Source organism: Corynebacterium sp. LK2537 (genome assembly GCF_040946485.1).
Taxonomy (GTDB): Bacteria; Actinomycetota; Actinomycetes; order Mycobacteriales; family Mycobacteriaceae; genus Corynebacterium.
The window spans coordinates 1-49,886 of sequence record NZ_JAYWLQ010000010.1 but is presented as its reverse complement, the minus strand read 5'-3'; the positions used below and the strand labels follow the sequence as shown (position 1 = coordinate 49,886).

39 protein-coding genes and 2 pseudogenes are annotated in these 49,886 nt (G+C 66.3%); 22 read left to right on the top strand and 19 right to left on the bottom strand.

Features of this window, described 5'->3' with window-relative positions; translation table 11 throughout:
* Window positions 1-109: 109 nt before the first annotated feature.
* The 7 genes from VVS03_RS10825 to VVS03_RS10795 all read right to left on the bottom strand — a co-directional run bounded on the left by VVS03_RS10825 (window position 110) and on the right by VVS03_RS10795 (window position 8,263).
* Complete coding sequence (locus VVS03_RS10825) at window positions 110-1,060, bottom strand: sulfite exporter TauE/SafE family protein (protein WP_368521661.1); 951 nt, start codon at window positions 1,058-1,060, stop codon at window positions 110-112.
* Window positions 1,061-1,888 carry a sirohydrochlorin chelatase gene (locus tag VVS03_RS10820; protein ID WP_368520167.1) on the bottom strand — a complete coding sequence of 276 codons (828 nt, stop codon included), beginning with the start codon at window positions 1,886-1,888 and terminating at the stop codon, window positions 1,061-1,063.
* Window positions 1,881-2,144 (bottom strand): hypothetical protein, encoded by a 264-nt coding sequence (locus VVS03_RS10815; RefSeq protein ID WP_368520166.1) that lies wholly within the window; start codon window positions 2,142-2,144, stop codon window positions 1,881-1,883. The genes VVS03_RS10820 and VVS03_RS10815 overlap by 8 nt, the downstream gene beginning before the upstream one ends.
* Complete coding sequence (locus tag VVS03_RS10810) at window positions 2,141-3,820, bottom strand: nitrite/sulfite reductase (protein WP_368534519.1); 1,680 nt, start codon at window positions 3,818-3,820, stop codon at window positions 2,141-2,143. The genes VVS03_RS10815 and VVS03_RS10810 overlap by 4 nt, the downstream gene beginning before the upstream one ends.
* 295 nt (window positions 3,821-4,115) lie before the next feature.
* Complete coding sequence (locus VVS03_RS10805) at window positions 4,116-6,260, bottom strand: LamG-like jellyroll fold domain-containing protein (protein ID WP_368521660.1); 2,145 nt, start codon at window positions 6,258-6,260, stop codon at window positions 4,116-4,118.
* Between the two features lie 91 nt (window positions 6,261-6,351).
* Entirely contained in the window at window positions 6,352-7,719 is a 1,368-nt protein-coding gene (locus VVS03_RS10800; RefSeq protein ID WP_368521659.1) for a phosphomannomutase/phosphoglucomutase, read from the bottom strand.
* A 91-nt stretch (window positions 7,720-7,810) separates the two neighbouring features.
* Window positions 7,811-8,263, bottom strand: a complete 453-nt coding sequence (locus VVS03_RS10795; protein WP_368521658.1) for a DUF3499 domain-containing protein — start codon at window positions 8,261-8,263, stop codon at window positions 7,811-7,813.
* Window positions 8,264-8,357: 94 nt separating this feature from the next.
* Between VVS03_RS10795 and VVS03_RS10790 the strand changes: the two genes are divergently transcribed.
* Window positions 8,358-8,825, top strand: a complete 468-nt coding sequence (locus tag VVS03_RS10790; RefSeq protein WP_368520162.1) for a metallopeptidase family protein — start codon at window positions 8,358-8,360, stop codon at window positions 8,823-8,825.
* A gap of 143 nt (window positions 8,826-8,968) precedes the next feature.
* On the opposite strand, the gene VVS03_RS10785 is transcribed toward VVS03_RS10790, so the two are convergent.
* The 3 genes from VVS03_RS10785 to VVS03_RS10775 all read right to left on the bottom strand — a co-directional run bounded on the left by VVS03_RS10785 (window position 8,969) and on the right by VVS03_RS10775 (window position 11,896).
* Window positions 8,969-9,268, bottom strand: a complete 300-nt coding sequence (locus tag VVS03_RS10785; protein ID WP_070768728.1) for a WhiB family transcriptional regulator — start codon at window positions 9,266-9,268, stop codon at window positions 8,969-8,971.
* Window positions 9,269-9,696: 428 nt separating this feature from the next.
* Window positions 9,697-10,800 carry a sugar phosphate nucleotidyltransferase gene (locus VVS03_RS10780; protein WP_368520240.1) on the bottom strand — a complete coding sequence of 368 codons (1,104 nt, stop codon included), beginning with the start codon at window positions 10,798-10,800 and terminating at the stop codon, window positions 9,697-9,699.
* A 181-nt stretch (window positions 10,801-10,981) separates the two neighbouring features.
* Window positions 10,982-11,896 carry a glycosyltransferase family 2 protein gene (locus tag VVS03_RS10775; protein WP_409338184.1) on the bottom strand — a complete coding sequence of 305 codons (915 nt, stop codon included), beginning with the start codon at window positions 11,894-11,896 and terminating at the stop codon, window positions 10,982-10,984.
* Between the two features lie 137 nt (window positions 11,897-12,033).
* Here VVS03_RS10775 and VVS03_RS10770 point away from each other — a divergent pair, with 137 nt between their 5' ends.
* From VVS03_RS10770 to VVS03_RS10750, 5 genes are all read left to right on the top strand, one after another.
* The gene (locus VVS03_RS10770) at window positions 12,034-13,677 is read left to right on the top strand and encodes an LCP family protein (RefSeq protein WP_368521657.1); all 1,644 of its coding nucleotides are present in this window, start codon (window positions 12,034-12,036) and stop codon (window positions 13,675-13,677) included.
* 81 nt (window positions 13,678-13,758) lie between these two features.
* Entirely contained in the window at window positions 13,759-14,490 is a 732-nt protein-coding gene (locus VVS03_RS10765) for a TIGR03089 family protein (protein WP_368520160.1), read from the top strand.
* A gap of 275 nt (window positions 14,491-14,765) precedes the next feature.
* Entirely contained in the window at window positions 14,766-16,589 is a 1,824-nt protein-coding gene (locus tag VVS03_RS10760; RefSeq protein WP_368534520.1) for an amino acid transporter, read from the top strand.
* Between the two features lie 649 nt (window positions 16,590-17,238).
* Complete coding sequence (locus VVS03_RS10755) at window positions 17,239-18,621, top strand: hypothetical protein (RefSeq protein WP_368521656.1); 1,383 nt, start codon at window positions 17,239-17,241, stop codon at window positions 18,619-18,621.
* Window positions 18,622-18,814: 193 nt separating this feature from the next.
* The gene (locus tag VVS03_RS10750) at window positions 18,815-20,896 is read left to right on the top strand and encodes a fructose-specific PTS transporter subunit EIIC (RefSeq protein ID WP_368521655.1); all 2,082 of its coding nucleotides are present in this window, start codon (window positions 18,815-18,817) and stop codon (window positions 20,894-20,896) included.
* Between the two features lie 108 nt (window positions 20,897-21,004).
* On the opposite strand, the gene VVS03_RS10745 is transcribed toward VVS03_RS10750, so the two are convergent.
* Complete coding sequence (locus VVS03_RS10745; protein ID WP_368520157.1) at window positions 21,005-21,310, bottom strand: DUF2316 family protein; 306 nt, start codon at window positions 21,308-21,310, stop codon at window positions 21,005-21,007.
* A 100-nt stretch (window positions 21,311-21,410) separates the two neighbouring features.
* On the opposite strand from VVS03_RS10745, the pseudogene VVS03_RS10740 reads away from it, so the two are divergent.
* The 3 genes and pseudogenes from VVS03_RS10740 (at window position 21,411) to VVS03_RS10730 (ending at window position 29,586) form a co-directional block, all read left to right on the top strand.
* Window positions 21,411-26,442, top strand: a pseudogene (locus tag VVS03_RS10740) (DEAD/DEAH box helicase).
* Window positions 26,443-26,674: 232 nt separating this feature from the next.
* Complete coding sequence (locus VVS03_RS10735) at window positions 26,675-27,811, top strand: class II histone deacetylase (RefSeq protein ID WP_368520156.1); 1,137 nt, start codon at window positions 26,675-26,677, stop codon at window positions 27,809-27,811.
* Between the two features lie 212 nt (window positions 27,812-28,023).
* Window positions 28,024-29,586: an alkaline phosphatase gene (locus VVS03_RS10730; RefSeq protein WP_368521654.1), complete on the top strand. Its 1,563-nt coding sequence runs from the start codon at window positions 28,024-28,026 to the stop codon at window positions 29,584-29,586.
* 84 nt (window positions 29,587-29,670) lie between these two features.
* On the opposite strand, the gene VVS03_RS10725 is transcribed toward VVS03_RS10730, so the two are convergent.
* Complete coding sequence (locus VVS03_RS10725; RefSeq protein ID WP_368520154.1) at window positions 29,671-30,906, bottom strand: NAD(P)/FAD-dependent oxidoreductase; 1,236 nt, start codon at window positions 30,904-30,906, stop codon at window positions 29,671-29,673.
* 132 nt (window positions 30,907-31,038) lie between these two features.
* On the opposite strand from VVS03_RS10725, the gene VVS03_RS10720 reads away from it, so the two are divergent.
* Entirely contained in the window at window positions 31,039-31,479 is a 441-nt protein-coding gene (locus tag VVS03_RS10720; RefSeq protein ID WP_368520153.1) for an Lrp/AsnC family transcriptional regulator, read from the top strand.
* Here the strand turns inward: VVS03_RS10720 and VVS03_RS10715 are convergent.
* The 3 genes from VVS03_RS10715 to VVS03_RS10705 are packed head-to-tail and all read right to left on the bottom strand — an operon-like array spanning window position 31,476 to window position 34,162.
* Window positions 31,476-32,165, bottom strand: coding sequence for a hypothetical protein (locus tag VVS03_RS10715; protein ID WP_368520152.1), 690 nt, complete (start codon window positions 32,163-32,165; stop codon window positions 31,476-31,478). The two genes, VVS03_RS10720 and VVS03_RS10715, sit on opposite strands and share 4 nt — an antisense overlap.
* A gap of 12 nt (window positions 32,166-32,177) precedes the next feature.
* Window positions 32,178-33,671 (bottom strand): molybdopterin-dependent oxidoreductase, encoded by a 1,494-nt coding sequence (locus tag VVS03_RS10710; RefSeq protein ID WP_368520151.1) that lies wholly within the window; start codon window positions 33,669-33,671, stop codon window positions 32,178-32,180.
* 2 nt (window positions 33,672-33,673) lie between these two features.
* Window positions 33,674-34,162 carry a hypothetical protein gene (locus VVS03_RS10705; RefSeq protein WP_368520150.1) on the bottom strand — a complete coding sequence of 163 codons (489 nt, stop codon included), beginning with the start codon at window positions 34,160-34,162 and terminating at the stop codon, window positions 33,674-33,676.
* Between the two features lie 407 nt (window positions 34,163-34,569).
* On the opposite strand from VVS03_RS10705, the gene VVS03_RS10700 reads away from it, so the two are divergent.
* From VVS03_RS10700 to VVS03_RS10690, 3 genes are all read left to right on the top strand, one after another.
* Window positions 34,570-34,842 carry a CBU_0592 family membrane protein gene (locus VVS03_RS10700; protein ID WP_368520149.1) on the top strand — a complete coding sequence of 91 codons (273 nt, stop codon included), beginning with the start codon at window positions 34,570-34,572 and terminating at the stop codon, window positions 34,840-34,842.
* Window positions 34,843-34,869: 27 nt separating this feature from the next.
* The gene (locus VVS03_RS10695; RefSeq protein ID WP_070768715.1) at window positions 34,870-35,160 is read left to right on the top strand and encodes a CBU_0592 family membrane protein; all 291 of its coding nucleotides are present in this window, start codon (window positions 34,870-34,872) and stop codon (window positions 35,158-35,160) included.
* Window positions 35,161-35,307: 147 nt separating this feature from the next.
* Complete coding sequence (locus tag VVS03_RS10690; RefSeq protein WP_368520148.1) at window positions 35,308-35,871, top strand: TetR/AcrR family transcriptional regulator; 564 nt, start codon at window positions 35,308-35,310, stop codon at window positions 35,869-35,871.
* A 21-nt stretch (window positions 35,872-35,892) separates the two neighbouring features.
* Here VVS03_RS10690 and VVS03_RS10685 read toward each other — a convergent pair whose 3' ends face one another.
* Entirely contained in the window at window positions 35,893-36,543 is a 651-nt protein-coding gene (locus tag VVS03_RS10685) for a 3-oxoacid CoA-transferase subunit B (RefSeq protein ID WP_368520147.1), read from the bottom strand.
* Window positions 36,544-37,284, bottom strand: coding sequence for a CoA transferase subunit A (locus VVS03_RS10680; RefSeq protein WP_368520146.1), 741 nt, complete (start codon window positions 37,282-37,284; stop codon window positions 36,544-36,546).
* An 84-nt stretch (window positions 37,285-37,368) separates the two neighbouring features.
* Between VVS03_RS10680 and VVS03_RS10675 the strand changes: the two genes are divergently transcribed.
* The 3 genes from VVS03_RS10675 to VVS03_RS10665 are packed head-to-tail and all read left to right on the top strand — an operon-like array spanning window position 37,369 to window position 40,187.
* Complete coding sequence (locus VVS03_RS10675) at window positions 37,369-38,154, top strand: IclR family transcriptional regulator C-terminal domain-containing protein (RefSeq protein ID WP_368520145.1); 786 nt, start codon at window positions 37,369-37,371, stop codon at window positions 38,152-38,154.
* Entirely contained in the window at window positions 38,147-39,403 is a 1,257-nt protein-coding gene (locus VVS03_RS10670) for an acetyl-CoA C-acetyltransferase (RefSeq protein WP_368521653.1), read from the top strand. The genes VVS03_RS10675 and VVS03_RS10670 overlap by 8 nt, the downstream gene beginning before the upstream one ends.
* A gap of 19 nt (window positions 39,404-39,422) precedes the next feature.
* Window positions 39,423-40,187 carry an alpha/beta fold hydrolase gene (locus VVS03_RS10665; protein ID WP_368521652.1) on the top strand — a complete coding sequence of 255 codons (765 nt, stop codon included), beginning with the start codon at window positions 39,423-39,425 and terminating at the stop codon, window positions 40,185-40,187.
* On the opposite strand, the gene VVS03_RS10660 is transcribed toward VVS03_RS10665, so the two are convergent.
* Complete coding sequence (locus VVS03_RS10660) at window positions 40,184-41,305, bottom strand: muconate/chloromuconate family cycloisomerase (protein ID WP_368520142.1); 1,122 nt, start codon at window positions 41,303-41,305, stop codon at window positions 40,184-40,186. The genes VVS03_RS10665 and VVS03_RS10660 overlap by 4 nt on opposite strands.
* A 90-nt stretch (window positions 41,306-41,395) precedes the next feature.
* Window positions 41,396-42,265: a catechol 1,2-dioxygenase gene (gene catA, locus VVS03_RS10655; RefSeq protein ID WP_368521651.1), complete on the bottom strand. Its 870-nt coding sequence runs from the start codon at window positions 42,263-42,265 to the stop codon at window positions 41,396-41,398.
* 505 nt (window positions 42,266-42,770) lie between these two features.
* On the opposite strand from catA, the gene benA reads away from it, so the two are divergent.
* The 6 genes and pseudogenes from benA (at window position 42,771) to VVS03_RS10625 (ending at window position 49,863) form a co-directional block, all read left to right on the top strand.
* Entirely contained in the window at window positions 42,771-44,252 is a 1,482-nt protein-coding gene (gene benA / locus VVS03_RS10650) for a benzoate 1,2-dioxygenase large subunit (protein WP_368521650.1), read from the top strand.
* A gap of 23 nt (window positions 44,253-44,275) precedes the next feature.
* Complete coding sequence (benB, locus tag VVS03_RS10645) at window positions 44,276-44,773, top strand: benzoate 1,2-dioxygenase small subunit (protein ID WP_368521649.1); 498 nt, start codon at window positions 44,276-44,278, stop codon at window positions 44,771-44,773.
* Between the two features lie 32 nt (window positions 44,774-44,805).
* A pseudogene (gene benC, locus VVS03_RS10640) lies at window positions 44,806-45,867 on the top strand (benzoate 1,2-dioxygenase electron transfer component BenC); the annotation flags it as partial.
* Window positions 45,868-45,873: 6 nt separating this feature from the next.
* Window positions 45,874-46,722, top strand: a complete 849-nt coding sequence (locus VVS03_RS10635) for a 1,6-dihydroxycyclohexa-2,4-diene-1-carboxylate dehydrogenase (protein WP_368520138.1) — start codon at window positions 45,874-45,876, stop codon at window positions 46,720-46,722.
* A gap of 144 nt (window positions 46,723-46,866) precedes the next feature.
* Window positions 46,867-49,509 (top strand): LuxR C-terminal-related transcriptional regulator, encoded by a 2,643-nt coding sequence (locus VVS03_RS10630; protein ID WP_368534518.1) that lies wholly within the window; start codon window positions 46,867-46,869, stop codon window positions 49,507-49,509.
* A gap of 63 nt (window positions 49,510-49,572) precedes the next feature.
* On the top strand, window positions 49,573-49,863 hold the full coding sequence (locus VVS03_RS10625; RefSeq protein ID WP_368520136.1) for a muconolactone Delta-isomerase family protein: 291 nt from the start codon (window positions 49,573-49,575) through the stop codon (window positions 49,861-49,863).
* Window positions 49,864-49,886: the final 23 nt, after the last annotated feature.

The window sequence follows — 49,886 nt, the reverse complement described above, 5'->3', positions numbered from 1 at the left end:
GCTGAGACGGGGGCAGCCGCAAACCCAAGGGAACAAACCCCGCCAAAACACGCGAAAGGCGCCACGGACCACGTCCGTAGCGCCTACTCGGCGTGCCTACTCGGCGTGCCTAGCGACTGGAAGGCGCCGGCACGGGGTCGGTCGTCTCCACGGCCGGCGCCTGGTCGGCGGCGGCCTGCCGGTTGGTGCGGGCGCGCTTACGCCCCCGCAGGGTCAGGGCCACTCCCCCGGCGGCCAGCGCGAGGTAGAGGGCGATGGTGAGGGCGGTGGGCATCGTGAAGCCAAAGGCGTTCTCCGCCCCGTCCACGATGGTGCCGACGTTGAGCAGCACGATCGCGGTGCCCACGAACCCGCCCAGCACGATGGGGTTCAGCCGGCTAATCAGCCACGCCGCGACCGGGGCGGTCAGGCAGCCGCCGACCAACAGCGCCACGACGGCGGCCGCGTTCGAGACCAGGTCGTCCCACAGGCCCACCACGAAGCCGAGCGTCGCGCCGAGGGTGACCAAAAACTCCGCGGTGTTGACCGTGCCCACGATGCGCCGCGGCTGCTGCTTGCCCAACGACAGCAGCGTGGACGTCGTGACGGGACCCCAGCCCCCGCCGCCGGTGGCATCGACGAAGCCGCCGACCGAGCCCAGGCCCAACAGGAACGGGGTGGAATGCGGGGTCTCGGTGAGCTTGCGCGTGACCCGCCCACGGGAGAAGCGCCAGACCAGGTTCAGGCCGACGGCGAAGAGAATGGTCGAGGTGATCGGCGCCGCGGCATCCAGCGAGAGGCTGGAGAGCACCGTCGCGCCGGCAAACGCCGCGATAGACCCTGGTACTGCCAGGCGCACGACGGTCTTCCAGTCGATATTGCCGAAACGCCAGTGGCTGATCCCGGAGACCAGCGTGGTGCCCAGCTCCGCGGTGTGCACGACGGCAGAAGCCTGCGCCGGCCCGAGGCCGGCCAGGAAGATGAGGATGGTCGTCGACGTCACGCCGAAGCCCATGCCGATGCCGCCATCGACCAGCTGGGCAGCCGCGCCGCCCACCGCAATCAAGAGCAATGCCGTCATCTAGACACCTACCTTCAACAGTTCCCGCGCCGGTAGCGTCTGGTGCTGCCTGTGCTTGTCGTGCTTATATGCGGCACCGTACCGCGCCGCGACGATGCCCGCGAGCGCAGCGCCCAGCGGCGGCCGGCAGGTCACGCTCGCGCCCGTCGCCGCCTCGATGTCTGGCACGGCTGCGGTCAGGCGGTCGAGCAGGAGGCCGTCGGTGACGAACATCGGCACCACGTGCAGGCGCGGGGGCTGCTGCGCCTGTTCCTGGGCGTGCTTTCGGCCCTTCTGCTGGGTGCGCTGATGGGCGTGCTTTTGGACCTGCTGGCGGGCTAGGTGCTCCAGACCGGCCGCACCCCGCGGGGCGTCCGGGGATGCCTTCGTTGCAAAGAGCGTGGACCAGCCCAGCTCAGACGCCAGGTCGGCCACGGCGGCGTTGGCCTGCGGGTCGGCAGAGCCCACCGCGTAGAGCACGCCGTGGCTACCTGCCGGGCAGCGCGGGGCCAACACGTCGGCAAGATCCGCGCCCGTGCCCAGGCCGGCGGCTGCCTTGAGGGGCAGGCCGGTGGCGGACTGGGCATCGGCGAGCACGGCTGGGTAGTCCACGCGCTGGTGGTAGCCGGGTGTGAACAACAGCGACACGACGACGGCCTCGTCGGCCCCGCGATCGCGCAGGCGGGCGGCGGCGCTGGCCAGGTCCGGGTCGTTGAACTCCAGGTGCGCGGCGGCGGCCAAGGGCACACCGGCCCGGCGCGCGGCGGCGGCCGTGAGCCGCTCGATGCCGGCGGCCGCCCCCGCCCGGCGCGAACCGTGGGCGAGGGTGATGAGGGCGCGGTTAGGCATCGTTGGCCTCCTGCCGGGCCGTGGCGTGACCGTGCCGGCGCAGCGACTGCTGCAGCGCCTCCTGGGACGACGGAGCCGGCGACGGGGCGACCGGCGAGTCGTCCTGACCGTGGAAGCGCACCGAGAACACCCGGCGGCAGTCCTGGCAGTTCCAGGCAAAGTCGTCCTCGGTGTCCGGGAAGAGCTGCGTGCCGGCGCAGTAGGGGCAGTACGTCGGGTGGTTGCGGTTCGGGTTGGGCTGGCGGCGGAATCTCATTGCAGGTCCTCGTCGTCCGCGCGCAGCACCCACTGGCGGAACTGTTCGCCCTCGGTGCGCTGCTCCTTGAACTTGGTGACCACGCGGATGACGTAGTCGGTGACGTCGTCGGCCAGGACCTTGTGGCCGCGCAGCTTGCGCCCGAAGTCCGGGTCCAGGCCGAGCGCGCCGCCCAGGTGGACCTGGAAGCCCTCCACGCGGTTGCCGTCCGGATCGGTCAGGGTCTGGCCCTTGAAGCCGATGTCGGAGACCTGCGTGCGGGCGCAGGAATTCGGGCAGCCGTTGAGCGCGATGGAGATCGGCACGTCGAGGTCGTCGAGGGCGTCCTCGAGCTCGTCGACGAGCTGGATGGCGCGCGCTTTCGTGGTCACGTGGGCGAGCTTGCAGAACTCCAGGCCGGTGCAGGAGATGACGCCGCGACGAAACTCGGAGGGGTGCGAATAGAGGCCGGTGGCGTCGAGGGCATCGCTGAGCTCTGCGACCTGGTCCTCCGGCACGTCGAGGAAGAGCAGCTCCTTCATGGGCGTGGTGCGGATGCGGGTGAGCCCGAAGCGCTCGGCGACGTCGGCGATGGCGATGAGCTGCTCGCCGGTCGCATGCCCCACGGTGGGCTTGACGCCGACGTAGTAGTTGCCGTCCTTTTGCTGGTGCACGCCCAGGTGGTCGCGGCTGCCCGGGTTAATCGGCGTGGGCACGCCGTCGGCTAGCGGGGCATCCAGGTACTCGTCCTCGAGGACCTGGCGGAACTTCTCGACGCCCCACTGCGCGACCAGGAACTTCAGCCGCGCGCGGTTGCGCAGGCGGCGGAAGCCGTAGTCGCGGAAGATGCCGACCACGCCGGCCCAGACCTCCGGCACGCGCTCTAGGGGCACGAAGGCGCCGAGGGAGCGGGAGAGCATCGGGTTGGTGGACAGGCCGCCGCCGACGAAGCAGTCGAAGCCCGGGCCGTATTCCGGGTGGTTGGTGCCGATGAAGGCGACGTCCTGGATTTCGTGGGTGACGTCCTGGCGCGCGTTTCCGGAGATGGCAGTCTTGAACTTGCGGGGCAGGTTCTGGAATTCCTCGCGGAGGAGGTAGTCGTCGACGATCTCCTCGATGGCGGGGGTGGCGTCGATGATTTCGTCGGCCGCGACGCCGGCCACGGGCGAACCGAGGATGACGCGGGGGACGTCGCCGCAGCCCATGAGCGTGGACAGGCCGACGGCCTCGAGGCGGTCCCAGATTTCGGGGACGTCCTCGATGCGGATCCAGTGCAGCTGGATGTTCTGGCGGTCGGTGAAGTCCGCGGTGGAGCGGGCGAAGTCGCGGGAGATTTCGCCCACCACGCGCAGCTGCTGCGGGGTCGCGCGGCCGCCGTCGAAGCGGATGCGCATCATGAAATATTCATCCTGCAGCTCGGAGTTGTCGAGCTGGCTGGTCAGCTCCCCGACCAGGTTCTGCTTGCGCTGGGTATACAGGCCGAGCCACTTGAAGCGCGGGGCGAGGTCGTCGGCCGGGATGGAGGAGAAACCTTGTTTAGAATAGATGTCGATGACGCGCTGGCGCGCCGACATGCCCCCGTCTTCCTGCTTGATGACCTCGTCGTTGTTGAGGGGCTTGTGGCCGTCGATTTTCCATTGGCCCTCGGGCTTTTTCGGCCGGGCGGATCGCTTTCGCTCTTTGACGTCGGTTGCCATAGTCGTGTGCCTTTCCGTGTGGCGCGGGGCGGGAAAATTGTGTGACCAAAGTCTAGCGAACAAACAGGTACGGTCTAGCTAGACCGCTCGGTCTTGGGTGGGCGTGGCGGATAAATATGCCCTGTACTGGGGTTTGCTCGGCGGCCCGGTTAGAAATTAATTAACTCGGCGGGGCCACCTGAATTCGGTTAGCCAAAAGTTACGCGGGCCACAATCGCGAAAAACCCGCCCTGCGCTGGGTTAATCAGCGCCGGGGCGGGTTGTTCTAGACGGCTTGGTATGCCGCGGGGGATGACTAGCGCGGCAGGTGGATGCCGAACTTGTCCAGCTGGGCGGCAATCGTCCGCCAGTTGAACGCCAGGCCGATGCCCGCCGCCAGAGCCGCGATAATCGCGACGATGGAGCCGGCCTTGCTGGAGCTGGAGTCAGAGCTGGAACCGTTGGAGCTCAGGTCGGAGCTGGAGCTGGAGCCGTAGCTGGAACCGTCGGAGCTGGAATCGGAGCTGGAGCCGTCGGCATCGCCGGCGTTGTGGGCGCGGGCGGTCAGCCACTCGTCCTCGCCGATGACGCTGTTGACCAGGCGGGTCTCGCCGATCCAGCCGTACCACGGGTCCTGCGGGCGCTTGTTGTCCATGCCCGCGCCCATGACCCAGCGCAGCTCGCGCGGCAGCAGGCCCTGCGCGCCGGCGGCGTTGCGCAGGATGGGAGCGCCGTTGATGAACATCTCGACAGTGTCGCGCTCCGGGTCGTTGACTACGGCAACGTGCATCCACTCGTCGGTGGGCACCTCGTGGGACCAGACGGTGCTGCCACTGCCCTCCTCCGGCTCGGCCCACCAGCGCAGCTCGCGCAGGTTGGACACGCCCATCATCACGGTCGGGTCGGTGTCGGTGGAGCCCTCGACCAGGTCGGCGATGGAGGAATCGCGCGCGATGGCGTTGCCCCAGCCGTGCTTCTCGCCGTCGAAGTCGGCCGGCAGCTTCACGAAGGACTCGAAGGTGTAGCCGCGGGAGGTGTCGACGTTGTTGATGGCGGCATCGGGGGCGGACTTGAACCAGGCCACGGCGGGCTTGCCGGCCGGGTCGGACCAGTAGAGGGAGCCGGCATCGGCGGACAGCGGGTGGTGCTCGGTGCTGTAGGTCACGCGGTTAGGCAGGCCGGACTCGCGGGTGAGATCGCCGTCGCCGTGGATGTCCGGGATGATAGCGCCGCGGCCGGCGGCCTCGCCCTCGGCCAGCTGCTTGCCGTCGAGGGTGGTCTGGCCCGGGCGCCAGTGGAAGACGGTGTCCTCGGCCTGGATGTAGTCGGCATCGTCCTGCGGCAGCTCGTCGTCGGTGATTTCGTAGGGCTTGTAACCCTCCGCGACTACCTCCTTGGCCTTGCCGGCCAGGTCGCCTTCCTGGCCGTCGCCGGCCTCCCACTCGGGGGCGAAGCCGGCGAAGCGCTCCTTGAAGTTCAGCGGGATGTGGTAGCTGTCGCCCTCGCCGTCCAGGATGAGCTTGTCGAACTGGGTCAGCTCCTTGTGCGGCTTCTTGGCCACCCACGGCGACAGCGCGGCCATCTCCAGCTCGTTGCCGGCCAGGTCGAATTCCAGCACGCCCAGCAGGCCGTTGCCGCCCTGGTAGGCCATCTGGTAGTCCTGCAGGATGGAGACGACCTCGTTGCCGGCGTCGTTGGTGTCCACGCGGTAGCCGGCGCCGTGGTGGTGGCCGCCCATGGTCAAAAAGATCTGGTCGTTTTTGCGAATGAACTTGTTCCACAGGCCGCGGCCGTAGTCGTCGGAGAAGTAGACCTGGCCCTGGCCGTCGATGTTGAGCACCTCGTGGGTGGTCAGGATGACCGGCAGATCGGGGTGGGCGTCGAGGACGCCTTGGGCCCAGTCCAGGGTGGCATCGTTAGCGCGCCAGGCCAGCGCCAGGACTAGGTACTGCTGGCCCTCGGCCTCGAAGATGTGATACTCAGACTCCTGGTTGGGCACCTCGTGGCGCTCGCCGAAGGTGTCGTTGCCGGCCGCGCGGGAGGCCGGGAAGTGGGTGCTAAAGGGCGCGCCTTCGGCCATGTCGTGGTTGCCGGGCAGGATGGAGTAGTTCAGGTCGGAGTCGTCGAGGACCTGCATGGCCTTGTCGGCGACGTCCCACTCGCCGGCGACGTCGACCTGGTCGACCACGTCGCCCAGGTGGGTGGCGAATTCCATGTTGAGGGCGTCCTGGTTGTCGGCCAGCCACTCCATCTGGGTCTGGTAGGGCTCGCTGCCGTAGCGCTCGCTGGCCAGGTTGCCGGTCTCCGGGGTGGAATAGCGCGAGTAGAACTGGGTGTCTGGGATGACGCCTAAGGTAAACCGGGAGCCGGTGTCCTCGGCGGCGGTAGCGGGGGCGATGACGACCAAAGAAGATGCCACCGCGGTGGAAACCACGGTGGCGGTGAAACGACGGTTCGGCATGACGGCCTTTCCTTTTACTAGAACGGTTCAATACGCGATGAATATTAAAACCGGCTAGTAAACGGCTGGGGACGCCAGCGTGAACAGGAGCTTATGCGCGGATGAAGCTTAGGACTTCCTGGACGATGCCGTCCACCTCGTCCTTGGTGGGCGCCTCCACGTTCAGGCGCAGCAGCGGCTCCGTGTTGGAGGCGCGCACGTTGAACCAGGCCGGGGTGTCCTTGAGATCCACGGTCACGCCGTCGAGGCGATCGACGCCGGCGATCTTGTCGGCCATGCCGTCCAGCACGGCCTGGGTGGCCGCGTCCTGGTCGTCGACGGTGGAGTTGATTTCGCCGGAGGCCTCGTACTTGAGGTAGTCGGCCATGAGCTCGCTGAGCGGCTTATCGCTGGCACCCAGGGCGGCCAGCACGTGCATGGCGGCCAGCATGCCGGAGTCGGCGTTCCAGAACTCCTGGAAGTAGTAGTGGGCGGAGTGCTCGCCGCCGAAGACGGCGTCGTGCTCGGCCATCTGGGCCTTGATGAAGGAGTGGCCCACGCGGGTGCGCACCGGCTTGCCACCCTTGGCCTCGACCAGCTCCGGCACGGCGCGGGAGGTGATCAGGTTGTGGATGATGGTCGCGCCCGGGAACTTGTCCAGGTAGCGCTCGGCGACCAGCGCGCAGATGGCCGACGGGGAGACCGGCTGGCCCAGCTCGTCCACGACGAAGCAGCGGTCGGCGTCGCCGTCGAAGGCCAGGCCGATGTCCGCGCCCTGCTCCTTGACGAAGGCCTGCAGGTCCACCAGGTTCTTCGGGTCCAGCGGGTTGGCCTCGTGGTTGGGGAAGGTGCCGTCCAGCTCGAAGTAGAGCGGGCGGATGTCCAGGTTCAGCCCCTCCAGGACGGCGGGGACGGTGTGGCCGCCCATGCCGTTGGCGGCATCGACGGCGACGATAAGCGGGCGGGTTTCGGAGAGATCCACCAGCTTGTTGAGGTAGGCGGCGTAGTCCTCCAGGACCTCGCGGGGCGTGGAGGCGCCCGGCTCGCCGTCGAAGTCCGGTACGCCGTTGACCAGCGCGTCCTTGATGTCGGCCAGGCCCGTGGCCTCGCCAACCGGCTTCGCGCCGGCGCGGCAGAGCTTGATGCCGTTGTACTTGGCCGGGTTGTGGGAGGCGGTGAACATCGCGCCGGCGCAGTCTAGGTCGCCGGAGGCGAAGTAGAGCTCGTCGGTGGAGGTCAGCCCCAGCATGACCACGTTGAGGCCCTGGGAGTTGACCCCCTCGCCGAAGGCGGCGGCCAGCTCGGGGGAAGACGGGCGCATGTCGTGGCCGATGGCGACGACGTGCTCGCCCTCGGCGCGCATCAGTGCCGCAAACGCCGCACCGACCTCGCGCACGAAGTCGACGTCGATGTCCTCGCCCACCACGCCGCGCACGTCATAGGCCTTGATTACTTGGTCCAGCTTTTCACGGTCTCGCATAAACGCCCAGTCTAGTCCGCCGCCGCGGCGACCGAGCCACGGGCCGGGCTCCCCATGGGTTACTGCTAGCTAACTCACAGGCAACCGGAGGCTAGCTGTTGCTGCCCGGGTCCGGGACCACGGACAGGTGGGCGCGGCGCTGCTGCTTGGCGGTGGCCACGCGGCGGGTCCGGAAGACGGGGTGGTTGGAGCGGGCCGGGTCGGCGCCGTCGAAGGTGGGCGCGTAGTCGATAGGATCCGCGCCGGAGCCGGGCTCGCCGCCTTCGACCAGCCCGGTGGTCACGCGCCCGCCCTCGCGGACGGCCTCGGCGAGAGCCAGGAGATCATCGTCGTCTTCGATGTCGACCTGGTCGACGCGCAGCATCTCCCAGCCCTGCGGGGCGGTAATCCGCTCGGCGTGCTCGGCGCACAGGTCCCAGGAGTGCGGGTCTTCTTCTTCCACGAGCGGGCCGACGACGGCGGTCTGCTCGGCGTAGGCGTAAGTCAACGTAGCCACGGCTTCACGGCCGCAGCCGGGGCGGGAACAACGTCGAGATTCAGTCACAGCCACACAGTCTAGACCTCAAGTAGTCATTTAGACAGACTCCCACCGGCGCGCCCCGGAAAAATCCGCCGCGCGGGGCCCTAGAGTAAGCCTCATGCCCGCTACCCCGCCGCTTTCCGTCCGCCGCGACCGCCACGGCCGCGGCCAGCGCGGCCCCCTGCTGCCGCAGCAGACGCCGCGTTTCCGCACGCGCGCCCAGAGCTTCGACATGGCCGTGTTGGAGGCCTACGCGCCCATCCAGAACGCCTTCGCCGACCAGCTGACCACCCTGGACCTGGCCGTCGATACCGTGCCGCGGATGCGTCTGCGCGCCGACATGACGGTGCTGCCCGACGAGATCATCGCGGACGGGCCGGTGCCGCTGGGGCGCATCGTGCCGGCAGGCGTGGATGCCAAGGGCCGGCCGACGCGCTCGCGGCTGGTAATTTTCCGCATGCCCATCGAAGCCCGCTGCACCACCCGCGAGGAGCGCAGCGAGCTCCTGTCGACCGTCCTGACCTCCCTGGTGGCCAATTACTTGAACCTCAGCCCGCAGGACATCGACCCGCGGTTTAGCTGGTAGCCGGTAGCCGACACCCGACAACCGGCACCCAGCGCCCGGCCGGGCCGCCCGCCCCAAAGATCTCAAAAACCCAGCCGGAGAAGGCTGGGAGCGGGTGCACCCCGCGGCGGACAAGGGCTTTGACCGGTTAGTTGACGTGCGGTTTAGCTGATTTCGCGCTTCAGGCGGCGGCGTTCACGATCGGAGAGGCCACCCCAGATGCCAAAGCGCTCATCGTGCTCGAGCGCGTATTCCAGGCATTCGTCCCGTACGGCGCAGGCCTGGCAGATTCGCTTCGCCTCCCGGGTGGAGCCGCCCTTTTCCGGGAAGAATGCCTCCGGATCGGTTTGCGCGCACAGCGCCTGGTCTTGCCATTCTTGCTCGACCGCCCCGAAAAGCTCGTCGATGGACATCTCTGCAGCAGCACCGCCACGGGGAATGGCGCCGTTAGCCATGTCTTTCACGCCTCGTCCTTCCTCCGTAGTTTGCAGTAGTTTAAAATTCGAACAATCTTCGCCGACCCCGCTAGGGGCCGACCCACACCATCCGCCGCGGTACTCACGGGACCGCGCCAAGTGGTTACTTACACTGTTGTTATTTCACACTGTATCACTAAATATCGTCAACCTGTCGGGAGCTAAATAACCGAAAAGATCCCGAAACCCCACGTCACTATTCACATTTTTCACACTGACCACAGACGCGGCTTCCCCGGGGGAGATGGCGGGGGTACTACATATAGGGGCCACCCCGATCCCTGTTCACAATTCACAGGAATCCCCGGCGTGTCGCTACCCTTTTGCCAGGTATTTACTTCTGGCTGCGGGGCGCCAGGTGGCATCGGCAGCAAAAAAGCGGGCCACCAGCCGGTGGCCCGCCCCACGGGGAGGTTTTAGGCGTCGGAGGAGAAACGGACGCCGCGGTCCGGGATGACCACGCCCGGGAAGATGCGCATGCCGCCCTCGAGCTCGCAGCGGGCGCCGATCTGGGCGCCCTCGCCGATGACGCAGCCGTCGATGTGCGTGTTGGCGCCGATGTGCGCGCCGGAGGCGATAATCGAGTTCGTGATGACTGCGCCCGGCTCGATGGTCACGCCGTCGAAGACCACGGTGCCGTCCAGGCGGGAGCCGGCGCCGACCTCGGAGCCGCGGCCCACGGAGGTACCTGACAGCAGGAGCGCTCCCCCAGCCACGCCGGCGGAATCATCCACGATGGCCTCGCCGGTGCGGCCCTCCAGCAGCGGCGAGGGGGCGATCCCGCGGACCAGGTCGGAGGAACCGCGCACGAAGTCCTCGGGGCGACCCATGTCGCGCCAGTAGGAATTGTCCACGTGCCCGATGACCTTGCGGCCGGCCTCGAGGACCTGCGGGAAGGTCTCGCGCTCGACGGAGACCACGCGCCCGGCCGGGATGGTGGCGATAAGCTCCTTGTCGAACACGTAGCAGCCGGCATTGATCTGGTTGGTCGGCGGATCCTCGGTCTTTTCCAGGAAGGCGGTAACCTGGCCGTCGGCGTCGGTGGGCACGCAGCCGAAGGCGCGCGGATCGGCGACCTTGAGCAGGTGCATGGTCAGATCCGCGCCCTTGGAGTGGTGAGTTTCCAGGATGGAGTTGAGATCCATGCCGGAGAGCACGTCGCCGTTGAAGACCATGGCGGTGTCATGCCGCAGGTGGTCGTAGACGTTGCGGATGCCGCCGCCGGTGCCCAGGGCCTGCTCCTCGACGACGTACTCGATCTCCAGGCCCAGCTCGGAGCCGTCGCCGAAGTATTCCTCGAAGACCTCGGCCTTGTAGGAGGTCGACATGATGACGTGGGTGATGCCGGCGGCCTGGATGCGCGCCAGCAGGTGCTGCAGGAAGGGATAGTTGGCCGTCGGCAGCATGGGCTTGGGCGTGCCGATGGTCAAGGGGCGCAGGCGGGTGCCGCGTCCACCGACGAGGATCACGGCATCGGTAACCGCGCCCAGGTTCTCTGCGGCGGTCTCGTGCTCGGCCATAGAATCCATCTTTCTTTGGTTTAGGTAGAAATATTCTCGCCCGATTGTAGAGCCCCCGGCCCCAGCCGCCGCGCCTTGCCACGCGCGTGCCGCCGGCTTTTTACGTCACTCTCCCGCGCACTCGCGCGGGAACACCGCACGCACGCTGGTCAAACGCCGCCAAAGAGGGGCCGTGGCGTGACTAGACTTTGTCTGTACCTTTGGCCACAGCCAGCCCGGCGCGCAGGCGCAGCCCCGCCCGCAGCAGCCAGCGCAGGGGCGCTTGCCACACCGCGGGGTGCCTGTCCGCCTGGAAGCGGTAGGCCGAGTCGTGGTGGGCGCGCAGCATGGCCGCCGAGTGTGCCTTGGTGGAATGCCCCTGGGCGTGCTTGATGACCGCCTCCGGGCAGAAGACGTTGCGGTAGCCGGCCCGAGCCAGGCGGTCGCCCAGGTCCACGTCCTCCAGGTACATGAAGTAGCGCTCGTCGAAGCCGCCGACGGCCCGGAAGGCCTCCCAGCTGACCAGGAGGCAGGAACCGGACAGCCAGCCGGCCTCGCGCTGGCGGGCCATGTCCTCGCCCGCGCGGTAGCGCGCCGACCACGGGTTGGACGGCCAGATATCGGAAAAGACTGCGTGGCCGACCCCGGTAAACAAACCCGGCACCGCGCGCGCCGAGGGATAGTTGCTGCCGTCCGGCTCAACGATGCGCGGTCCCACTGACCCCACCCGGTCCCAGGCCCGGGCGCACGCTAGGAGGGCATCGATGGAGCCGGGCGAAAACGCCACGTCCGGGTTGGACAGCAGCACCCAGTCCGGGTCGATCTCCCCGGCCGCGCGCAGCTTCTCTAGCGCCTTGACGCCGGAGTTCATGCCGCCGCCGTAGCCCAGGTTGCCGCCGGTCGGCACGAAGTCGACGCCGTCGCGCTCGCGCGCGGCCGCCTCCGGCACGCCGTCGGTGGAGCCGTTGTCGGCCAGCACGACGTGGGTCGGCTGGCTGCAGGCGCCGGCCAGCGAATCCAGGAAGTCCGCCAGGTAAGCGCCGGGCGAGTACGTCACGGTCACCACGGCCAGCGGGGTTTGGTTCTGAGTAGTCACAATGGTTTCCACACTACCCACCCCGCCTGTCGCTCTCGCCCACGACACGACCCGGCCGGCCCGGCTTCGGGGATCTACCCGGTTTCGCCTAAACTGAGTGCTATTATTTCCCAGTTCCAGTACCCCTCGCTACCAGCAGTCCAACGGAAGTCGAACTCGTGAACAAAGAACTCGCCCGCCCCGTGCGCGATATTCAGGCCGCCCCCACGCGCGGTCCGCAGACCGCCCAGTCCGGGTCCACGGCGCTGAAGACCGTGCTGACCATCCTGTCGGTGATCGTGCTGGTTATCAGCGGCATCGGGTACGCCACCATCGGCCGCCTGGGCGGGGACCTGTCTTCGGTGTCCAACCTGCAGCTCGGCGGCGGGGGCGGCTTTAAGGATAAGGACGCCGCGGACGGCGCCGTCGATATCCTGCTGGTCGGCTCCGACTCCCGCTCGGACGCCCACGGCAACCGCCTGAGCGACGAGGAGCTGGAAAAGCTCCACGCCGGCGTCGACGAGGGCGAGGAAAACACCGACACCATCATGGTCATCCGCGTTCCCAACGACGGCTCGCGGGCCTCCGCCGTGTCCATCCCGCGCGATACGTATATCTCCGACGACGAGCACGGCAACATGAAGATCAACGGCGTCTACGCCGCGCACAAGGGCGCGATGACGGACCAGCTGCAGGCCGAAAACGACGAGGCCGAGGCCGCCGGCAAGTCCGCCCCGCACGACGCCAAGGAGATCGAGCAAAAGGGCGTCGAGGCCGGCCGCGCCGCCCTGCTGGAGGAGGTCCGGGATCTAACCGGCATCGAGATCGATCACTACGCGGAGATCGGCCTGCTGGGCTTCGTCCTGCTGACCGAGGCCGTCGGCGGCGTGGACGTCTGCCTGAACGAACCGGTCGACGACGACATGTCCGGCGCCAAGTTCCCCGCCGGCGAGCAGACCCTGCACGGCGCCGACGCCCTGGCCTTTGTCCGCCAGCGCTACGGCCTGCCCCGCGGCGACCTGGACCGCATCACCCGCCAGCAGGCCTTCATGGCCTCCCTGGTCAACAAGATGCTGGATGCGGGCACCCTGACCAACCCGTCCAAGCTGGGCAAGATCTCCGAGGCGGTGGAGCGCTCCGTCGTCATCGATGAAAACTGGGACGTGATGAGCTTCGCCACGCAGCTGGCCGATCTGGCCGGCGGCAACGTCACCTTCAACACCATCCCGGTGACCTCCGTGGACGGCACGGGCGACTACGGCGAGTCGATTATCACCATCGACGTCGCCGAGGTCCACAAGTTCATGGACGACCTGGCCCGCAGCCAGGAGGAAAAGGACCAGGAGGAGGCCCCGGCCGAGGACTCCGGCGACGGCGCGGGCGCGGGCGATGCCCCGGCCCACGTCGACGGCGTCGAGGTCCACGTCCTCAACGCCGGCTCGGTCTCCGGCCTGGCCGGCGGCGTGGGCTCCTTCCTGGAGGGCGAGGGCTACACCGTGGCGCGCACCTCGAACGCGCAGCCGGGGGTCTACGCCGAGTCCCAGGTCGTCGCCGCCGACGCCAACGACGAGAAGGCCAAGGCCCTGGCGGAGAAGCTCGGCGGCCTGCCGGTCACGGTCAACGAGGGCCTGGATGATTCCACCCTCATCGTGGTCACCGCCGACGAGTACTCCGGCCCCTCCGACGAGGAGGCCCAGGGCCCGGCCGGCGAGGCCGACGCGGACGCCGATGCCCCCGTCGGCACCCCGGGCGGCGACTTCGGCACCGCCGAGGTCTCCCCGGAGATCGACGCCGGCGGCCACGGCCCGCGCTGCGTGAACTAGCCACCCAGCCGCACAGCCACACCGCCGTCTGCCACCGCCCCCAGCGCCGTGGCAGGCGGCTTTTGCCTACCATGGGGTGCCATGGATTTCGTCAAAGCTTTGCTGGACCAGGATCCGGCCGCCCCGCGCATTACCGTCTACACGGAGGCCACCGGCGCCCGCCTCGACTTTTCCGCCCAGACCCTGCAGAACTGGGTGGCGAAGATCGCCAACATGCTCGCCGAGGAGCTCGACCTGGAGCCCGGCGACACCATCGCCGTGAACCTGCCGGTCAGCTGGCAGGCCGCCGTCATCTGCCTCGGCGCCCTGGCCCGCGACGTCCGCGTGCAGCTATCCACCCACGCCAGCACCGGCACCACCGACGCCAGCGCCGGCGCCGACACAACCGGCCCCAGCACCCCGCAGGTGGTCTTCACCAGCCCGGAGCGCTTCGAGGACTTCCCGGGCCGCGACGTCGTCCTAGTCACCGAGGACCCCTTCGGCCGCGGCGTGGTCGAGTCCGGCGGCGCGCTGCCGCTGGGCGCCATCGACTTCGGCCCCACCGTGCGCTTCTACGGCGATCAGTACTTCGAGCCGACCACTCCCCTGCCCGAGCTCGTGCCCACGAACGCGGCCGCGAACAACCCTGACAGCCACGGCGGCCACGGCGGACCCCGCGTGCTGAGCACCGGATGGCACGATTGGGACAGCTTCCGCGCGAATGTCTTGGAACCGCTGGCGTTGGGTGGGTCCGCGGTAGTGGTCTCGGGCCTAGCAGATGCCGCCCGTTTAGAGGAAATCCGGGCCAACGAAAAGGCCACTGAGCTGCACTAACAAAAAGTTTGTGCTTTGGGCGTGCATTTTTTGCCGACCTACGTTAGTATCGTAATTGCGAGGCAGCGTGGCGCCGGAACATCACCCCCCGAGCGTTCCGGCCGCCCCACCTCGCACCCGTTGCCCCTCTGCCTATCACCCCCCGAGCAAGCGGAGGGGCAACTTCATGTCTTTAGCCCCTTCGCGGCGGGCACGCGCTGTCGAGCCAATGATATATGTCACCGTCGCGGGACTTTTATTCTCCGGCGCGCGGCGTATATTCCTTTGTCGTGGCAATGCATCTTCCCCGCCCGCACAAGCCAGTGCGGAGGGACAATTTTTCCTCGGACCCCATTCTTGAACGCACCTACCCGTGGTGGCAGGTGATGTGCCTGTCCGGGGTGGACTATTTCTCCACACTGGGATACCAGCCCGGCATCGCGGTGCTGGCCGCCGGCGCACTGGCCTCGGCCGCGACCCTCATCCTCGTTGCCGTCACCCTGGCCGGGGCAGTGCCGGTCTACCGGCGCGTGGCGGCGCGCTCGCCGCACGGCCTGGGCTCCATCGCGATGATGGAGGCCCTCACCCACGGCTGGTGGGGCAAGTTGCTCGTGCTGGTGCTGCTGGGCTTTGCCGCCACGGATTTCATGGTCACCATCACGCTGTCGGCCTCCGATGCCTCCGCGCACCTCCTCGGCGCCACCGACGGCCCGCACCAGCTGGCCGTGACCATCGCCCTGGTGTGCGCCCTGGCCGTGGTCTTCCTGGTCGGCTTCCGCGAGGCCGTCGGCGTGGCCGTGGCCCTGGTCGTCACCTACCTCGCGCTGACCCTGGTGGTCATTGGCGCCGGCTTCTGGCAGCTAGCCACCCACCCGGTCCTCCTGGGCGAATGGGCCACTACCCTTAACGCCCAGCACCCGCACCCGGTGGGCATGGCCGTGCTTAGCCTGATTGTCTTCCCGAAGCTCGCCTTGGGACTGTCCGGCTTTGAGACCGGCGTGTCCGTCATGCCACTTATCCGCTCGCAGTCCCTGCCGCAGCGCATCAAGCGCGCCCGCCGGCTAGTGACCACCAGCGCGGTGATTATGAGCCTGTACCTGCTGGCGACCTCCCTGCTGGTGACCACGCTTATCCCCACCGACCAGTTCGGCGCGGGCGGCAGCGCCGACGGGCGGGCGCTGGCCTGGCTGGCCGAGCACTACCTCGGGGCTTCCTTCGGGCAGTTCTATGGCTACGTCACCACGGCCATTCTGTGGTTCGCCGGTGCGTCGGCGATGTCGGGCATGCTCGCTTTGATCCCGAAGTACCTGCCGCGGTTCGGCATGGCCCCGGAGTGGGCCAAGCGCTCTCGGCCGATGGTGCTGCTGCTCAGCGTTATCGCCGTCGGCATTACCTGCCTCTTCGACGCGGACGTGGACAAGCAGTCCGGGGCCTATGCCACCGGCGTGCTGGTGGTGATTTTCTCCGGGGCCGTGGCGGTTACCTGCACTGCGCGCGCCAAGGCCTGGTTCGCCGCCATCGCGGTGGTTCTGGGGCTGACCCTTGCCGCCAACCTCGTGGAGCGCCCCGACGGCCTGCGCGTGGCCGGCTTTTTCATCGTGGCCATTGTCTTGAGCTCGCTGGCCTCCCGCGCCGCGCGCTCCTACGAGCTGCGCGACAACGGCATCTGTTGGGACGCAGCCGCCCGGGCGTTGCTCGAGGTCCCCGGACCTAGCGTCCAGCTGATGCCGGCGGCCCCCTGCCCCGACCTGAGCACTAAGAAGCGGCGCGTCTGCCGCGCCCACCACCTGGCCGGCACTGCGGAGCTGGTGGCGCTGGAGATTTCCGTTCGCGATCCCAGCGCCTTCACCGAACCCTACACCGTGCGCGGCGTGGACGGCGCCCTGGTGGTCGAGGCAGCCTCGGTCTCCAACGCGGTGGCCGTTATCGCCCTGGACATCCAACGCCTCACCGGCAAGCCGGTGGAGGTCTACTTCGAGTGGGCCGACGACGGCCCGCTCAAGGCCGCCCTGCGCACCGTCTTCCTGGGCCGCGGCCAGGTCGCCACCGTCACCCGGGAGATCCTGCGTCGGACAAGTCTGGACACCGGCCAGCCCAGCCCCAGCGTGCACGTGGCTTAAGCAGGCGCCACACAGGCTGCGTCAAACTCCCCCGCCCCGCCGCGCCCACCTGCACCGAGCCGCACAGGGCAGCAAAGCCGCAGCAAAGCCCCAAAACTCGCGGCAGCCTGCCACCTGCGACGGGCGAAACACCCCGAAACAGCTGTCCCAGTGCCCAGCTAGACCCAAGATTGCAAAACTTTCATCACTCGCCACCCATCTACAGAGGTCAGCCTAACCAGCGTGACATAGTTAACCTTCCGTTAACTTGACGCATTAACCAAAATGATCCACAACCCTCGACGATCTCGCAAGCTCCAGCTCAATAACGCTTTTTATCACTGTTTACCCGTTAGTAACGTCTGAGAGTTTCCTGATCAGCAAGCTTAATTTCACCCCCATATCGGTGTGCCGGCTATTTCTGGAAATTCCAATTGTATATACCTTTAAAGGTCCAGTAGATAATGATTTATCCCGCCGTAGCCAGCGAAAGTCCAGAAAAAGCTCAATAAAGGGTGAACCAGATGTCCGACCCTGAAAAACGATCATTTGTCTAGACATCTTGGCTATTGCGGTTCTTTCCAGCGGCCTTTACGTTGGATTCCATCACGCCTTGAGGAATGCGTGTCGTACTGTCAAAAACCATCCCCTACTTCAGGAGACTTTCTTTATGAATATCCGTCGTCGTTTTGCCGGCCTGACCGCTGGCATCATCGTTGCGGGTACCGCCCTGACCGCCCCGGTCGCCGGTGCCGCTACCCAGACCGAGTCCTACCCGGAGACCCCGGCGCTGAACCCGAAGCTGCCGATCATCCACACCACCCACGGCTCCGACCACATGAAGGCCAACGTGCTGAACCCGCGTCCGGTCTGCAACCCGTGGGAAGACCACCGCACCGTGGTCTACAAGGCCACCGACACCTTCATGCCGGCCGGCACCATCTCCACCACCAACCAGACCAAGAAGGACATCCCGCTCAGCCAGGACCTGTCCAAGTCCCAGTCCATCAACGTGGAGATCAACGGTGACCGCACCTCCACCACCTCCATGAACCTGGGTGGCGGCTACTCCAAGGACGGCGGCGAGTCCTCCGTCGGCATCTCCCACTCCATCGCCACCAAGATTGGCGCTTCCGCTTCCTACTCCCTGTCCTGGGACGCTGGCCAGACCATTGGCCCGTACGACGTTCCGCCGAACCACACCGGTGAGGCCACCTACGGCTTCCGCGTCCTGAACATGACCGGCACCCAGCAGTACTGCAAGCCGAACGGCACCTGGTCCACCCCGACCTTCTGGTCCGCTCTGCAGCCGGTTAAGAACGAGGTCCGCGTCAAGCTGTACGACGACCTGGCTGACTCCTTCGCTCCGAACAAGGACGCTCAGAACACCACCGACGTCAACGACCCGAAGGTTGTCGAGGAAGACAAGGACCCGAAGGCTGACGCCGAGGTCATCGCCGAGAACGAGAAGCCGGTTAAGGAAGAGGTTGCTTCCGAGGCTGAGGGCGAGAAGGAAGAGGCTGCTGACAAGAAGAAGCAGGAAGAGGTCGACAAGGGCGAGGCCACCGAGGAAGACTCCGAGCTGGACCTGAAGCCGTTCATCAAGACCTCCGGCGCTAAGCACGCTGGCTTCGCCGGCACCGTCGCCATCGGCGCTGAGAACGTTGGTTCCAAGCGCTACTACGGCGAGTTCCCGGCCGTTCAGTTCCGCGTCGATGTCAAGACCGACAAGGGCCCGGAGGGCGTTGACCGCCTGATCACCCCGCGCTCCACCAACGGTGCTCACATCCGCGACCTGGGCTTCAACGAGAAGACCTCCACCCGCTCCTTCGAGGTCAACCTGTCCAACCCGATCAACAAGGGTGACAAGCAGGAGCTGGCGTTCCTGGACTTCGGCGACGGCAACACCAAGGAAGGCCGCCTGAAGAACTACATCACCGTTACCCAGACCTCCCGCCTGGACGGTGACAACTCCAAGGGCAACGACCAGAACGTTGACTCCCGCAAGGTTGGCACCAACGACTTCGACAAGAAGCACAGCGGTCTGTACTAAAGACCACTAAGTTCCTTAGGGACAGAGGAACTACATGGGACTAACTGCTCATCGCCCGCGGCGATGATGCACTAAACTCCCTTGGTTGCGCACTGAGAAAGTGATTCCTTCTCGCGCAACCAAGGGAGTTTTCTTTTTGTTTTTCTTCCCAATTGTCTTGGCCCGGCCCGGCTGGGGCCATAAAATTGGTTCCATGTCCGATAACACTAAGAACCCGCCGCGCATCCTGGCGATCACCGCCTGCCCCACGGGCATTGCGCACACGTATATGGCGGCCGAAAACCTCACCGCGGCCGCGCAAGAATTGGGTTTCGATCTTCAGGTCGAAACGCACGGTTCCATCGGCGTCGAGGGTACGTTCACCCCCGCTGATATTGAGGCTGCCGATGCCATCCTCATCGGCGCCGATACCGTCATCAACAAGGAGCGCTTCGTGGGCAAGCGCCTACTGGCCACCGGCGTCGACGACGCGATCAAGCGCCCGAAGGAGCTGCTGCGCCAGTCCCTGGAGGCCAACACCTTCACCGACCGCCAGCTGCAGAAGCAGCAGGCCGACCAGGACGCAGGCGCCGAGTCCTCATCCTCCGGCATCGCGGGCGTGGGCCAGACGATGTACAAGGCCCTGATGAACGGTGTCAGCCACATGATCCCGTTCGTGGTCACGGGCGGTCTGCTGCTGGCCGTGGCCCTGTCCATCGGCGGCACACCCACCCCGGAGGGCCTGGCCATCCCGGAGGACTCCTTCTGGTTCACCATCTCTGAGCTGGGTACCCTGGCGTTTTCGCTGATGGTGCCGGTGCTGTCCGGCTATATCGCCGTCGGCATCGCGGACCGGCCCGGGCTGGCGCCCGGCCTGATTACGGGCTTTATCGCCACCACCGGCTCCCTCTACGGCTCGGAGGCCGGCGCCGGCTTCCTGGGCGGCATTGTCACCGGTATCTTGTCCGGCTACGTGGCCCTGGGGATTAGGAAGATCCCGGTCCACAAGTTCATCGCGCCCATCTGGCCCATCATCGTCATCCCGATCCTGACCACCCTCATCGTGGGCCTGGCCTTCATCTGGCTCATCGGCGCCCCGATTGCCAGCGTCTTCGCCGCGCTGACCGAATACCTCGCCGGCATGCAGGGCGCCTCGGTGCTGGTGCTGGGCGCCATCATCGGCGCCATGATGGCCTTCGATATGGGCGGGCCCTTCAACAAGACCGCCTTCCTCTTCGGCGGCGGCATGATTGCCTCCGGCAACGCGCTGCCCATGGGCATGGCCGCGGCCGCCATCGCCGTCCCTCCGCTGGCCGTGGGCCTGTCCACGCTCATCCGCCGCGCCTGGTTCACCAAGGCCGAGCGCGACTCCGGCATCGCCGCCCTCTTTATGGGCTTCTTCGGCATCACTGAGGGCGCCATCCCGCTGGCCGCGGCCCGCCCGCTGCAGGTCATCCCGGCCAACGTCGTCGGCGGCGCCATCGCCGGCGCCCTGGCCGGTGCCTTCGGCGCGGCCGACCACGTCATGCACGGCGGCCCCATCGTCGCCCTGCTGGGCGCCGTGGACAACGTCGTCGGCTTCTTCATCGCCATGGCTGCCGGCGTGGCCGCCACGACCATCCTCATCCTGGTCCTGGTGGGGCTGACGCAGAAGAAGAACCCCGCCACCACTGAAGAACAGAACACCGACGCCGACGCCGCCACCGACGCCACCAGCGCCCAGCCCGGCACTGAGACCACCGGCACCGAGACCACCGGGACCGACACCACCGGTGCCGCGGTCCCGGCCGGCGCCGCGGGTGCCACCACGGCCGCCACGAGCGCTACGGCGACTGCCACCACCCCCAGCACGCTCATCGACCCCTCGGTCGTGCTGCTGGAACCGGAGGCCGTCTCCAGCCGCGACGACGTCATCCGTGAGCTCGTCGCCGCCGCGGCCGCAAGCGGGCGCATCACCGACGCCGAGGCCGTCATCGACGCTGCCCTCGCCCGGGAGGCCAAGCACTCGACCTCCGTGGGCAACGCCGTGGCCATCCCGCACGCCCGCGTGGCCGGCGTGGCCGCCCCGACGCTGGCCTTTGCCCGCCTGAACGAGCCCGGCATCCCCTGGGCCGCGGACGAGGGCCCCTCCCGCCTGGTCTTCCTCATCGCCGTGCCCGACGATGCCGGCAAGCAGCACCTCAAGCTGCTCTCCAAGCTGGCCCGCAGCCTGATGAAGCAGGACTTCCGCGACAAGCTCTACGCCGCCGCCGACCGCCGCGCCGTCGTCGCCCTCGTCGAAGAGGCCGTGGCCTAAAACCCGCACTACCCTGCCGGGTACAGAAAACAGCGGCCGAGGACCGGATCCAGAATCCGACCCTCGGCCGCTTTTGTCATTCCTGCGCTACCACCAGCGCGCGCCCGCCTAGTAGCGCAGGTGCTCCGGGCGCTGGTAGCCGAACCACTTGCCGGCGGCGTCCCGCATGGAATCCGCCATCTTCGAGAACGGATAGGGCTCCGCGCCCGCGTCCACGACGGCCTTGACCACCGCGTCGCGCACCAGCCAGACATCCGCCGGGTCGCAGGCCGCAGTCACGTTCAACGCCGCCGCAAAGCGCCCATCCGGCAAACCGGTCAGGGCCTGCAGCGCCGGCTCATCGATGCCCGCCCGCCGCAGGTTCTCCGCAATCTCCGCCGCAGCGGCCTGGCGTTCTTTGTTATTCAGACTCATGGGAGAAAGAGTACTCCGGTTTAGAGGACTCCATTCCCTATCGAGCCGAGTCTCGAGTGTTTGCCCGACATGGTCGGCATACTTCGGCATACTGTTAGATATGTCGTCGTTTGCTGATTCCGTCAAAGCCCTGCGTGATCTCCCCTCGGACGCCAAAGCGGGCCTCGCCTTCGAAAAGCTCATGGTCAACTACTTCACCGTCGACCCCGTTCTATCGAAGACCTACAAAAACGTCGCCCGCTTCAACGACTCCCCCCTTCTTTAACGGCAAACCCGAAACAGGCATCGACCTGGTAGCCCAACGCGTCGATGACGACTCCTGGGCCGCGATCCAGTGCAAGTTCTACAGACCAACCACCACCCTGGCCAAAGGCAACCTCGACTCGTTCTTCGAGGCCTCGGGGCATACCTTCGACATCGACGGGGAGACGGTCGAATTCAAGCAGCGCATCATCATCGCTACCACCGACAAGTGGAGTAAGAACGCCGAGGAGATGCTCAACGACCAGTCCATTCCTGTCTCGCGTATCGGTTTGTCAGACATCGCCGAATCCGAGATCAACTGGGACATCGCTTTCCCCGGCTCCGAGGTCACCATCAACCTCACCCGCCGACAGACCTTTGAGCCCCGACCTCACCAGATCGAAGCCATCGATGAATGCATGGCCGGCTTTGCCACCCGCGACCGCGGCCAGCTGATCATGGCCTGCGGCACCGGAAAGACGTTCACCTCTCTGCGCCTAGCCGAGAAATTCGCGCGCGAAAACGGCGGACGCGCACGCGTGCTCTTCTTGGTTCCCTCGATCAGTCTTTTGTCCCAGTCCCTGCGCGGCTGGCACTCCCAGGCAGAGTTAGACCTTCGCACTTTCGCGGTCTGTTCCGATAAGAAGGTCTCCCGCGACGCCGAAGACATCGCCACCTATGACCTCGAAGTCCCCGTGACCACCGACGGCAAAGTACTCGCCGAGGAACTCTCCCACCGAAAGCGCGCGGCAGGTCTGACGGTAGTCTTCTCCACCTACCAGTCCCTTCCCTCCGTCCACGACGCTCAAGCTGCCGGTGCCGATGACTTCGACCTGGTCATCTGCGATGAGGCCCACCGCACCACCGGGGTGACCTTGGACGGTGTGGACGCGTCGAACTTCGTTCGAATCCACGACGCCGATTACATCAAAGCCCAGAAGCGGCTGTACATGACCGCCACCCCGAAGCTCTTCGACGATACGGTCAAGGGCAAGGCCGAAGAATACTCCGCCGAAATTGCCTCGATGGACGACGAGGCCGTCTTCGGCCCCGAATTCCACCGCCTCGGCTTCGGTGAAGCAGTCGAGCGCGGGCTTCTAACCGACTACAAGGTCGTGGTCATGACCGTCGACGAGAAACTCGCCGCCGACGCGATGGCCAAGGTAACCATGGCTGAGGGATCCGAGATCACTCTCAACCTGGCAAGCGCCATGATCGGCACGTGGAACGCGCTAGCCAAGCGCTCCGGTGACGAGCAGGACACCCGCTCCGGATTCTCCTCGAACGAGACCCCTATGCGGCGCACGGTCGCCTTCGCCAAGGACATCAAGACCTCCACTCGCATCGCCGAAATCTTTCCCCGGATTGTCGGCGCCTACACCGAGACGATGCGCTCGAAGGCAGTCGCCAATCCGCATGTCAGCCTGCACAACATTGACCTGACTGTCTCGTCGCGCCATGTCGACGGATCGATGAACGCGCTGAAGCGTAACAACCTTCTGACCTGGCTGAAAGCACCTACCGGCGAAGAAGAATCGAAGCTTCTGTCCAATGCACGCTGCTTGGCCGAAGGCGTCGACGTGCCGGCGCTGGATGCGATCGTATTCTTCAACCCGCGCAACTCCATGGTCGATGTCGTTCAGTCCGTCGGCCGTGTCATGCGTAAGTCCGAGGGCAAGGACTACGGCTACATCATCCTGCCTGTCGCCGTGCCGGCGGGCGCTTCCCCGTCGCAGGTACTCGACCACAACCAGCGCTTCAAAGTTGTCTGGCAGATCCTCAACGCCCTTCGTGCCCACGACGACCGGTTCAATGCAAAGGTCAACTCCATCAAACTCAACGAGGGCGACCCGGAGCTTCCCATCGTTGTCGATCCAGTCGTCGACCCTGACAGGGCCCTCGAGGAGAAAAAGCGTAAGGCCGAGGAGAAAGCCCGGCTTGCCGCGGAAGGCGACCACACCGACGACAAGTCGCCCGCGGACGAGTCGGACCTGGCTCAGCAGGTGCTGTTCTCCTTGGAGGAGTGGCAGGAGGCGATGTACACCAAGCTCGTCGACAAGGTCGGCGACCGCACCTACTGGGCGGACTGGGCCGACGACGTCGCCGACATCGCCCACGCTCAAACCGCACGCATCAACGCGCTTCTCGCCGACGCCAACCCGAAGCTGAAAAAGGAATTCGATCGCTTCGTCGAGGGGCTGCGCGGCAACCTCAACGAGTCGATCACCGCGGAAGAAGCGGTCAACATGCTCTCTCAGCACCTGATCACCGCCCCAGTGTTCAACGCGCTGTTCACCGAGGTCGAGTTCGCCGATCAGAACCCGGTTTCCAAGGTCATGCAGACTATGGTCGACGCGCTTAACGACAAGCAGCTGGACAGCGAGACCGAGAAACTCGAAGGTTTCTACGAGTCGGTGCGCAAACGCGCCGGCGAGGTGACTTCGGCCTCCGGCAAGCAGCAGGTCGTCAAGGACCTCTACCAGCGCTTCTTCCAGAAGGCGTTCAAGAAGCAGTCCGAATCACTCGGCATCGTCTACACCCCGGTCGAAATCGTCGACTACATACTTCGTGCCGCCGACGAGATCCTCAAAGCCCACTTCGGCAAGGGCCTGACCGACAAAGGCGTGCACATCCTCGACCCGTTTACCGGTACCGGCACGTTCATCGTGCGGCTAATCCAGTCCGGGTTAATCAAACCGGAGGATCTCGCGCGCAAGTACGCGACCGAGTTGCACGCCACGGAAATCATGCTGCTGGCCTACTACGTCGCTGCGGTCAACATCGAGACAACCTACAACGCCCTAGCGACCGAAGCCGCACAACGCGAGAATCGTGAGGCTCCCGCCTATGTGCCGTTCGCGGGGATCGCTCTGGCGGACACGTTCCAGATCAGCGAGGAGGATGACACGCTGGATCTTGAGGTCTTCAAGGACAACAACGAGCGTATCCAACGTCAGCAGGACGCCCCGATCCACGTGGTGGTCGGTAACCCGCCGTACTCGGTCGGGCAGAGTAACGCGAACGACCTCAACGCGAATCTGAAGTACCCGACACTCGACAGTCGAATCCGCGAAACCTATGCCAAGCTTTCCACCGGAGGCCGCAAAGCGCAGCTCTACGACTCCTATATGCGAGCATTCCGGTGGGCGACCGACCGTATCGGGGACAAGGGTGTGGTCGCCTTCGTGTCCAACGGCGGATGGATCGACGGCAACACCGCAGACGGGGTACGGCTGTCCTTCACTGAGGACTTCAACGAGGTCCACGTATTCAACCTGCGCGGAAACATGAGGAATGCGAACTGGCGCGAGGAAGGCGGCCAAATCTTCAAAGGCGGCTCCCAGACCACGGTCGCGATCACCATCGGGGTCAAGGACCCGCAGGCGACCGGCTGCAGGATCTTCTACCGGGACATCGGTGACTACCTGAGCACCGAGGAGAAGCTCGACATCGTCGACCATGCCGCCACCGCACTGGCCGACGATGCCGAATCCCACGGATGGTGGGCCATCACCCCGAACAAATACGGAGACTGGGTGTCTCAGCGCCACGAAGAGTTCGAGACGTGGCCAGTCCTCGGATCCAAGAAGCCCGCGGAAGGCACGCCGATTTTCGGTAGACACTCCCTAGGCCTTGCGACTGCACGAGACGCGTGGTGCTACGGGCCTAATAGATCGAAATTGTTAAACAATATCGATCTTTTAGCTACCGCTTACAACCAAGCCCGAAATGACTTCCACGACTGGGCGGCGTCTGCGGGGCTTCAGAAGCTTACGGAGCGAGTCGTTGACGAGTTCCTCAATGAAAATCCTCAGTACACAGATCGATCGAAGATCTCCTGGGACAGCAACCTGAAGTCTAACTGCGCGCGTAACAAGAGCATTTCAGTATCTGCTCCATCCATCCAAAAGAGTTTGTACCGCCCGTTCACTAAGCAGAACGTCTACTACGACACCCATCTGAACCAACGCATTTACCAACTCCCACGGTTGTTCCCCACCCCGTACCACAAGAACATCGGCTACTACGTAGTCAACCCTGGTTCGGCCAAGCCGTTCAGCACCATCGCCACCAATCTCCTTCCGGATCTCGCGATGTGGGGGTCGAATGCTGGCCAGTTCTTCTCGCGCTTCACCTGGCAACCCGTCGACGCGCCCGAAGGCGAACTCAACCTCGACATGAATACCACCACCGAAGCCGAGGCGAGCGTCTACGGACAGATCGGCGAGGTCGTCGACGGCTACCGACGCGTTGACAACATCACCGACGAGATCAAGACGATCTACCGGGACAGTCTCGGATCTGACGTCACCGGCGACGACATCTTCCACTTTGTCTACGCCGTGCTGCACTCCCCCGACTACCGGGAGACGTACAAGACAGACCTGAAGAAGATGCTGCCTCACATCGAGACCCCCGCCGACCGGGACTTCTTCGACGCCTACGTCTCCGCCGGCAAGGAACTTCTCGACCTCCACGTCAACTACGAGGACGTCGAGCCCTGGCCCGTCGACGTGCAACTCAAGAAGAACGCCGACCCCGACGACCCAGATACCTGGAAGGTCACCAAGCCGAAGTGGGCTAAGACCACCGACCCGGAGACCGGCAAGAAGGTCAACGACACCACCCGGATGATCTACAACCCCAAGATCACCATCGCCGATATCCCCGCCGAGGCCGAGCGCTACCAGCTCGGCTCCCGCTCGGCGCTAGCGTGGATCATCGACCGCTACCAGATTAAGAAGGACAAGGCCTCCGGCATCGTCAATGACCCGAACGACCTCGCTGCTGAAGCCGGGAACCCGCGCTACATCGTGGATCTGGTTGCCAAGGTCACTCGTGTCGCTATGGAGACGAACCGTATTGTCGACAATCTGCCTCAGCCGTAAAACAACGCAGCGCAGGCACGCTCCCTAAAGAGCACTCCTCAGTGGTCGTGACTGACTGGGGACTTACGGGTGTGGTTCTGGCACACCGCGTACACCGCGGTAAGAAGTTGCGGGTGTAACTGAGGCCTAGCCGGTTAACCCCGCCGCGCACATTATCGTTTACACCACAGTCTCCCTTCGGTAGGCTCCACATCACATTGTGGTTTCGTGGACGCGAGGAAAGGACGCTGTGATGGTGGAGGCGGCAAAGCGCCGGGTTGGGTACGTGTGGGACACGCTTTATGGCTGGGTGGATACCGGCACCGGCGGGATGGAGGCCGCGGACCCGGCGCGGGGCCTGCAGCCTATTTCCCACCACGTCGCGCACGCGGATACTAAGCGCCGCTTCCACGAGCTGGTGCAGGTCAGCGCCTTGCGCGAGCACTTGACGCCGCTGCAGGCGCGGTACGCGAGCGAGGACGAGCTTGCGCGGGTACACACCCGCGAGCACATCGCGGAGATGAAGCGGCAGTCGCAGCTGCTGCGCGGGGGCGATGCCGGCGACGACGCCAGCCCGTTCGGCCGGGGCGGGTTCGACATCGCGCGCCTGGCCGCCGGCGGGGCGATCCGCACGGTGGAGGCCGTGGTCACCGGCGAGGTGGATACGGCCTACGGGCTGGTCAACCCGCCGGGCCATCACGCCGAGCGCGCCCGCGGCATGGGCTTTTGCCTGTTCGGCAACGCCTCCGTGGCGATTGCGCACGCGCGTGAAGTGCACGGGGTTCAGCGCGTGGCGGTGGTGGACTGGGACGTCCACCACGGCAACGGCACCCAGGATATCTGGTGGGACAACCCGGAGGTGCTGACCATCTCCATCCACCAGCACAACAGCTTCCCGCCGCGCTCCGGGCACCGGGAGCACAACGGCACCGGCGCAGGTAAGGGCGCGGCGCTGAATATTCCCTTGCCGCCGGGCAGCGGCAACGCGGTCTACGACCTGGCTTTTGCGGACGTCGTGGTGCCTGCGCTCGAGCGCTTTAACCCCGAGCTCATCGTGGTGGCCAGCGGCTTCGACGCCGCCGTCATGGATCCGTTGGCGCAGATGATGGTCACCCAGCGCGGCTTCAAGGCGCTTACCCGCCGGCTTTTAGCGGCTGCCGATGCCCTCTGCGGCGGCCGGATCGCCTTCCTCCAGGAGGGCGGCTACAGCCCGTACTACCTGCCCGTCTGCGGGCTGGGGGTCATCGAGGAGCTGACCGGCCGCGAGTCCGGCTTCGGGGACCCGCACGCGGCGAACCTGGACACCAAGGGCGTGGACGATCTCTACGATCACCAGCGCGCCGAGGTCGCCCGCGCCGCAGCGCTCGTCGAGCAGGTGCCGGCCGGCTAGTGCCCGGGGCGTGTTCCCGGGAGAGTTAACGCGAAGTTTTCTTTTCTGTCATCGTCCCGAGATGTTCGGAAATTAGTGTTTCTTCACGTGCGGCTGTGATTGCCCTGTCAGAACCATAACGTCGTCCTTTGCGCGGCGTGGGGACGCGGGCGAGCCACCGCCCGCGCACTGTCTCTTTTGTCTCTATTCCGTCTTTGTGAAGGACTCTTCTTATGCGTTTTTCTCTGCGCGCCGGCTCCGTGGCCGTTGCTGCTTCCCTGATTGCCGCGGGCGTTGCCCCGGCCACCGCCCAGGAATCCAACGGCCCGAAGAACATCATCTACATGATCGGTGACGGCATGGGCTACGGCCACGTCGCCTACAACAACCTGTATGAAACCGGCCAGTCCAAGTACCTGGTCGACGGCGAATTCAGCGAAGCCGGCCCGCAGGAGCTGGACGGCGAGTCCGTCCAGGCCTACGAGGACTTCAACCGCCTGTCCATGTCCACCTACTCCCAGGGCGGTTCCTACGACCCGTCTAAGGCCTGGGCCACCCACGATTACGTGCAGAAGGGCATCATCACCGACTCGGCTGCGGCAGGTACCGCCATGGCCACCGGCGTGAAGGTCGAAAACGGCGTCCTGGGTATGTCCAACTACGGCATGGCCCAGAAGAACTTCCAGGAGACCGCCATGGAGCAGGGCAAGTCCGCCGGCGTGGTTTCCTCCGTACCGTTCTCCCACGCCACCCCGGCCGCCTTCGCCGCCCACAACCAGGACCGCAACGCCTACGGCGAGATCGCCAAGGAAATGATCGACTCGGATCTCTCCGTCGTCATGGGCGCGGGCCACCCGTTCTTCGACAAGGACGCCCAGCCGACGGAGACCGGTTCCTTCGGCTACATCAACGAAGCCGACTACAACCGCCTGGCCGAGGGCGAGACCGACTGGGAGTACTTCGACTCCAACGACGGCTTCGCCAGCCTGGCCGAGGGCAACGTGGAAGAGGGCAAGAAGTACTGGGGCCTGGCTCCGGTCCACTCCACCCTGCAGCAGGAGCGCTCCGGCGAGGGCACCACCCCGTACTCCGATCCGCAGAACGACGTCGTTGACCTGCCGACCATGACCACCGGCGCCCTGAACGCCCTGGGCCAGGACGAGGACGGCTTCTCCGTGATGATTGAGGGCGGCGCCATCGACTGGACCGGCCACGCCAACCAGTCCGCCCGCGAGATCGAGGAGATGCAGGACTTCAACGCCTCCGTCGACGCCGCCATCCAGTGGGTCGAGGAGAACTCCAACTGGGACGAGACCCTGCTCATCGTCACCGCTGACCACGAGACCGGCTACCTGTCCGGTGAGAACGAGCCGGACGAGGGCCGCTTCAACCAGATGTCCGGCGACGCCGAGTCCCTGCCGAGCCACCAGTGGTACTCCGACGAGCACACCAACCAGCTGGTTCCGTTCTTCTTCAAGGGCGCCGGCTCCGAGGACATCATCTCCCGCGTCAAGGGCACCGACCCGGTCCGCGGCGACTACATCGACAACACCGACGTCGCCCAGCTGGCCATGAAGAACTGGTGGTCGGATGGTTCCGGGCAGCCGGGTGATGGCAACCAGGACGACAACGCTGGTGCCTCCCAGGGCAGCTCCAACGCCGCCTCCGGCCTGGCGGGCGCGGGCATCGTGGCCGCTATCTTCGGCGCCATCTTCGCCGCCGCGCAGGCAGCCGGCATCCTGAAGATTGACTTCTCCCCCATCCAGAAGCTGCTGCGCCAGATCGGCCTGGCTTAAGCTTTAAAAAAATTCCCATCGCCTCGCTGGAGGTGATGGGAATTTTTTATGCGCTCTTGCTCGTGCGCGCGCTGCGGGCGCCGCTTAGCGCAGCGGGTCGAACGGGTCCAGGATGGGATCGATAACGCCGGTGGCGATCTGCTTGGCCAGCAGCTTGCCGGAAATCGGGCCGAGCACGACGCCCCACATACCGTGGCCGCCGCAGGTGTAGACGTTGGGCACCTGGGTCTGGCCGATAAGCGGCAGGCCGTCCGGGGTGACGGGCCGGGAGCCGACCCACTCGTCCTGGATGTCGTCCCAGTCGATGCCCTTGAACATCGGGGCGGTGACCTTGATCATGGACTCGATGCGGCCGGGCTGAAAGGCCTCGTCGGGGCCACGGAACTCCATGGTGCCGGCGATCTGGAAGCGGCCGCGGGTCGGGGCCGGGGTGCAGGCCACGCGGGTCTCCGGGAGGTAAACCGAGTGCTTGGCCTCCTGCTCCGGCTTGACGGTGAAGGAATAGCCGCGGCCGGCCTGGACCATGGTGCGCACGCCCAGGGACTTGGCCAGCTTCGGCAGCCAGGCGCCGGTGGCGATGACCACCACGTCGGCGGGCTTCCACTCGCCGGTGGCCAGCTGGATGGCCGGCTTGCGGGTGGACTGGACGTCGGTGACCTCCGCGCCGGTGGTAATCGTGCCGCCGCGGGCGACGAAGGACTCGGCGATGGCCTCGCAGAAGTACTGCGGCTCGATGTAGCGCTGGCCGCCCAGCTTGTAGACGGTCTGGACGCGCTCCGAGAGCATCGGGGCGTATTCCAGGGCCTGGGTGTGGTTGAGCTTGTCGAAGGGGATCTCCTGGCCGTGGCGGATGGCGCCCTCGACCTCGTCCAAGAAGCCCTTGGCCTGGTTATCGTTTTCGAAGCCGACGATGAACGGGCCCTCGTGGGTCACGGCGTCGACGCCGCCGTCGATGAGCTCGTCGTAGGCGCCCAGGGCGGCCTTGTCGATGGGCGTCAGGGCCGCCATGGTTTTGTCCCAGGAGCGCTGGTTGGCCCGGGCCATGAACTGGGCGACGAAGGCCCACAGCTTCGGGTCGATGCGGGTGGGCACACTCAGCGCCGCATCTTTGTCGAACAGCGCGGTGGGGCCGTAGCCCCACAGGCTAGAATTGGACAGCGGGATGGTCTTGCCCGGCGCCAGCCAGCCGGCGTTGCCCCAGGACGCGCCGGCGGCGACGCCGATCTTGTCCACGATTTCCACGTCGTAGCCGTGTTCCTGCAGGTACCACGCCGTCGACAGGCCGGTCATGCCGGCGCCTACCACAATAGCCTTAGTCATGTGCTCCTCCTCACAGATGATTTGAATACCTATATCATCCACGGAGGATAGAGTGGGCGGGTATACATTGGCGGGATCCCCCAGAATCCGCCCGATTTTGCAAGCATCCCCCACCGCGGAGAACAAAACCCCATGCAGCTGGATCAGATTGAGGCGGCCATCTGCCGCGAATTGGCTTCCGATGCCCGCCTACCCATCTCCGAACTCGCCCACCGCATCAACGTCAGCGAGTCCACCGCCCACCGCCGGCTGAACTCGCTCATCGCCCGCGGGGTCATCACCGGCTTTTCCGCACACGTGGACCCGGCGGCCCTGGGACTGGGCACGGAGGCGCTCATCCACATCCGCCTCCACCCCGGAGCCCGCGGCGCCCTGCGAGACTTCTACCACTACCTGCTGGAGCTAGAGCCGGTGCGCCACGTCTTCTTCGTGGCCGGCAACCAGGACTTTGTGGCGCACGTGCAGCTGGCCAGCGCGGCCGGCCTGCGCGATTTCATCTCGGACGTGGTCAGCGCACGCCCCGAGGTGGCCTCCACCAACACCTCCCTGGTCTTCGACCACCGGGCGGGCTAGCCGTCCTCGCGCTTCGGCTTCGTCAGATCCTCCAGCGTGGGCAGGCCCAGCGCCTCGAGGATGCCGGCCAGGGCCGTAATATCGGCCTCCAGCTGGTCCAAGCGCGCGGCCTGGTTCTCGCTGAGCTTGCCGCACAGGGCCTTCAGCCGCGGGTAGCGGCCGGCCAGCAGGGTGCCCCAGTAGATGCGCAGGTCCAGGATCTCCTGGTTACCCGGCACCGGTTCGCCGTTGTGGAAGGCGACGATATCGCGCAGCTGCTCCTCCAACATGGACAGGTCCATGTCGGCGCCGGGCAGGCCGGCATCGTGAGCATAGGCGTTAACCCCGGTGGGCCGCGGCGGGTCCTCGGCGCGGTAGAAACGGTCCAGGGTCATGGCCTCGCGGGCCAGGACCGGGTCGTTGACAGGCAGGCGCGGGGCATCGTCCTCGCCCAGCAGCTGCCCGCGGCTTATCCGGATGAAGGTGCGCTGGTCCTCCATGCCCGGGCGGGTGCACTGCAGGCCCACGCCGAAGGACTCCAGGTCCTCGGCCTGGAACATGTAGCCCAGGTAGCGGGCGCGCGGGTTGATCTCGAAGTCGTCCGGGGTGGCGCCCGGCAGGCGGAAGTCGACCTCGTGGAGGTAGTCGCGCACGCGCTGCTGCTGCTCGGGGCTTAGGAAAATGTCTTGGTATAACGCTCGTGACATGGTGTGTCCTCCTTAGAGCATCTGCAGGCGGTCGTAGGAATCGGTGTCCTCGAAGAAGCCGCCCATCCCGTTGCCGATGATGTCGAAGCGGTTGACCACCTCGATCCGGTCCAGCCACTTCGCCGAGCGGAAACCGGTGGAGGTCTCCAGGCGCAGGCGCATGGGCGCGCCGTTCTTGATGGGGATCTCGTCGCCGTCGTAGCCAATGGCGATCAGCGACTGCGGCTGGCGGGCCTCCTCCATGGGCATGGACTCGTAGTAGTAGGAACCGTTGTAGTTATCGTCGTCGCGGGTCATGTTCTGGAAGCTGTGGACCACCACGTCGCTGGCCCCGTCCAGCGGGCCGGCCAGGTCGAGCAGCTTGTACAGCGGCACGCCGTCCCACTTGCCCACCGAGGAAAAGCCCTGCACGCAGTGGTGGACGGTGTTCTGCGAGTGCCCGTCGGCGATCTTGCGGATATCCGCCATGGTCAGACGCATGGGCTTTTCGACGAATCCGCCGATTTCCAGCACGTAGTCATCCTCGTAGTCGTTGCAGACCAGGGACATATAGGCCTCCGTTGACGGCGGCATGCCCGAGGCGCGGTGGTGCGGCGCCTTGGTGATCTCGGCATCGCTGTAGGCGTTCTGGCGCGAGGGCAGCTTGCGCAGCGCGCGCGTGAGCGGGCGGACCACCACGTTGTGCAGGCGCTCGATGACCTTCGGGCGCTCCAGCGAGGTCTTCGTGGCCCAGACGTGGAAGGCGACGATGCCGACCAGGCCCAGGGTGAAGATCACGCCGCCGGCGATCGGGTTCTCCGCGTGGCCGAAGACCATCTTGGAGACCTCGTGGCCGTAGCCGTGCAGCACCACCATCGCGACGTGGACGACGATGAAGACCACGTAGGCGATAAGGCCCCAGAAGTGCAGGGTGCGGATGACCTGGCGGCCGCCCATCAGCTTGGAAATGCGCGGGAAGTGGTTGTTGATGGCCGGCGACTGGAAGGCGCCGGTGATGATCATCCACAGCGGGAGGATGAGCACCACGAAGCCGTAGGACAGCTGCTGGATGGCGTTGAAGGGGTAGCCGTCCATCGCCGGCGGGATCTGGAAGGCCAGGTAGTGGATGAGATCGTCCCAGGCCTGGGCGAAAACACCCCAGTCCTCCGGCCAGTAGCGGCGCCACTGCCCGGTGACCAGTAGCAGGCCCCAGTAGATGACCATCAGCAGCACCCAGCCCATCACGCTGATGAAGTGCCAGTAGCGGCCCTGGCCCAGGGCGCCGTAGCCCGGCAGCGAGATGATCGGGGAATAGTCGTCATACTCGCCGGAGACCGGGAAGTACTTGCGCTTGCGCTTTTGCTTAATGGAAAACTGCGCCCACTGCCCGCCCAGCGGGGTGTGCACGGAGCGGTGCAGCTTGGGGAAGGTGCCCAGGATTTCGATGCCGCTGCGGATAAACAGCGTCACGAACAAGATGTTGACGAAGTGCTCGACGCGGAGCCAGACCGGAAATTCTTCTAACATGATTAATCCTCAAATCCTTGGGTATCCGGGTATGCCACCAGCACGCCGTAGTCCAGCGCCCAGTAGATAACGCAGTAGGCCAGGCTGGCGAAGAACATGGTGTTCCAGCCGGCCGCGAGGTAGACGCCCGCGCCGTTGCCCACGAACGGCGCGTGCCCGAACAGGCCGCCGATGTAGACCAGGATGCCGGCGGCGGCCACCACGGTGCCAAAGCCCCAGATGCGCCACTTGGTCACCAGGCCCAGCACCAGGAAGATGGCGGCCAGGGCGATGACCAGGCCGAGCGCGATGTCGCTGCCGGCGAAGATATCGAAGCCGCTGGACAGCACGGCCCAGGCGCAGCCGCCGATAAGCGCCACGATCACCAGGATGGCGGCCTTGGTCAGGCGCGGCAGGTTAATGCGGATATAGCGGAAAAACGGCGCCCGCGTCTTTCCGGGTTTGACGTGGAGCTTAATGTCCTCGGTGTCCGGGTTCGGTTGCTGTGACACGGCTCGGCTCCTTTTCTGTTCAGATTGTTCTTTATCGACTTCGTCTGGCGGCGCTTCGCGTGTGCGCCGGCCGGTGACGTCGTCCGTTAGGTTAAAGTTCCGTTCGGATTGTGCGGGAGGTGTTGAGGCCTTCCCCACGGGCGCGCGGGAGGCTATGTTGGGCCTCCGTGCCCATAACCCCAAGGTAGTTTAAGCTGGGCAAACGCGCTGAATTGATCGTACGTTCAAGGGCGGGGCTATCCCATTTACCTGCGGTTTAGATCAAGCGTTCAAAACCGTATGCTCGTTCGACTTCGCATGGATTAAAAACCCAGCTTAGAGTCTATAAATGTAGCGCCCGCGGGGCGCTCCTGCGCGCGGCTAGTCGCGCTCCCATATCGCACACATTCTGAAAGGACCGTCGAACAATGTCAGCAATGGTCATCTTCGGGCTGATCGCCTCGGTCGCCCTGCTCTTCGCCTTCGCGATGCTCAACCTGGGCAAGTGGACGCCGGACGATTACCCCTACCAGATCCTGAACTTCGTCGGCGCCGGCTTCCTGACCGCCTCTGCCGCCAACCCGTTCAACGCGGGCGTGTTCTGGACCGAGCTCATCTGGTCCCTGCTGGGCCTCTACGGCATCATCAAGATCTTCTTGAACCGCCGCAAGAACAACCAGTCCCAGTCCGCCACCGCCTAGTCCGCAACGAACGAAAGGAATACCCTCATGGCACTCTCCTACGAAATTGGCATCATCGCCGGCATCTGCTTCGTCGTTGCCTTCGGCCTGCTCAACTTCAAGGTCCTGACCGCTACCTCCCCCATCTACCAGACCCTGAACTTCTTGGGCGCGATGGGCTTCGTCTACACCGCCCTGTCCCCGTTCAACCCGGGCCTGTTCATCACCGAGGCTGTCTGGGCGATTGTCGCCCTGTTCGGCCTGTGGAAGATTTTCACCTCCTCCAGCAAGCGCAAGGCTGCCGAGGCCGTGCCGGATACCCGCCGCAACGAGGCCTAAGACTAAGCGCCTAAATTTAACGCCACCACCCCCGACCCCTGCTTGCCGGTCCGGGGTGGGCAACTATACTTTCCCTAGCACACGGATTACTGCCGCGGCCGCCTGTTTTATTGTTGGCCGCGTTTCGGCTGCGTTGAGGAGCGATGGTTGCCCAAGAATAACCCCCAGTACGGCCCCCGACTGCGCATTATCGATGCCACCCTAGACTCCATCGTGCACAACGGAGTGGTCGGCACCACCATGCGCGTCGTCGCCGACAAGGCGGACGTGTCCTTGGGGTCCATCTCCTATTATTTCAACGACAAGGACGGCCTGCTGGCGGCGGCCTTTTCCGTCTTCGCGGAGCGATCCGTGGCGGATTTCGGCTCCTTTTTCACCGGCATCGACAGCCTTGCCGATGCCCGCGCCGCCCTGTCCCAGATGCTCATCGCGTCCGCGGCCTCCCGCAAGACGCTGATCCTGGGCACCGAGCTCTACACCCTGTCCCTGCGGCGCCCCCTGCACCGCATGAACCTGTTGGAGTGGACGCAGGGCTGCCGCAACGTGATGGGCCAGTACTTCGACGCCCACACCACCTACCTGCTCGACGCCTTCTACGAGGGCCTGCTGCTCCACCGCAGCATGTCGCTCGGCGAGTTCACCGAGGACCGCATCAACCTGGCGATCACCCGGCTGACCCCGCCCGAAAGCTATATCGGGCCGGGCGCCTAGGGTGCTGGCCTTTCTAGCTTTCTAACCCGCTAGCCGGTCGCTGACGGCGAAGTCCGCGTCGGTCACCGCGCGCACGGAGTCCACGGTCTCGCCCTCGGCGACCTCGATGAGCGTGAGCCCCTCCTGCGGGTCCACGTGGAAGACCGCGTAGTCGGTGATGATCAGGTCCACGCACTGCGCGCCGGTTAGCGGCAGCTCGCAGGTGTTGAGCACCTTGGACGCGCCGTGCTTGTTGGTGTGCGACATCATCACCACGATCCGCTGGGCGCCGTGGACCAGGTCCATCGCCCCACCCATGCCGCGGACCGTCTTGCCCGGGATCATCCAGTTGGCCAGGTCGCCGTAGCGCGAGACCTCCATCGCGCCCAGGATGGCCACGTCCACCGCCCGCGAGCGGATCATGCCGAAGGAATCCGAGGAGGAGAAAAACGCCGCCCCCGGGTTGACCGTGATGGTCTCCTTGCCGGCGTTGATAAGCTCCGGGTCCACCTCGTCCTCGGTCGGGTACGGGCCCACGCCCAGCACGCCGTTCTCCGAGTGCAGGATGACCTCCGAATCCTCCGGCAGAAAGCCCGGCACCAGAGTGGGCATGCCGATGCCCAGGTTCACGTACTGCCCGTTGGTCAGTTCCTGTGCCGCGCGCGCGGCCATCTGTTCCCTCGTCCAGGTCATTTACCTCACCGTCCTGTTTTCGATGCCCGTTTCCTGCGGTCCTACTTCCACCACTCGGTCGACGTGGATGCCGGGCAGGTGGACTTCGTCCGGGTCGAGCTGGTCGACCACGTGCTCGGCCTGCACGATGGTGGTCCGCGCGCACTGCGCGGCATCCGGGTTGAAGTTGCGGGCGGTCTTGGAAAAGACCAGGTTGCCCCAGCGGTCGGCGGTGTGCGCGTGGACCAGGGCGAAGTCGGCCACGATGGCCTCTTCCAGCACGTAGGTCCGGCCACCAAAGACGCGGGTCTCCTTCGGCTCGGAGACCTCGGCGACGGTCCCGTCCGGGTTGTAGCGCATGGGCAGCCCGCCGTCGGCGACCTGGGTGCCCACGCCCGCGGTGGTGTAGAAGGCGGGGATGCCCGCGCCCCCGGCGCGCATCTTTTCGGCCAGGGTGCCCTGCGGGGTGAACTCCACGGTCAGCTCGCCGGCTAGGTACTGCCGGGCGTATTCCTTGTTGGAGCCGATATAGGAGCCGATGGTCCGGGCAATCCGGCCGTCGGCCAGCAGGAGGCCCAGGCCGAAGCCGTCGGTGCCGCAGTTGTTGGAGATAATCGTCAGATCGCTGGCGCCCTTTTCGCGGAGCGCGTCAATGAGTCGGGCGGGGATGCCTACCAGGCCAAACCCGCCGACGGCCACCGATGCCCCATCCGGGATATCGGCCACCGCCGCGGAAATTTCGGGGAATGTCTTGTCAAACATGCCCCACAATGTACACTGATGTTCATACAGAGCACAAGGGTTCACCATGTGAACACCCAGCACACACGCTTAGGAGCAACCACCATGTCCACCTCGACCACCCAGCCGGTCCAGTCCCTGGTCCGCGGGCTGCAGGTCATCCGGTCTTTCGGACCGAGCGCGCCCCGGCAATCCCTCTCCGAGGTCGCCACCGCCACCGGCCTGGCCCGGGCCACCGCCCGGCGCTTCCTCCACACCCTGGTGGGGGAAGGCTACGCCGCCACCAACGGCTCCGAGTTCTGGCTAACGCCGAAGGTTTTGGAGCTCGGCTACAGCTTCGTCTCCGGGCTCGAGCTGCCGGCCCTGGCCCAGCCCCACCTGGAGGCGCTCTCCCAGACCATCGACGAGTCCAGCTCCCTGTCCGTTCTCGACGGCGCGGACGTGGTCTACGTCTGCCGCGTGCCCGTGCGCCGCATCATGACGGTCAACATCACCGTCGGCACCCGCTTCCCCGCCCACGCGACCTCCATGGGGCGCGTCCTGCTGGCCGGGCTTGACGATGCCTCCCTGGCCCAGCACCTCGACCACACCCAGCTCGCCCCGCTCACGCCGCGGACGGTCACCTCCCCGGCGCAGCTGCGCGAGATCCTGCACGAGGTCCGCCTGCAGGGCTACAGCCTGGTCGACCAGGAGCTCGAGCTGGGCCTGCGGTCCATCGCCGCGCCCGTAACCGATCCGGAAGGCAAGGTCGTAGCCGCGGTCAACATCTCCACCCAGACCGCCTCCTACGACCTCGAGCACATCGAGACCACCCTCATCCCCGCGCTGCTGCGCACCACGCAGGCCATCAGCGCCGATATCACCCACGCGAAGGAGCCTTATCATGCCTAAGTCCACCGCCCACGACGTGAGCGATGCCAACGATGCCGACATCGTCATCTGCTCGCCCCTGCGCACCCCGGTCGGCCGCTTCGGCGGCGCCCTGGCCGCCGTGCCGGTCCAGGATCTCGCCTCCACCGTCGTGCGCGCCCTGGTCGAGCGCACCGGGCTGCGGACCGCCGACGTCGACGACCTCATCCTGGGCCAGGCCGCCCCGAACGGCGCCGCCCCCGCGCTGGGCCGCGTGGTGGCGCTGGACTCCGGCCTGGGCGAAAGCGTGCCCGGCATGCAGCTGGACCGCCGCTGCGGCTCGGGCCTGCAGGCGGTGACCACCGCCGCCGCGCACGTGGCCACGGGGGCGGCCGACCTCATCATCGCCGGCGGGGCCGAGTCCATGTCCCAGACCGAATACACTGTCGACCCGTCCATCCGCACCGGGGTCAAGGCCGGCAACATGGTCCTGCGCGACCGCCTCCAGCAGGCCCGCGAGACCGCCGGCGGCAAGCACCACCCCATCCCCGGCGGCATGATCGAGACCGCCGAGAACCTCCGCCGCGAGGCCGGGCTAACCCGCAGCGCCCAGGACGAGCTGGCCGCCGCCTCCCAGCAGCGCGCCGTCGCCGCCCAGGAAGGCGGGCTCTTCGACGCCGAAATCGTGCCGGTGACCGTACCGGGCCGGCGCCGCAAGGACCCGGACGTCGTGGTCGAGCGCGACGAGCACCCGCGCCCGGGCACCACCGCGGACAAGCTCGCCGGCCTGCGCGCGGTCATGGGTTCCCAAGACCCGGAGGCCACCGTCACCGCCGGCAACGCCTCCGGCCAAAACGACGGCGCGGCCGCCATGATCGTGACCACCCGCGCCCGCGCCCGCGAGCTCGGCCTAACCCCGGCCGCCTGCCTGCGCGGCTGGGCCGTCGCCGGCGTCGAACCGGAGCGCATGGGCATCGGCCCGGTGCCCGCCACCGCCCGCGTCCTCGAGCGCCTCGGCTTGAGCCTTGACAACCTGGATCTCATCGAGCTCAACGAGGCCTTCGCCGCCCAGGCCCTGGCCTGCCTTCGCGAATGGGGCATTTCCGCCGACGACAAGCGCCTCAACCCGCTAGGCTCCGGCATCTCGCTCGGCCACCCCGTCGGCGCGACCGGCGCGCGCATGCTGGTGACCGCCGCCCACACCCTGGAACGCGAGGACCTGCACACCGCGCTGGTGACCATGTGCATCGGCGGCGGCCAGGGCCTGGCAGCCGTTATCACCCGCGACTAGCTCCCGAAAGGAAAAATCCATGACCGTCTTGCACTATCACGACTTCCCCGGCACCCAGGACGCTTCCGCCCCGGTGCTCCTGCTGGGCTCTATCGCCTCCGCCACCGCGATGTGGGCGCCGGTCGCAGACGAGCTCGCCGGGACCCGCCGCGTTGTCGCCATCGACCACCGCGGCCACGGGCGCTCGCCGGATATCACGGAGCCTGCCAGCATGCAGCGCTTGGCCGCCGACGTGCTGGAGACGCTGGACGCAGCCGGCATCGATAGCTTTAGCGTGGTGGGCCTGTCCCTGGGCGGGGCGATCGCCCAGTACCTGGCCGCGACCTCGGAGCGCGTGGAGCGCGCCGCCTTCCTGTGCACCGCCTCCTATTTCGGCGGCCCGGACAAGTGGCTGCCGCGGGTCGAGCTGACCAGCCGCGAGGGCCTTGCCCCCATGGCCGAGTCCGTGGTCGAGCTCTGGCTGACTGAAGACTTCCGCCGCACCCACCCGGCCACCACGGCCGCCTGCCTCGACATGGTGCTTGCCACCCGCGGGTCCGGCTACGCCAGCTGCGCCCAGGCGCTCGCCGACTGGGACTTCACCGAGCAGCTCGCCGACATCACCTGCCCCGTGCTCACCCTGGCCGGCGCCGACGATGCCTCCACCCCACCCGCCACCGTCCACTCCATCGCCGAGCGCGTGGCCGGGCCGGCCACCACCGTGACCGTGCCCGGCGCGCACGTGCCGACCCTGGAATCCCCCACGGACGTGACGAAGGCGCTGGCAGACTTCCTGCCCGCCTAGTCGCGGGTGAAGAAATCCACCTTGTCCCAGTCCGGCTCGAGGCCCAGGCCCGGGCCCTGGGGCAGCTCGACCTTGCCGTCGCGGTAAACCAGGTCCTCGGTGGTATAGGACTCGCGCAACAGCAGCGGCCCGAAAAGCTCGGAGCCGAAGTTAATCTCCGGGGTAGCGCACGCAAAGTGCAGCGAGGCCGCCGTGCCGAACGGGCCCTCCAGGCTGGTCGCGCCGTGGCAGGCCAGACCCGCGGCTGCGGCGACCGCCACGGTCTTCTTCGACTCCTGCAGCCCGCCCAGCTTGGTCGTCTTGATGGCCACGACGTCGGCGGCCTGCTCGCGTACGACGCGCAGGGCATCGGCCGGCGAGCACACCGACTCGTCCGCCATCACCGGCACGCCTACCCGGGTGGTGATTTCGCGCAGGGTGGCCAGGTCGTCGGCCGGGGCGGGCTGCTCGAAAAGCTCCACGCCGGCCTCAGCCAGCCGCGGCAGGTAGCGCAGGGCCGTGAGCCGGTCCCAGCGCGCGTTGACGTCGATGCGCAGGCCCACCTCGCCGCCCAGGGCATCGGCCAGCTCCGCGATGCGCCCGGTATCCCGGTCCGGATCGCCCGCGCCCATCTTCAGCTTGAACGAGGTGTGCCCGAAGCGCTCGCGGCGGTCGTTGATTTCCTCCAGCGCTTCATCCAGCGGCAGCACGCCGAGCGCCCAGGTCACGTCGATGGCCTCGCGCACGCGCCCGCCCAGCAGGTCCGTGACCGGCACGCCCAGCGCGCGGGCCCAGGCGTCGTGCATGGCGACGTCGCAGGCGGCCTTCGCGAAGCGCATATTCGCCACCGAGCGCTCGAAATCCGCCACGATGCCCGCCAGCTCGTTGACCGGCCGGCCCTCCATGTGCGGGCGCAGGTGGCCGTCGATGATGACCTTCATCGTCTCCGCCGACTCGCCGCCCCACCAGGGCCCGCCGGGCACCACGCCCTCGCCGTAGCCGACGATGCCACCCTTCAGCCGCACCATCACCAGCAGGATGGGCTGCGCCGTCGCCGTGTAGGTGGCGAAGCCGTGCGGGCGAAACAGCGGCACGTCCAGCAGGCGGGTTTCTACCTTGTCAATTATCAAATCAGTCATTGCTCGCTCCTCGCTTCTAGTTTTAACGCACCAAAAGCCCCGCCGCGTCCGAGTGCGGCTGGGGCCAGGTGTTTTAAAGGTGCTAATCCCTTAGGCTTCTTCCTTGTCGAGTGCGAACGGGTAGGTCACCACGTCGATGCCGCCCTCACCCGGCTGCGGGTCCAGGATGAGCTCCGGCTTGACGGCGGTGGCGACGTCGTTGTCGACCCAATCGCCGCCTTGGAAGTAGAGCTGGGTGGTGATTACGCGGTAGCCGGGGTGCTTGACGCGCAGGTGCAGGTGCGCCGGGCGCCACGGGTGGCCGCCGTAGGACTCGACGAACCAGCCGGTCGGGCCGTCGGTCGGGATCTGGTACGGGGCCGGCTTGACGGTGGTGATCTCGTACTCGCCGTTCTCGTTGGTCACGATGGTCCCGCGCAGGTTCCACTCCGGGATGCCCGGGGCGTACTGGGAGTAGTAGCCGTCCTCGTCGGCGTGCCACAGCTCGACGGTTGCGCCGCCCAAGCCGTTGCCGTCCAGGTCGGTGACCTGGCCCTTGAAGATGAGCTGCTCGGAGTTCTTGTCCTTGTCGCGCATGGGCATCTCGGTCTTCCACGGCAGCTTCGGGGAGTCAGGCACGTAGTACGGGCCCTCGATGGACCCCTTGGTGCCGGTGAAGTTGTTGCGGTTGTAGTTGATTTCCTCGATCTCGTGCTCGACGAAGACGTCCAGCCACAGCGGCCACTCGCCGTACTCGCCGACCTTGATCATCCAGTCCTTGAGCACGCGGTACTCGTCGTAGGTGACCTGGTGCTTGTGGGCGACCTCGGCGATGGCGGCCAGCAGGTCCTTGTAGATTTCCCCGGCGCGTTCCTTCGAGGTGTCGGCCTTGACGATGGTGTTCTTGAACGCGTCAGTGGCGGCGTTGCCGGAACCCTTGGCGGACAGTTCCTCGTCGTGGGCGTTTGCCAGCTTAGACATGGGGTGCTCCTTCGTTGTCGGTGATTCGGTCTTGTGGAGTGCCAAGCGCCCGTCCCGTGATGTGGGCGACTTGATGACCATCAGTGTGTTGCAACTCACCAAGGTGCGCAAGCCCCTTTTTGGAGCGTTTTCTTTAGGTTACGCTGCCCTAATTTGGTCGGCCGGCGTACCCGAACAGCACTTTCCCCGCTTTCCGCCGCCACGCGAACGCGGCACCCCTAACAACCACTAGGCCCCACCCTGGCGCTTGGGGGTGACAACACACCCGGCGGCGCGAAAAATACTTATCTCAGTAAATAAAGGCTTGCCTTACCGGGGTTGAGCTGCAGGTTTTCGACCCGCGAACCACCCGGGAATGTCGTGAACATACACCCCTTAAATCACCCTAGGACTTTCCCTAATGCGACTCGGGTCACGTTCGACCCATCATTGTCACACCTTCACCGAAAACGTGAGGGCGAACACATGACGTTACTTTAACTGCACAACGAGGAAAGGTTTTCCCATGACTGCCCCCACCTCTTCTGCCCGCGAGGTCCTCTCCCGGGCGCTGGACAACCGCCCGGACGAGGGCATCGTTCGCGTGAACCGCGAGGTCTTCACCGACCAGGAGATCTACGACCTGGAGATGAAGTACATCTTCGAGGGCAACTGGCTGTTTTTGGCCCACGATTCGCAGATCCCCAACCCCGGCGACTACTTCACCACGAATATCGGCCGCCAGCCCGTCGTCATTACCCGCTCCAAAGACGGCGAGCTCAACTGCCTCATCAACGCCTGCTCCCACCGCGGCGCCATGCTCTGCCGCAAGAAGGTGGACAACCGCACCACCATCACCTGCCCCTTCCACGGCTGGACCTTCTCCAACGACGGCCAGCTCATCAAGGTCAAGGACGAAAAGGACGGCGGCTACCCGGACAACTTCAACACCGACGGCTCCCACAACCTGCGCCGCGTGCCCAAGTTCGCCTCCTACCGCGGCTTCCTGTTCGGCTCCCTGAACCCGGACGTCGTCGACCTCGAAGAGCACCTGGGCGATGCCCGCGTCTTCCTCGACATGCTCATCGACCAGTCGCCAGAGGGCCTCGAGGTCCTAAAGGGCGCGTCCACCTACACCTTCGACGGCAACTGGAAGCTGCAGGCCGAAAACGGCGCCGACGGCTACCACGTCTCCTCCACCCACTGGAACTACGCGGCGACCACCTCCCGCCGCGGCTCCGGCGAGTCCAAGAACGACACCAAGGCCATGGACGCCGGCAAGTGGGGCGAGCAGGGCGGCGGCTACTTCTCCTTCCCGAACGGCCACCTGGCCCTCTGGTCCACCTGGGCCAACCCGGAGGACCGCCCGCTCTACGACCGCCTGGACGCGCTGAAGGACCTGCACGGCGAGGAGCGCGCCAACTTCATGGTCGGTGCCTCCCGCAACCTGTGCCTGTACCCGAACGTCTACATCATGGACCAGTTCTCCACCCAGATCCGCCGCCTGGAGCCGAAGGGCGTGGACAAGACCGAGGTGACCATCTACTGCATCGCGCCGAAGGGCGAGTCCGCCGAGGCCCGCGCCGCGCGCATCCGCCAGTACGAGGACTTCTTCAACGCCACCGGCATGGCCACCCCGGACGACCTGGAAGAGTTCCGCAGCTGCCAGAAGACCTACCAGGCCTCCGCCTTCCCCTGGAACGACATGACCCGCGGCCAGCAGCAGCAGTCCGCAGGCCCCAATGACAAGGCCAAGGAGCTGGGCATGAACGAGGTGCTCTCCTCCGGCGCCCGCACCGAGGACGAAGGCCTCTACCCGGTCCAGCACGGCTACTGGGAGCAGGTCATGGAAAAGGCCCTCGACCACGAGGAATCCGGCGCGGTTAAGCAGCGGGAGGACAACGAGGCATCGCAGGCCGCGACCGTCGACTACGCCAAGCAGAAGGCCGCCGCCAAGGCCGAAGCCGCCGAGAACGCCCCCGCCCGCCGCCGTCGCCGCCGCCGCTAAACAAGCCCCAAGGAGAAAAACCCATGTCACAGAACATCACGCGCACGGAAATCGAAGACTTCCTCTACTACGAGGCCCGCCTACTCGACGACCGCGACTTCGAAAACTGGCTCAACTGCTACCGCGAAGACGCCGAGTACTGGATGCCCGCCTGGGACGTCGACGACGAACTTACCCAGGACCCGCAGCAGGAAATCTCGCTCATCTACTACCCAACCCGCGCCGGCCTCGAGGACCGCGTCTTCCGCATCCGCACCGAGCGCTCGTCGGCGACCTCCATCCCGGAGCCGCGCCACAACCACAACATCACCAACGTCGAAATCCTGGAGCGCCGCGACGACGCCGTGGACATCCGCTTCAACTGGATTTCCTACTACTTCCGCTACAACACCACCGACCACTACTTCGGCACCACGTTCATCACCCTGGATACCTCCCAGGAGGACCTCCAGATCGCCAAGAAGAAGATCGTGCTCAAAAACGACTACATCCACCACGTCGTGGACATCTACCAGGTCTAAACCACCGCTGACACTAGGAAAGGTGAGAAATCATGACTGCACCGCATAAGGTCGCGCTGGCCTTCGAGGACGGCGTCACCCGCTTCATCGACTGCGCGGAAAACGAAACCATCGCCGATGCCGCCTACCAGGCCCGCATCAACATCCCCTTCGACTGCCGCGACGGCGCCTGCGGCACCTGCAAGTCCTTCTGCGACGCCGGCGACTTCACCGAGGGCGACTACGTCGACGAGGCACTCTCCCCCGACGAGGCCGCGGAAGGCTACATCCTGGCCTGCCAGACCAAGCCGCTGACCGACATGGTCGTGCAAATCGCCTCCACCTCGGAAATGGCCAAGACCGGCGTCAGCGAGTTCGCTGGCGAGGTCGCCGCCTTAGACCGCCTGTCGGATTCGACCTTCAAGCTCTCGGTCAAGCTCGACGACCCGTCCGCCCTGCATTTTCTGGCCGGCCAGTACATCAACATCACCGTGCCGGGCAGCTCCGAGCACCGTTCCTATTCCTTCTCCTCCGACGTCTCCGACGAGCTGGCGACGTTCCTCATCAAGCACACCCCCGGTGGGCTGATGTCGACCTACCTGGACGAGCGCGCCGCCGTCGGCGACCGGCTGACGATGGCCGGCCCCGTCGGTTCCTTCTTCCTCCGCGAGCCGCTGGATCCCATCCTGCTGCTGGCCGGCGGCACGGGCCTGGCGCCCATCATGGCCATCCTGGAAAAGCTCTCCCGCGACGAGCTGCTGGACGTGCCCGTCCGCCTCATCTACGGCGCCACCTTCGACCACGACCTGGTGGAACTGGAGCGCCTCGATGCCTTCCGTGACAAGCTACCGGACTTCGACTACACCACCGTCGTGGCGGACCCGGAGTCCTCCCACGAGCGCCGCGGCTACGTCACCGACCACATGGACATCAGCGAGCACCTGCACGATGGCGACGCCGACGTCTACCTGTGCGGCCCGCCGCCGATGGTCGAGGCCGTCCGCAAGTACCTGGACGGTCAGGAGACCCCGCCACGCAACTTCTACTTCGAGAAGTTCAACCCGTCCACCACGGCGGAAAAGGCAAAGGAAAAAGAACCAGCGAAGGAGTCCGCCTAAACCATGTCTTCCACGCAATCCGAACCCGGCGAGGTCCCCGTCGGCGGCGAGGAGACCTCGCAGCTGTATACCCCTGACCGCTTCCGCGGCCGCAAGGTCGTGGTCACTGGGGCGGCGCAGGGGATTGGCCGGGCGGTGGCGCGGCGCATCGCGCGCGAGAACGGCTCCGTGTTCCTGGTGGACCGCTCCCCGATCGTGCACGAGGTCGCCGAGTCCCTGTGCGAGCTGACCCTCGGTGCCATCGGCTCCGCCACCGCCGACCTGGAGACCTTCAGCGGGGCCCAGGAGGCGCTGGCGGAGGCCGCGGAGGCGCTCGGCGGGGTGGATACCGCCATCAACAACGTCGGCGGTACCATCTGGGCCAAGCCCTACCAGCACTACACCGAAGAGGAGATCACGCAGGAGATCCAGCGCTCGCTGTTTACCACCCTGTGGTCCGTGCGCGCGGAGCTGCCCCTGCTTATCGATGCCGGCGGCGGCACCATCGTCAACGTCTCCTCCGTGGCCACCGCCGGGATCAACCGCGTTCCTTATGCCGCCGCCAAGGGTGGGGTCAACGCGCTGACCTCCGCCCTGGCGAAGGAGGCGGCCGGGCACAACGTGCGGGTCGTCGCGGCCGCGCCCGGCGGCACGCTCGCACCCAAGCGGCAGGTCCCGCGCGGGCCGGGACCCGGCACGGAGCAGGAGAAGGCTTGGTACCAGGAGATCGTCGACCAGACCATCGAGTCCTCGCTAGCCAAGCGCTACGGGACCCTGGACGAGCAGGCCGCCCCGATCGCCTTCCTCGCCTCGCCGGAGGCCTCCTATATCAACGGCTCCGTCCTCCCGGTCGCCGGCGGGGATCAGGGCTAGAACAGCCCCGTGCCGGCCTAGCGCCTGCCCAGGGTGAACCTAGCGCCCGCCCGGGAAAGACCGGGGCCGAGCTAGGGCAACGCTAGGCAAACCCACGACAGCCCTAGATCACGGCCTCGAGCAGAATCGGTAGACTCAGAACACATGCCCCACCCCACTAGTGATTCCCGTCACTCGCGCCGGCACCTGTTTTCAGCCTTGGGCCACTTGGGCCCGGGCGAAAGCCTCATCGCCAGCATCTCTGGCTCGGCCGGCGCGGGCAAGACGGAGCTGACCCGCCGCATCCTCCAGTCGCTGTCCGGCTGGTCCACGGTGCAGGCCGCCGCGCTGGACTGGGACGACACCCCGCTGCTCGACCTCATCCGCGCCCGCCTGCTGGCCCGCTCCCGCCACCCGCACGCCAGCCTGGAAAGCGTGCTGGATACCCCTGATGCCGCCACGCTCATCATCGTCGACGACGCCCACTGGGCCGACCCGGAATCCCTCGAGCAGCTGGTCACCCTGGCCCGCCGCCTCACGGTGGGCACGATGTGCCTGGTCTTTACCATCGATGCCACCCACTCCGGCACCAACCGCCTCCCGATGCCACGGCTGCGCGCCATCTCCGACGTCGTCGTCGACATCCCACCGCTGGGCGCGGAGGAGATCCAGTCTTTGGCGCTGACCCACCTGGGCGTGCACCTGTCCCCGCTGTCGGCGCTGAGCCTCCAGCACGTCTCCGGCGGGCGCCCGTCGCTGGTGCGCCAGCTCCTCGACGTGGCCGCGCCCGACCACTGGCGCGATCCGAACCCGCTCATCCGCCTGCCGGAGGCGTGGCACGGGGCGCTGGCGGCGCGCATCGACGGCCGTGACCTGGGCGACCTGCTGCCCATTGCCGCCCTCGAGCACCTGCACCGCTCCAGCCTCGACCTGGGGCTTATCGAGCACCTCGCCCCACAGGCCGCCACCAACCTGGAGCCCGCCCTGGAGGCGGGCATCCTCGCGCTGGCCACCGACGACCACCAGCACAGCGTCTACTTCCGCCACCCCACCGACCGCGCCGTCGTCCGCTCCACCACGGATCCCGCCCGCGCCCGCCGCCTGCACGCCCGCGCCGCGGACTACTACGCCGCCCGCGACGACATCGACGCCGCCACCTTCCACCGGGCTCTCAGCCAGCCCACCGACTCCGGCGCCACCGCCCCGCAGGACCTGGCTGAACGCGGCGCCGCCCTGGGACACGCGGGCCGCTGGCGGGCGGCCGCCGACTCCTACCGGCTGGCGGCGCACCTGGCGGACGGCGAGGAGGCATCGACAAGCAATACCCTGTCGGCCATCGAGGCGCTGATTGCCGGCTCCGACATCCGGCAGGCCAAGCTGTACACGTCGCTGCTCAACTCCGCGGGCGCGGACCCCAGGGTGGACTCCGTGCGCGGCTACCTCGCCCTGCACGAGGGCCGGCGGACCGAGGCCCGCGGCGTCCTTGACCGCGCGTGGGACAAGCTCGAGCGCGACGACACCCCGGACCGCTCCCTGCGCGCCACCGTCGCCGCCCGCCACACCTTGTACTACCTCCACGAATGGCGCCCCGAGCGGGTCCTCGACTGGGCCCAGACCACCGCCCAGTGGTCCCCGGCCAACGATGCCCCCAGCGCCGAAGCCCGCTACCTGTCCTCCTTCGCCCACGCCATCTTGACCGGCGCCGACCACGCCGGGCCCGCCCTCCCGCACGAAACCCCGGCCCTGGCACACCGGCGCGCGATGACGCAGGGCTGGCTGTCCGTCGTCCACGACGACCCCGTCACCGCCAGCCAGCTGCTGCGCACGACCTACCACGTGGAGGGCTCCGAGCGCATCGCGCTGTGGATGGACGCCTGGCACGCCCGCGCCCTGCTGCTGATGGGGGACTTGGACGGGGCGCTGGGCATCGTCGAGCGGGGCCTGTCTCGGGCCGAGCAGTTCGGCATCCGGGTGCTGGAGCCGGTGCTGCTGTGGACTGGGTCCATCGTCGCGCACTACCGCGGCGACCGGGAGCTGGGGCGCGATTACACCAACCGGCTGACCCTGAGCCAGGACGCGTTTTTGATCCAGCGCATCCCGTCCGCGATGACCCAGATGCATTCGGCCGCCATGAACAAGGACTTCCCCGCCGCGGTGCGCTTCGGGCGCTCGCTGTACGAGATGGGCCGGCTGGTCGACATCGGCCAGCCCGGGTTCTGGCCCTGGGAAGACATCTGGGCCCAGCAGCTCCTCCACGCCGGCGATGCCGACCTCGCCGAGGAACGCGCCGCCGGCAGCGACATCCTGTCCGTGACCGCGAAGCTCGCCGTCCCGCGCGCCGGCCTGCTCATCCAGCGCGGCGAGACCTCCGCCGGGCTGAAAAGGCTCGCCGATGCCGTCGAGATGATCGAGTCCCGACCCCTGCCCTTCTACCAGTCGCGCATCCTCTTTGAGTACGGGCGCATCCTGCGCCGGCTGGGCCGGCGGCGCCACGCCGACGAGATTTTCGGCCGCGCCGGCGAGGTCTACGCCGCGATGGGCGCGCCCGAATTCGTCGAGCGCTGCAACCAGGAGCGCCGCGCCAGCGGGCTCGGACGGCGCACCACCGGCGCCGGCGGACTGACGCCGCAGGAGGAGGAGATCGCGAAGGCCGTCGCCGACGGCGCCAGCAACCGCGAGGTCGCCGAGGAACTCTACCTATCGACCAAGACCGTCGAGTACCACCTGACGCGGGTCTACCGGAAGCTCGGCATCCGCTCGCGCAACGAACTTCCGCGTGCCCTCGCGCACACGGGCCCCGACAATTAAATAGACCATCCGCAACCTACCCCTGAACTGAACCCTGAACCTACAAGGAAAGGATTTTCCACCATGCTGTTTCTTGCCCGAATGGACGTCACCTTCCCCGATCACCTAAGCCCCGAAGAGGTCGCCGATTTCCAGGCCCGCGAAAAGGAGTACTCCGGCTCGCTCCAGACCGCCGGGAAAATGAAAGGCATCTGGCGCGTAGTCGGCGAGTACTCCAACTACTCCATCTACGACGCCCCCGACAACGATGCCCTCCACGACATCTTCGCCGGCTTCCCCATGTACAAGTACATGAAGATCCACGTCACCCCGCTGGCCAAGCACCCCAACTCCACCGACGCCGTCGCCTACTGATTCCGCCTACTGATTCCGCCTAC

Bases quoted from the DNA above. Each gene is read 5' to 3' on its own strand.
- VVS03_RS10825 (WP_368521661.1), bottom strand. From the start codon at position 1,060: ATGACGGCATTGCTCTTGATTGCGGTGGGCGGCGCGGCTGCCCAGCTG.
- VVS03_RS10820 (WP_368520167.1), bottom strand. From the start codon at position 1,888: ATGCCTAACCGCGCCCTCATCACCCTCGCCCACGGTTCGCGCCGGGCG.
- VVS03_RS10815 (WP_368520166.1), bottom strand. From the start codon at position 2,144: ATGAGATTCCGCCGCCAGCCCAACCCGAACCGCAACCACCCGACGTAC.
- VVS03_RS10810 (WP_368534519.1), bottom strand. From the start codon at position 3,820: ATGGCAACCGACGTCAAAGAGCGAAAGCGATCCGCCCGGCCGAAAAAG.
- VVS03_RS10805 (WP_368521660.1), bottom strand. From the start codon at position 6,260: ATGCCGAACCGTCGTTTCACCGCCACCGTGGTTTCCACCGCGGTGGCA.
- VVS03_RS10800 (WP_368521659.1), bottom strand. From the start codon at position 7,719: ATGCGAGACCGTGAAAAGCTGGACCAAGTAATCAAGGCCTATGACGTG.
- VVS03_RS10790 (WP_368520162.1), top strand. From the start codon at position 8,358: ATGCCCGCTACCCCGCCGCTTTCCGTCCGCCGCGACCGCCACGGCCGC.
- VVS03_RS10780 (WP_368520240.1), bottom strand. From the start codon at position 10,800: ATGGCCGAGCACGAGACCGCCGCAGAGAACCTGGGCGCGGTTACCGAT.
- VVS03_RS10765 (WP_368520160.1), top strand. From the start codon at position 13,759: ATGGATTTCGTCAAAGCTTTGCTGGACCAGGATCCGGCCGCCCCGCGC.
- VVS03_RS10760 (WP_368534520.1), top strand. From the start codon at position 14,766: ATGCATCTTCCCCGCCCGCACAAGCCAGTGCGGAGGGACAATTTTTCC.
- VVS03_RS10755 (WP_368521656.1), top strand. From the start codon at position 17,239: ATGAATATCCGTCGTCGTTTTGCCGGCCTGACCGCTGGCATCATCGTT.
- VVS03_RS10750 (WP_368521655.1), top strand. From the start codon at position 18,815: ATGTCCGATAACACTAAGAACCCGCCGCGCATCCTGGCGATCACCGCC.
- VVS03_RS10745 (WP_368520157.1), bottom strand. From the start codon at position 21,310: ATGAGTCTGAATAACAAAGAACGCCAGGCCGCTGCGGCGGAGATTGCG.
- VVS03_RS10735 (WP_368520156.1), top strand. From the start codon at position 26,675: ATGGTGGAGGCGGCAAAGCGCCGGGTTGGGTACGTGTGGGACACGCTT.
- VVS03_RS10730 (WP_368521654.1), top strand. From the start codon at position 28,024: ATGCGTTTTTCTCTGCGCGCCGGCTCCGTGGCCGTTGCTGCTTCCCTG.
- VVS03_RS10725 (WP_368520154.1), bottom strand. From the start codon at position 30,906: ATGACTAAGGCTATTGTGGTAGGCGCCGGCATGACCGGCCTGTCGACG.
- VVS03_RS10720 (WP_368520153.1), top strand. From the start codon at position 31,039: ATGCAGCTGGATCAGATTGAGGCGGCCATCTGCCGCGAATTGGCTTCC.
- VVS03_RS10715 (WP_368520152.1), bottom strand. From the start codon at position 32,165: ATGTCACGAGCGTTATACCAAGACATTTTCCTAAGCCCCGAGCAGCAG.
- VVS03_RS10710 (WP_368520151.1), bottom strand. From the start codon at position 33,671: ATGTTAGAAGAATTTCCGGTCTGGCTCCGCGTCGAGCACTTCGTCAAC.
- VVS03_RS10700 (WP_368520149.1), top strand. From the start codon at position 34,570: ATGTCAGCAATGGTCATCTTCGGGCTGATCGCCTCGGTCGCCCTGCTC.
- VVS03_RS10695 (WP_070768715.1), top strand. From the start codon at position 34,870: ATGGCACTCTCCTACGAAATTGGCATCATCGCCGGCATCTGCTTCGTC.
- VVS03_RS10685 (WP_368520147.1), bottom strand. From the start codon at position 36,543: ATGACCTGGACGAGGGAACAGATGGCCGCGCGCGCGGCACAGGAACTG.
- VVS03_RS10680 (WP_368520146.1), bottom strand. From the start codon at position 37,284: ATGTTTGACAAGACATTCCCCGAAATTTCCGCGGCGGTGGCCGATATC.
- VVS03_RS10675 (WP_368520145.1), top strand. From the start codon at position 37,369: ATGTCCACCTCGACCACCCAGCCGGTCCAGTCCCTGGTCCGCGGGCTG.
- VVS03_RS10670 (WP_368521653.1), top strand. From the start codon at position 38,147: ATGCCTAAGTCCACCGCCCACGACGTGAGCGATGCCAACGATGCCGAC.
- VVS03_RS10665 (WP_368521652.1), top strand. From the start codon at position 39,423: ATGACCGTCTTGCACTATCACGACTTCCCCGGCACCCAGGACGCTTCC.
- VVS03_RS10660 (WP_368520142.1), bottom strand. From the start codon at position 41,305: ATGACTGATTTGATAATTGACAAGGTAGAAACCCGCCTGCTGGACGTG.
- catA (WP_368521651.1), bottom strand. From the start codon at position 42,265: ATGTCTAAGCTGGCAAACGCCCACGACGAGGAACTGTCCGCCAAGGGT.
- benA (WP_368521650.1), top strand. From the start codon at position 42,771: ATGACTGCCCCCACCTCTTCTGCCCGCGAGGTCCTCTCCCGGGCGCTG.
- benB (WP_368521649.1), top strand. From the start codon at position 44,276: ATGTCACAGAACATCACGCGCACGGAAATCGAAGACTTCCTCTACTAC.
- VVS03_RS10635 (WP_368520138.1), top strand. From the start codon at position 45,874: ATGTCTTCCACGCAATCCGAACCCGGCGAGGTCCCCGTCGGCGGCGAG.
- VVS03_RS10630 (WP_368534518.1), top strand. From the start codon at position 46,867: ATGCCCCACCCCACTAGTGATTCCCGTCACTCGCGCCGGCACCTGTTT.
- VVS03_RS10625 (WP_368520136.1), top strand. From the start codon at position 49,573: ATGCTGTTTCTTGCCCGAATGGACGTCACCTTCCCCGATCACCTAAGC.